Origin of the sequence: Fibrobacter sp. UWR3 (assembly GCF_900143055.1) — a bacterium.
In the GTDB taxonomy this organism is placed as follows: Bacteria; Fibrobacterota; Fibrobacteria; order Fibrobacterales; family Fibrobacteraceae; genus Fibrobacter.
Map to the genome: position 1 here is coordinate 115,343 of NZ_FRCW01000003.1, position 56,949 is coordinate 172,291.

The following is a 56,949-nucleotide window of genomic DNA, read 5'->3' on the forward strand; positions in this document are numbered from 1 at the left end:
AGTGCTCGCGATGGACGCCGTCGGACATACGCCTGGCCACACCGCTTTCCAGCTGGCGAACCTGCTTATCGTCGGCGACCTGATGCATGGTTATGCCCTGCAGAAGGACCACCCCGAAATCAATTCCAACTACGACATGGACAAGCCGAAATCCGCCGAAAGCCGCAAGCGCATCATGCAATACGCCCGCGACAACAAACTCCTGATGGCCGGCATGCACCTGCCCCCTCCGGGATTTGTGGAATAGGAAAATCAGTTTAGGGATCGAAAGGTCCAAATCTCAGAATGGAAAACGAGAACAGGAAACTCACGTAAGGGGCCTTTTTTTCAAAAAAATAGCCAATTTCGACATTGAATATGCATATCAAGTCCAAACGGGCGGATACTCCATAGTCAAATCCTGTTGAAGAAAACCAACCCACCTGGGGGCCGACAGCAACGCCGAAAAGGGGGCCGAGCAAGAACTGAATATTCGGATAGAGCAAAACGCCATGTTCATGATCGGTGAAATCATAGACATACCTGGTACGAATGGACCATACAAATGCATAATCCGGAACCCATAATCCTTCTGTTCCCTCGGGGGGCTCTTGTGGATAGATTAAACTTAAGAGAGATCCCCATTCCAGCCCCGCCATGAACATACTTCCGCCACCCGCCTCTAACCCAAGAGGTGTTGGTATATAATCTGAGGATTTTTTCTTAGGTGTGTAAACAGAATCAGCCTGCGCCAAGGAATAACCCGGCAAGAGCAAAGCCAAAGCGAGAATTATGTTCCTGACAAATTTCATGATTATGAATATAAAAAAAGATCCCCGCCTGCGCGGGGATGACATTAGGGCGTCGAGAATGACATTCCTGTCAATTAAGCGCGGACCGTCGTGAAGCTGAATGCTTCGCCGTCGGCGTCGTTGGCTTCGAGGCCATCGGCGGCAGCAGCCCACTTGATAGCGACTGCTTGCGTTTGGCACTTCGTGCCCAACCTCTTCGGCTCGGCAATGTCCACGCAAGCGTGGCCGCTGCTCTCGCCTTGCGAGGTTGTCACCTGCGATGTACTTATTTCACAGCTTCGACGAAGACCTTTTCGCCATCTGCATCAGATTCCTGCAAACCAGCAGTAGAATCCTTCCATACAATAGCATTAGCTTGAGTCTCGCCCTTGATGTAAAATTCGTTTTCCTTCACGGCCTGCTTCAGCACTTCGCTTTCAGAATAAAGTTCAATGCTGATACGGTCAGAGATTGCAAAGTTCTGATCCTTACGGCGGTTCTGGATGCGGTTCACGAGTTCGCGGGCCACGCAGGCGCGGCGGAGTTCGTCCGTAATCTTCAAGTCCAGAGCCACGGTGAAGTGCTGGTTGGCTTCCACGGCCATGCCGTCGGCCACGATGCGGTTGAGCATCAGGCAGTCGGCACCGACTTCACCGAAGTCGAACTTGATGGTTTGCGCTTCGCGCCCAACCTCTTCGGCTCGGTCATGAGAAGACAAGTCTTCTCGCGACTCTCGCCTTGCGTGGTTGTCGCCATTCTGCAGAGCCTTGATTTCATCAACCGTGAGGCTGTTCAGCTTGGCGGAAATCACCTTCATGTTCTTCACATAATCCGGGCCCTTCGCCTTGATGGCGAGGAAGTTCGGCTTGGCGGAGAGCTGCACGAGCTTGGTTTGCACTTCGTGCCAACTTCATTTCGCGAACGTTGAGTTCTTCTTTTTTGGGGCGTTCCCCACTTCGTGGGTCGGGCTATATTTTAGGGACCGCTGTCATCGCTTCGCTCGCCACCCGTCTCCTAAAACGGCACCACAGTGCCGCCCCAAGGGGTCACTATCCCTAACGCGTATTTTGGTAGGAAATGCTATTTTGCCAAAATAACCGCGTTAACATTTCCATTCAACCACCATAGGATTGGAAATTCTATGATGTATGAGTCTCCTTTGATTTTCAAGTCCACTTCATGAATTTTGCCGTTGTGCCGGAGCGTATAGGCGGCGGAGGCTTTTGGAAAAAGAGATTTAACAACAAAGACGGAGTATGTTGAGCTAGCGAACAGGTAGGAATTATCATCATTCCATTCGGAGTTGTCAAATGGCGTTGGAATGATAATTTTATCCTTTTCAAATAGCGGAGCATATGCGGAAAAATCATTATTCTTTGAATTCGTTGAGAAAGTTCCTGAAATGACATCATATATTTCACCGGCTTTTTCCCGAGAACTTTCCTTAACGATTATACCTTTTCCTGCTTCACGAAACTGGTCTGCAGCATCGCCCATGACATCACCGCCCGTTTGGCTATCCGACATTTGAACCATAGAATGATTGGCTAGAATTTCAAAGCGAATTTTGATATCGTTTTTATTTCCATATACATGATGCTCCACCTCCATGCAGGAGGTGAGAACAATCATGAATATAAATAGTAATGAAAAACGAAACATGGCCTGTTTATTTAATATTGAGACATTTCTTGAATTCGATTACGTCGTTTTTAGCTCTACTTGTATCGCCGTAGAAACTTTTGATGGTAAATTTCTCGGCGAGTTTTTTGATGTTCAATAAGTTTTCATTCGCTTTTTGCATTTTTGGATAAGCAAGGTCTTACAAAGGTCAATTTCTTCATAGCAATCTTTTCGATGTTCTAAGACGACAAAATATATTTTTAAGCCAGTCTTGGAAGCCTCCGCTAAGAAATCATTGAGCATAGCTTTCTTTGCTGTTGCAAAGCATTCGTTCTTGAAGGATTTATTTGTTCTACCGACATAGATGGGATTTGAGCCACGAGTTACCGCATTAGCGAAAACATAACACCCTTTTTTATCAGCGTATTTTGAAAAATCTTTATCCTTCCAAAGTGATGCCCCAACATCACCAAGCTGTTGGATGGAATATTTTCCACCCTTGATTTTTTTTAAGCTTTGTCGGAACATCAAATGGACCATGGATTGTGAAATTAACGGGCATGAAAATCACTCCTTTAACCTTTTCTAATAACAATATCTTGAATGACAGAAAAGATTTTTTCTCCTAATTCTTGCATATTGCCAGTCTGTTTTTTGACCATAGGCTCTGTCCAATCAAATGCCCTAGCACTTTTAGTAATTTTTCCATCTTTCCATGCTTTGAAAGAATAGGAATGCAATTCCTTTCCATCATTGGTCTCTTTTGTATCAACCTTGATATTCAACAGGAGAGAATATGTTTTGGACATGACTATTCCTCCTTTTTTTCTTCAGTATCAGCGATGCAGCGAACGTTAAATTTTCCCTTAAAATCCCATCTATCAATTTTTTCAACCCTAAGATCGACGTGATTTTCAATAGTATTTCCGTCGGAAAGGAGCCAATAACCTATTATCATAGATCCTGTTCCATATTTAAATTGACCATCTTCTTTATAGTAGCCCATTTTTTGACCCCAAAATTCACGAACAACAGAGCAATCTTCAAGAGCATGTTTATATGGTTCTCTTTCCTTGCAGTACTTTGATAGTTTGTTAATAAGTGTAGAAGCGTCTTTTTTATTTGGCAAACGCCATCCTTCGGGACATATATTTTTAGCCTCTAAAATGGTATAGAATCGACCTTTAGAACATTCGCTTTCGTCTTCAAGATAGCATATGCTAGTAGGCGTCTCTATGTTTAGATTGTTCGCCATCCAAATACTGTTTCCGATGCGAATAACTTTATGACCGTTGACTTCTTGAAGTCGTTGTAGCTCGCCTTTCCCCTGAACACAACGAACCGACCATAATTCTGACTTGAAAGCATACGCAAACTTATCTCCGTCTTTTACATAAGCACCTAAAGACAAGTCTTCTTTTTCTGTCGAAGACCAAGTATAATCAATGCTGGTATCAGAAACAACGCCTTCCAATTCCTCTTTACTTGGTAGGCGCCAACCTTCAGGACAAGCAACGAGGGCTTCATCCCAAGAGTAGGAATCATTCCCTTTGTATTTCAGTTTCTCCGCCATCCACACTTGGTCTCCAATTTTGACGGTCTTATATTTTTGACCGTCACGCGGGTCGGTGAAAGATTCTCCACCGCAGGCGGAGAAAAGGAATGTCGTTGCAATAAAGGCTACGGCAGCGGCGATTCTATTGAGATGTTTCATACAGTCCTCACTGGTTGGGTTAAAACCTAATGAGTTCCGCCCCTGCTCAACAAGGAACTTCGCCAAATTTTGTATGAATACAAAAAAGGCGCAGATCGTTGCATTTATCCAAACGGGGCTCTAGACTGCCTCTACACGATAAACACAAACGACCCACGCCCCAAAAGGGCTGTTGCCATTGGTCGATACGACCGTAAATCAGCCGAATAGCTGACACGACAAACCGAGATATGCCGAAAACGGCATACCTGCGTGAGCGTTCGCCTTGTCCTCGTGTATTTGGAAGTGTCTAGATTCCGTTTGGAGAACAAGAGCAAAAACTCTTTTACTCTTTAAAAATAACATAAAAACGAGAAAAAAGTCCTAAAAGTTTACAAAAAAGTTCTTTTTTGCAATGAAAACGTTGAATTTTCGCTATTTTGTAAAGAAAAAGGGTATTCCAGGTTGTAATGCATAAGGTTAAGCCGATTAAATCGATTGCTAAATCACAATGAAAAATCTATATTGTACAAGAGGTGATATGGCTGGATTTATTTCTGTACATATTGATGATTTTACCCCTTGTCTCAAGGACAATTCCACAGGTGAGCTTGTGGATACCGAGGTCGTGCGCATTCGTCGGTCATCCTTTCTTTCAAAATACAACAAGCAAAATGGTTGGTATGTAAATTGGGGCTCTTTGGCAAAAAACTCTGAAATCTATGCTCTTGTTGTTAAGGGAACCGTAGATATTCAAGGGTTAGTTTCTCTTCAAAACAATTCTGACGCTAAGGCAATCTACATCCAGTGGATGTGCTCCGCCCCACAAAACAACAAACTGCTAACCGAAAACATTAAATATTCTGGTGTAGGCGGCCATTTATTTGCCATAGCCGGGAAAAAATCGGAAGATTATGGATACAACGGCGATGTATTTGGGTTTGCTGCAAGCGAAAAGTTACTTGGTCATTATGTTGAAAAATTGGGAGCGGTTCCAATTTGCATGTTGCACCAATTCCATTTTGGGATTTTCAGTGAACAGATGAAAAATATTATGGAGGTATATACTTATGACTGGACTGACGAAGAAATATAAAGAATACCTCAACGACAGTTATTCGCCCATTGACGTCAATACATTACCCGCGTTCGTTGATATGCGGGCGATGTTTGAGTATGCGAAAAAGAAATGCGTCCAGATTTCGCAATTGACCAAAGAAGAGAAATCAAAATTTTTAATTCCAAACACAAGGGTTTCTGTCCCCTAGCATAAAGAACTTAACAATCTCTGATTTAGAGTGATTTTTGTACAGAAAAGACCGCAGCGGTGAGCTACGGTCTAAATTTTTGTCTTGCGAACCTTCGGTTTCAAGGTCGGTGAGCTTGCCGAACCGACTTTGCGGTGTTCACTTCGGCAAGCTCAGCGAACTTATGCGCGGACCGTCGTGAAGCTGAACGCTTCACCGTCGGCGTCGTTGGCTTCGAGGCCATCGGCAGCGGCAGCCCACTTGATTGCGACTGCTTGCGTCTCGCCGGCAATATAAGCCTCGTTCTCCGCGACAGCCTGCTTGAAGACTTCGCTTGCAGAGAACAGCGTCACTTCGATCTTGTCGGTGATGGCATAGTTCTGGTCCTTACGGCGGTTCTGGATGCGGTTCACGAGTTCGCGGGCCACGCAGGCGCGGCGGAGTTCATCCGTGATCTTCAAGTCCAGAGCCACGGTGAAGTGCTGGTTGGCTTCCACGGCCATGCCGTCGGCCACGATGCGGTTGAGCATCAGGCAGTCGGCACCGACTTCACCGAAGTCGAACTTGATGGTTTCGCCAGCCTGGAGAGCCTTGATTTCATCAACCGTGAGGCTGTTGAGCTTGGCGGAAATCACCTTCATATTCTTCGCGTAATCCGGGCCCTTCGCCTTGATAGCAAGGAAGTTCGGCTTAGCGGAGAGCTTCACGAGCTTGGTTTCGTCTTCGAGGAACTTCATTTCGCGAACGTTGAGTTCTTCGAGGATCAAGTCCTTCATAGTCTCGGCGACGTTCTTTTCTTCGGTGCCGTGAGCAACCACCGTCATGCTGGCAATCGGCATACGGTTCTTTACGTTGTTCGTTGCACGGATCACACGGCCCATTTCGACCATACCACGCACCATGGCGATGCGTTCCACGAGCTTTTCGTCCATCAGGGACTTGTCAGCACTCGGGAATTCGCAGAGGTGCACGCTCACCGGAGCGTTAGCATCGACTTCGCGAACGAGAATCTGGTAGATTTCTTCGGCGAGGAGCGGGAGGAACGGAGCGAGAATCTTGGAGAAGTCAACCAAGACCTTGTACATGGTGGCGTAGGCGGCGTTCTTGTCGCCATCGTTTTCGGACTTCCAGAAACGACGACGGCTGCGGCGCACGTACCAGTTCGTGAGGTCATCAACCGCGGCAATCACAGCAGGCACAACGTTGTACAGGCGGTAAGCCTTCATTTCCACTTCAACCTTGGCGGCCAAATCCTGCAGCGTTGCAAGCATCCAGCGGTCAAGTTCATTCTCGCTCTTGACTTCTTGCCCCGGCTTCCAGTTGAGCTGGCCCTTGGCGGCATCGGCATTGTGGTTAGACACAAAGAATGCCACAGCGTTCCAAAGCGGGAGCATCACCTGTTTGACGATGCCCTTCACGCCTTCTTCACTGAAGCGCAGGTCTTCAGCCTTCAAGGCAGCGGAGTTGATCATGAACAAGCGAATGGCGTCGGCACCCGTGCGTTCGATGAGGTCGTTCGGGTCCGGATAGTTGCGCTTGGACTTACTCATCTTGGAACCGTCTTCGGCCAAGATAATACCGTTCACAATCACGTTCTTGAATGCGGGCTTCTGGAACAAGGCGTTAGAAAGCACCGTCAGCGTGTAGAACCAACCGCGGGTCTGGTCGAGGCCTTCGGCGATGAAGTCCGCCGGGAAGCTGCGTTCCACCAGTTCCTTGTTTTCGAACGGGTAATGGCGGCTGGCATACGGCATGGAGCCGGATTCAAACCAGCAGTCGAAAACTTCCGGCGTACGGCGGTAAACCTTGCCGTTCTTTTCGATGGTGAGCTTGTCCACAAAGTGCTTGTGCAAGTCGTCGAGCTTCACGCCGGTGAGTTGCTGGAGTTCTTCAATGGAGCCAACAGCAATCATGTCGCCGTCATCAGAGAGCCACACTGGAATCGGCGTACCCCAGAAACGGTTACGGGAAAGGTTCCAGTCGCGGGCACCTTCGAGCCACTTGCCGAAGCGTCCGTTCTTGATGTGGTCCGGCACCCAGTTCACGGTCTGGTTGTTTTCGACCATCCATTCCTTCAGGGTCTTGGTCACGCCGTCCTTGCTCGTGACAGGCGCGTCAATCTTGAGGAACCACGTCTTGAGGGCGCGGTAAATCAGAGGAACGCCGGTACGCCAGCAGTGCGGGTAGCTATGGACAATCACGTCCTGCTTGAACACGCGGCCCTGTTCCTTGAAGTAGCGGATAATTTCCTTGTCGGCTTCCTTCGCACCGAGGCCCTTCCACATCGGGACCTTGTCGGTGAACTTGCCTTCGGTATCGAGCGGGTCGAAAAGGCCGAGGTCGAGTTCAGCACCCTTCTGGAAGTCTTCTTCACCGAAGGAGGGAGCGGTATGCACGGCGCCAGTACCATCTTCGGTACTCACGTAGTCGGCGGGGTAAATCTTGTAGTGGCGGGACAGCTGGTCCGGCGTCACGAATGCATCGGAAATGCGGGAGAGCGGCTCGTAGTCCTTGCCCACGAGTTCAGACCCCTTGCAGGTATCGACGATGTTCGGGTTCTTGAAGTAAGCGGCGGTACGGCTTGCGGCAATCCAGTACTTCTTGCCATCCTGTTCCACAAGGTTGTAGTCCATGTCCGGGCCCACAACGATGCAGAAGTTGGAGTACAGCGTCCACGGGGTCGTCGTCCACACGAGGATGCTCGTGTCCTTGAACTTGGGCTCGTTCGAGTTAATCGGGAAAATCAGCGTGAGGGACGGGTCCTGACGGTCCTTATAGCCCTGGTTCGTTTCGAAGTTCGAAAGCGGAGTCGCGAGAGCCGGGCTGTACGGCTGGATGCGGTAGCCCTGGTAGATGAGGCCCTTGTCGAAGCACTGCTTGAACACCCACCACACAGATTCCATGAAGTTCTTGTCCATGGTCTTGTAGCCCTTGTCGAAGTCCACCCAGCGGCCCATGCGGCGCACGGTCTTCTTCCATTCGCTGGTGTACTTGAGCACCTTGCCGCGGCAAGTTTCGTTGAACTTGTCCACACCGAGCTTCTGAATTTCGGCAACGCCAGCGAGACCGAGTTCGTTCTGCACGAGAGATTCAATCGGAAGGCCGTGGCAGTCCCAACCGAAACCGCGGGGAACCTTTTTGCCCTTCATGGTCCAGTAACGCGGAACGATATCCTTGATGGTACCGGCAAGCAAGTGACCGTAGTGCGGAAGGCCCGTTGCAAACGGAGGGCCATCGTAGAAAGTGTACGGTTCAGTTTCCGGACGGGAGTCCAGCGACTTCTTGAACGATTCATCCTTATCCCACAGGGCGAGCACGCGCTCTTCTATTTGTGGAAAGGTCTCTTCTTTCTTTACTTCACGAAACATGGGTTACCTCAAACCCCGCAGCACAGCGCTGCGGGCACTAAATTTTCGGCGGTAAATTTAGAAAAATGATGATTGTTGCGGCAATACAGACCGTCAACGAAGCACCCCAAACCGCCCTAACGACTAGCCTATCTTAAACTGCAGAATCTCTTCGGCGGTCAGTTCTTCAATTTTTTTCCCGACACGCCTTGCATATCGTCCAAGCTCCAAGAGATTCAATTTGCTCTTTGGAGGATTTTTATACGGATTCGGAGGAGCCATATACTCTTCCATAGAATCCGCCAAAATAACAGCGGGTTTCCTAATTCCACTCATAAGTATAGACCTCCAAAAGTTTTAATGATGCCTCGCCATCAATGTAGAATTGATAGGGATGCAAGGCGCCCAAATAAGACGCTCCCAAAACTTCAATATAGTGATTTAAAAGCTTTTTGTTAAGGGCAAATCCATGAACAGTTCCTTCATACCCCCACGCAAGAGAACGATCCACAGCAACAGCAAAAAGATGCCCTCCAACACCGCTATATTTGGGACTTTCCGTAAGTGTTTTGTTGTTATGCGGAGCAGCACAAGCCCAATGCAAATAGGCAGCGTGAGCATCCACATCATTCCGCACTCCAACAAGCCCCTGAATTTCGTTATTCTCTTTCAAGGCGAGAGCATACACATCTACTTCTTTGGGGACATTGATCCAATTGATTCCCCACCCATCCTTTTCCTTGAATTTTCTTAGAAACGAGCGACTTTCAATTTTGAATACCACAGTTTCTTTGATTTCGCCTGTTTGAATATCCTTGAGACAAGGAACAATTTCATCCAGCCAAATGTCAACACATCCGCTATTCAGCGTATCATTCATCTTTCACTCCTCCCCGCCTACAAGCTTAAAAAGGCAGGGCTTTAGATTGTTTTATGTCGTGCGTCGAAAACTATTTTCTACACACTTGTGCACTAATATAAATTTCTAGAATCGGATTGTCAAGAGCGCTGCAACATTTTTCTAAAAAAAATATTGAACGAAAATTATCTGCACAGAAGGGAAATGGAAATGTCTACCGAGACAGATCAAAATAGTCATAAGTATCTTCGCTTGCAAAGATACCATTATCAGATAAATTCTTTCTTACGGTTTCAATGGCCATTTCCGATTGATCAATTCCAATCCACTTTCGACCCAATTGACTAGCAGCAACAAGAGTTCCTCCAGAACCTGCGAAACAATCCATAACAATAGAGTCTGCATTAGAAGACGCCTTAATTATCGTTTGAAGCATTTCATGATTCTTTTCTGTCGGATAAAGCGGATTTATCGGATCCTTAAATGTCCAAATATCCTGCATTTTCTTTGTAGAATGTTCATCCGCATAATTAATTTTTCGAGGATTGCCTTTTGCAGACCATTCTATTAGGCCCTGTCGATCTAGTTCTTCTAATTCCTCTACACTACAACGCCAATGTCTACCTGGAGGAGGCAACAAGCCCTTAAATTTTTGGGATGATTTTCCATCCTTCGTTTCTCCCGGTGCATGTATAGGAACAGTTGTGTAATGACGTCCCTCTTTATCGACTTTTGCATAGAGCTTAGCAATATCTTCTTCCGACATGGGTTCTCTTGGTTCGTGCCAAATCGGCTTCTTGCCCTTTGTGTAGAAGAGAATCATGTCCTTAATATTGCCATAGCCGATTCTTGAAAAATTTTTCGGATTACATTTAATTCTCGTAATATCATTTCTGAAATTCTCTATTCCGAAAACTTCATCAAGCATACATTTCACATAATGACCAATTTTGTAGTCAATATGCAGATAAAACGAACCACGATCAGAAAGTAAATCGTAAATTATTTCTACGCGTTCTTGAAGAAACTGTATAAAATCTTTACCCTTTAATTTATCAGAGTAGGCGATTTTCCCAGAAGACGAATTACTTATTGTGGATACGCGACCCGTCAAGTCTTTCTTGAATTCACCACCTGTTGCGAACGGAGGATCAATATAGACAAGATCAACCTTGCCAGCAAGGTCCTTTTCATCTATAAGGTAATGTAAGGCTTTTTTATTGTCGCCCTTGATAAGTATATTTCTCATAAGGACTCCAAAAATTCACGAAGAACCAAAGCCGACATGATGTTGTATTCAGTCTTCAACAAATTAAGGAATAGTTTCCCCGTATTTCGTATATAAGGAACGCCGTCAATAATACCGACTTTGACAACATCGGTTCTCGTCAAAGGAGCTTTAATGGTTTCAATGGCATCAACGAATTGGTCGTTTTGATGACCGCCAAAATCTGATATAAACTTCGCTTCTCCGATTACATATGTTCCATTATAACGCGCAATAAAATCAAGTCCTTTTTCTCGCTTATACCCAAATTTTCGGCGAGCAAATTCCATCATTGAATTATCGGAGCCGTCTAAGACTGCATTACATGTTGTTCTTTCAAAGGTGTTTTCACCAACAGGCGTTAAGCCAAGCGCACCAGACTTCAACCAGTTCCTAAACATAGGACCCATCTGGCGGTTCGCTTCTTTTGGTTCAGTGCATCGCTTAAAAAGTTCCTGATAGCCCATTTCATACAAGTCGCCACAAATTCGCTTGATGATATTAGGGTTTCGTCTTATCGCATCCTTTGATTTTCTAAGGTAAGGAATGTAGCTGTCTTTTACGGGGAACAGCGGTAACTCCAGCAACGAACTGATTAAGTTGTAATTATCCCGTTCGTTGAAATATCGTTCTACACGATGCATGACGGACACGTCAATTTTGCGAACATTTTCATGCACGACGGGATAAACCGAGTACAAATCGTCAAGGTACGATTGATTGGCCGCGTAATCAATGCTTTTCTGCGTCCATTGATTTTTTGCTCTCTGTAAGCCCAGCATTTTTACTCCGTTCCGAGGTGAACGAGTTCACTCTCGTCGGAGCTTTGATCATGACATTTTCATAGAATCAACGACACGCAAAACCCAGTGCATACAATACGCACAGGATACAATACGCCCATATACAGTACGGACGTTGCGAGTTTCGTCTTATTCCTTGTATCTGAAAGTGTCGAGTTTTCTAGCCAAGAACAAGAGTTAAACTCTGGATGCGAGTTTAATCCCATTCAGGCATTGAATCACGGATTTTAAGAAAAAAGGCGTGAAGTTGAATGCATTTACCAGCTAGAGGCTCTCGACTGCCCGATACAAATAAACACAAACAACTCACGCCCCATAAAGGCCGCAAAGCCAAAAAGACAAAAATAAATCTGCCTACAGCTAAACGATACGGTAGAGCCAATCTACCGCAGACGTGAGCGTTCGTCTTACTCTCTATATCTGGAAACTGTCGAGATTTCTAGCTGAGAATAAGAGAAAACCCTATTTTCTATGAGAAATATAGATTATTCTGCTGTCAAAAGGTGTCTTTGGGGGAAAACATTGCATTTTTGGGGCATTTGGGCGGGTGGGTGGGGTAAGCCGAACATTGCGAATATGGCGCCAGAGCACCCGCAGTAGAGGTTGCGGATGACCCGGTGGGCCCTATCGGTCGCGAAGCTCCCTCCAGGGTGCCATGAGAAAAGCTACCCTTTCTTCAGGATTTCTTCGATGTCGGCGCGGCTGAGGTAGGCTTTTTCGTTCAGGGCTGCGGCAATTTCGCAAAGGGGCTTGCGGCAAGCCATCAGAATGTTGAAGAGTTGTTCGACCACGTTCGCCTCGGACAATTGAAAATAGTAGCAAGCGGCCTGAAAACGCTGGTAATCCGGATCGCTCTTGTAGAGTTCCGCAGGGAGATCCTTCATGACCGTATCCAAGTCGCAGGCAAAATCCTTGCGCATCAGGAATTCGGCCAAATGACCCGCCATGGCAATGTGGGCATCGCCTTCGAGCTCGGTTCCGGCGATGTGGGTAATGCCGGGGCGATCCTTGGACTTGTCCATTTTAACGTATTCGAGAGGGCGTTTAAACAAAAAGGCAATAAGTGCGTGACCCGCCTCATGGTTACACAACTTTTTGAATTCTTCTTCGCCGAAGAACTCCACCAACGATTCTCTTGTTAATGTTTGTTCCGACATTGCGTAATCCAACTATTCGAAAAAAGTAATACAAAAATACAAATTTGAGCACTGATTTTCACCCCGAATATTCCAACTTGGAATATAATTTATCATAAAAAAAGGCGTCAAATCTTGCTTTTGGGAGGACTGAACACTTATATTGTCTATAAATCCTTTAACCCAAAAGGGGGCTTAAATGTCCAATGCAAGGTCAAATATGAGACATATCGTTCTCATAACCCTATCTGCCGCGATTGGCGGATTTCTATTCGGCTTCGATTCGTCCGTGATTAACGGGGCGAACGGAGCCCTTAAAGCACACTTCCATGCGACCGATTATGAACTCGCCTGGTCCGTTTCCCTTGCACTTATCGGTGCCGCAGCAGGAGCATTCTTTGCGGGCCGCCTAGCCGACACCTTCGGCCGCGTGCGCTGCATGCTTGCTGCTTCGTTCCTGTTCTTGATTAGTGCCATCGGTTCCGGTGTTCCGTTCGGCATTCCTGACTTTATCATATGGCGCATTATCGGTGGCGTGGGCATCGGCGTTGCAAGCATCATCGCCCCCATCTACATTGCCGAAACGGCTCCTGCGCACTTGCGTGGGCGTCTTGGCTCCATGCAGCAGTTCGCTATCGTGATTGGTATTTTCGTAGCGCTCCTCTCGAACTACGTCATCGTACGCATTGCGGGTTCTGCGAACAATACGTTTATTGGCGGCTTCAAGGCCTGGCAAATCATGTTCTGGGTTGAAATCATTCCGGCGGCGCTCTACGGCATTGCCGCATGGAGGCTTCCGGAATCTCCGCGTTACCTTGTCCACAAGGGCCGCCTCGAAGATGCCAAGCGCGTCCTCGCGAAGATTGATTCCGAAGGCGTCGATAGGGAAATCGAGGCCATTCATGAGACCTTCCGCAACGAGAAGCCTTCCAAGTTTAGCGACCTGTTCGAAATGATTGGCGGCAAAAAGCGCATTACCCCGATTCTTTGGGCGGGTCTTGGCCTTGCTATTTTGCAGCAGTTGGTGGGCATCAACGTCATCTTCTATTACGGCACCATGCTCTGGCAGAGTGTTGGCTTTGGTGAAAGCGATGCGTTCCTTACGAGCGTCATTTCTAGCGCCATTAACCTCGTCATGACCATTGCTGCCATCATGCTTATTGATAAAATCGGGCGTAAGCCGCTCCTGCTCATCGGTAGCATCGGTATGGCTGTAACGCTCAGTACGCTTACGGTATGCTTCATGTCTGCCGGTGCAGACGGTAGCCTCCCTGGTGCTGCGGGCGTTATCGCACTCATTGCCGCAAACCTCTACATCACGTTCTTCGCGGTGTCCTGGGGCCCGGTCATGTGGGTTATGTTGGGCGAAATGTTCAACAACCGCATCCGTACGGTGGCCATCGCTATTTGCGGCCTTGCCCAGTGGGCGGCGAACTTCATCGTGACCTGGAGCTTCCCGGTGCTTACGGGCAAGCAGGGAATCGGTGTCGGCCCGACATATGCCATCCATTCGTTCTTCGCCATCTTCAGTATCTTCTTTGTGGCCAAGTTCATCAAGGAGACGAAGGGCAAGGAACTCGAGGACATGTAGCGAGGAAACGCAGCGCGAAGAATCTTTGCGCAAAAAAATATAACGCAAAGAAATATTGCGCGAGTCAATCAAAAACAACAGAAAGGCCGGCAGAAAAATCTGCCGGCTTTCTCATACACCAAACTTTCGGTTATTCCTCGATACGGTAGATTTTCACGTCCTTGATATAGAACGTGCGTTCCATCTTGCCGAGGTTCAGTTCGAACCTTGCAAACGGAGTGCTTTCGCTCGGGGTAAATTCCTTCTCGAACGACTGGCCCGAAGTCTTCACAATCGGATGTTCCATGAAGCCCACGGTCTCGTAATCATCGTAAGTACCGATACGTGCCGTAATCTGACCTTCGACATCGGACCAGATGGTAAACACGCACTTGTACTTCTTTTTCGCGACAAGCGCGACGTCTTCCTGGATAAGCTGCACGCTATAGGACTTGTTGCCACCATTGGTCACGACCACCTTCAGGTAGCGTTCGCCGCCCTTTTCTTCTACCACGTTGGCCGTCGCCACGCCGTTCATCTGCGTGAAGAAAATCCAGTGAGCCATGCCGTCGGCGAAATTACCGTTTTCAATAGTATTGTCGCTCATGGCACCGACAACGCCGTCCCAAATATCCTTGACGAAATCCTCGCCCTCGTTGCCCTGGGCATCCACGAAGTCGTAACGCAGCGGGCGGAATGCCGATACAAAGTTGTTGTTGAGGGCATTCCACAGCGCCGTATTGTTGGCATTGTTGAAGTAGATTGTCCCGTCTTCGTCAATTTCGGCCTTGGTCAGGTCCAAGCCCTGTACAAAGTAACGCACGCGGAAAATCACAGACAAGTTTGCAACGGAATCGGACACGCGTTCAATCTGCGAGAAGTGGTAGCGCAGCCTTACCCTCTGGAATCCGTTCAGGTCGTACACGAACGGGACATACTTGCCGTCAATCAGTACCCGACCGCAAATAGTGGACTCTGCCCCTTCGGGCTTGAACGACACGCCTATTTCTTTCAGGTAGCCCTGATCTTCGAGGTTGATGTTCTTGAACGGTTCCTCCACCGAGGAGCCTTCCGTGAACGAAATGGGCAAGGAAGTTTCCGGAGAGTCTTCCTCGGGCCAGATCGGCAAGCCTTCGATCGGATCGATGGAAACTGCAACGTAATAGCTGGAATAAGAACGCACCTCGAACAGAGACATCGAGAATGAATCCAGCAACACAGGTTCATCCTTCGCGGCGGACTTCAAGAGGGCATTTTTTTCAACTTCGGAATAATCCACAGAAAAATCCGCAGTGAGCGCGAGCGCCGGGTTACCGATTTCGATACCGGCAATAGGATCGGAGTTACCGCCGGAAGAACATCCGACGACGGCAAGCATTCCCAGCACGCAACAAACTATGGACCAAACAAGACGCATTATACTCCTCGAGTAAGCGGAAACAGTTGTATGTTCACCTGAACCACATCGTCCGCTTCGCCAGGCTTTGCGGAGAAATCTAGTAGTTCTTTGCGCATGAGTTGGATATGTTTTTTCAAATTGGGAAAATCTGAGCGCTTGATACTGAACGTCAGTGCAGATATATCGCGTTCCGCACTCGGGAGTTCATTCATCATGTTGGCCGAGATGCGCAGCATCTGCTGGTGATAGAGTTTCACCATCATGTCTTGCACTTCGTCATCGGTCGTGAGCATCGGGTCGCGCTGGCGGTAACCGTTGGCGGTTTTCACCAGGAGGCCGAGTTCCATAAGGAGGTCAAAAGATTCCTGCACCTGCGAGGGCGTGACCATGCCGCGGAGTTTGCGGCTCACCCAGTCGGGAATCGGGCGGAAGCCCTTGAGGGCGACCATTTCCAGAATGACGGAGTGGTGCCATTCGCGGAAGATGCGGAACTGCGCCTGGTCCATCTTGTGCAGCTTGGAGCGCGGGCTCGCCTTGAGGAGCTGCGCATAGTATATCTGCTTTTCGGTGTCGTTCTGGGCCTGGTTAAAGAACACCAGGCTTTCGAAATAAGCGGCACGCTGCTTTTCGAGGCCTAAACCCTGGATGAGCTTCAGTACGGTTCCCTTCGTGATATTGCGCTTGCCGTCGATGGTAAGCTTCAGGTGGGCGTGGCTCGACAGCCCCGCCTTCTCAGCGAAGAAACGCAAACTGAAAGAGGGCTGCGTCTTTTTCTTGTATTCGTAGTAATCACGGAGATACACACGAAAGTTGGTGTACTGCAGCACATCCGGTTCAGTTAAAATTATTTTCTCACCATTGTCCATGCCTATAAGATAGCAGAATGTAAGCTTTAGGAACAAAAAAATTTACGTTTTCGTGTTTACCCAAGAAACCAGGGGAGTCATTAGTCATTAGTTATTAGAGTTGCGGGTTTTGGACCGTTTATTGCGGGTTTTGGACCGTTTATTGTGGGTTCAAGACCGTTTATTGCTGGTTTTGGACCGTTTATTGCTGGTTCAAGACCGTTTATTGCGGGTCGCGGGCAAGGCGGGAAAAGCGCACGTGGTCTTCGAATTTCCCGTTAATTCGCTCAAATTCGCGGGAAAAGCCCTCTTGCGTATAGCCTGCGCGGGTGGCGACGGCCTGGCTTGCCTTGTTGGTTACAGATGCCGAAATTTCTAGCCGGTTGAGGCCGAGCCTGTTGAACGCAAAATGCGAGAGGATCTTCAGGGCATCGGTCGCAAGCCCCCTGCCGGTAAAGCATTCGCCGAGCCAGTAACTCACGCTCGCGGATAGGTGTGCCGCCTGAATCCAGCCGAGGATGATGACGCCTGCGAGTTGAAGGTCGCTTGCGTGTTGCTGGCTGCTTGCGGGAACTGAACCGTCCGCGGGCCTTAAACTGCCCGCGGATTGCGAACTGCCCGCGCCCTTCGCAAAGATACCCCAGCAGGCGCCGTTCGCCATCTGGGCCTGGATTTCCCACGAATCGATGCGGGACTCGACATCCTCGACGCAGGTACATTCCGCGGGCCACGGCAAATGGCGGGCAAGAAACTCGCGACTGCCGTCTATGAGGGAAAACAGCGCGGGCGCATCGCCTTCATGCAGCAGGCGGAGCGTAACTCGCTCGCCGCGCAGTTCTTCGTCGGGAATTTCGTCCAGGAAGTTTTCCATGTGGAGCAAAATTAGCAAACGGAATGCAGGCTAGATGCTTGAGCAGACCAAATCACGAAGACGGCGCCGTTTGGTCTGCTGGGAATGCGATTTTTTGATGTAGGACGCCGGCTTTTTGACCAAAGTAGCAGACCAAATCGAAGTAAAACGGCCTTTTAGTCTGCTGACGGCGCATTTTCCGGGCTACAAGAATGGTGTTTTGAGTTGAATCAGCAGACCAAATCGAAGTAAAACAGCCTTTTAGTCTGCTGACAGCGCATTTTCCGGGCAACAGGAATGGTGTTTTGAGCTGAATCAGCAGACCAAATCGAAGTAAAACAGCCTTTTAGTCTGCTGACGGCGCATTTTCCGACCTTCGGCTTCGCAAAGGCAATGCAACAAAAAGAAAAACCGCCGGACGAATCCGACGGGTTTTCAGTGCGGATGAAAGGACTTGAACCTTCATGCCCTTGCAGGCACTAGAACCTGAATCTAGCGTGTCTACCAGTTCCACCACATCCGCGTGGTGCACCAAATTTTGAAAATTTCGCCCGTTTTGTCAAGGGTTTCTTCATAAAAAAGGGGGCGGCACAATTATTTCCCAGAAGAAATCGACTCGCGAATCCAGTCGAGGTGCTTTTCGCGCCAGTACGACCAGTCATGTTCGCCCGCGGGGTCGAACCGGAGCATGCAGTCCGCCTGAACCGACCTGCAAAATTCCTCTATCCAGGGAGCAGCCTCCCCCGCCGGGAAAAGCCTGTCGTTGCCGCCCTGCAAAAAACGCCAGCGTCCGTCGCGCATCCTGGGGCTCGCCCCGGCAACCTCGGGGGCGCCCCCCAGCAACTTGCCGAAAGAACTCATCAGCAGGCGGTCCTTCACGCGACGCTTGCCCTGCATGGAGTAGTAGAGCACGCCCAGCGCCCCGTCCGAGACACCCACCAGCGAGACCTCGTCCACAAATCTGCCACGCCTTTGGGCCACGGAATCGAGAGCAGCATCGACAGCCGCCACCATAGCACCCGTCACCCAGTGGGTTTCCCTGCAGGCAGAAGCGCTCACCACGATTACATCCGGAAAAAGTTTCGCGAAGTCGCCACCCGCGACAAGCCCCTTCTCGCAGTTGCCGCTCGTCATGCCACCATGGAACCACACAACGACATCGGACTTTGCCGCATACCTAGGAAAACTCGCCTTGGAAGACTTCGGCTGCGCGGGCCACCACACGCCCGTCGCGCTATTGAAGAACGTCCTGCGTTCCTGATTGATCGAACGCACGGTCAGTGAATCGGGGTTGCCTGCCCACACAAACGCAACGAACAAAAAAAGGAAGGCAACTACGCGCATAGGGCAAACCGCTTATGCGGGATTACCACCCATGTGGCGGACCAGGCGGCGGCGCGGCACCTTCGTCTTGATACCCAGGATTACGAACACGACCATCCCGATAAAGCTGAACAGGACAATGCCAGCAACGACAAGCAGGTTCCCCACCATGTAGTCGGCGAGTTCCTCCCATTCCAGTCCGCCTTCCGATGTCGAGATGGACTGCACCACGAAAAGGTTGTCCTTGACACGCGAAGCCCATATTTCGAGCGGAATGCTCGCCGCATCAACATCGGCAAAGTCATACCATTCCGACAAGATCTCGTTCATTTCGCCCGTAGCGTAAAGCACGAACGTGACATCCTTGTCGCCGTTTATCTGGAAATACGTCTTGTCCAGGAACGGGATATCCGTACCGCCAAAGAGGCTCGGGATAGAGGCGTGGCTCAACGTGCCGTAAAAGAGGTGAGGCTCTTCCCGGAAACTGCGCACCACAAGATGCGTACTCGACACGCACCACACTATCACCAGCAGAAACAGCAGTGCCGCATTAAAGTAGACGTATTTGCGCGTGTGGAAAAATGCCATAACAAACTAGTTTTTTGACCTGAATATAAAAAAGAAAGTCGAGAGCAACAGGATGAGCGTGAGGAAATAGAACACCAGCGGGATCTTCGCCTTCAGGGTTATCTCGTTCATGCTTTCTTGCTGGAAGTACTGTATGAGGTCTTCACCCGCGAGGACGGTCTCGTGATTGTCAAGGCGGTTCCACGCAAGCGCATGTTCCACGTTCTCGTCCAGGAGGGCCTTCACGCGCAGCGCGAGCGAATCGGGAACGTCGAGCCCCTGCGGGAGCGTGACCGGGAACCCGAAACGCGCAGAGTCAAGCGTAACGAGCAGCGGGTACGAAACGTTATCCGGCAAGAAAGCCACGTCGGCATACACCTTGTCGTATGTTCCGAACCACGCTTGACGGACAGACAGATAACGGCGGACGCCGGCCACCTTCGAAAGCACGCGGCGTTCAAACTCGTGAACGGAATAAGGCGGAGGGGCAACGACTCCCCGCGACGAGAATTCGTCCATCTCGCGGGCAAACGAGACTGCCAGTTCACGCAGCGACATGGACTGCGAAAGCACCTTCATGGAATCGCCCGCGTACCCGCAACGGACTGCACTCATGGACCGCATGAGTTCCATGTCCATCAGCTGGTAATCGGAAAGCGACTTGATATAGCGCGAGTAGACGATGACGCCCGGTTTCTGCGAAAAGTAGAACAGCGCGGTAAGCCCGAGCGTTATGAGGATAATCAGCCAAACCCACGGAGTCTTGAGCTTCGCGTTGAAGGTATCGGCAATCGTCCTGTTTTTTGTATCTTCCACAACTAGAAATTACCTTTTTTCTACTTTGGTGGACATGCGCGGGAAGATTTTTTCGACATTTTTGGCCTTTTTGCCGCTTTTGGGCGTATGTGGCGTGCTTTATGGTTGCACCATTGAGCATGCCGAAGAGCAAGTCCTCGAAAAGCACGTGAACGGCACGAAGAAAACCTCCGTGTGGGTATACCCCGACGGCGAAATCCTCAAGCGCAACGAGTGGTACGACAACGGCATCAAGGAATTCGAAATCCAGTACAAGGACAGCGTACCGCACGGGAAAATCAAGCGCTGGACCGTACTCGGCGACGTGGCGCTCGACGGCGAATACAAGAACGGCAAGCGCGAAGGGACGTGGACAAGCTACTTCGTAGAACGGCTGAACTCACGCCGCAAGGAAGCCGTGCGACACTACAAGGACGACCACCCCGTAGGCGACTGGGAAGGCTGGCACTTCAACGGCAATAAGGCCTTCGAGGAACACTACGACGAGAACGGGGACACCGTCGGTGTATTGAAAAAATGGCACGATAACGGAGTCCTTGCGGAAGAAAACAACTGTCACGAAGAGCATGGATACATTAAGCGCTACGGAAGGAATTGCAAGATTCTAGAATACTTCAGTTGCGAAAATGGCCTACTGGTCGGCGAATGGAAGAAATACTACGAATCGTACGGACCCGCCGATTCCGCAGCAGGGAACTGCGAGCAGGCACAAATCAAGGAAGAAGGGCTTGCGGACAACGACATCCTCTTTGCCCCACATACCACATACAGGGCAGATGGTTCACTTCTTAAGAAAATTACGTCCGACCCGTTCAAGGGGCGCGAAAAGATACAATGGTTCGACGAGCAAAACAATGTTGTGCGCGAAAGCATCTTCATTACCGAAGAAACAGATGGGCCTGTAGAAAGCTCAGGCATCGCCTACGGAACATGTGACACCTCATCTACACTTTTCTGTGCAGAAACTTCGTTTGTCCGTTCGGCAAACCCGAGCGGGACACTAGACAGCAGTACATTAAGTTTTAAGGACGCATACCAGCTAAGCATCGGTAAGTACCCAGCTTCGCTACGCTACATCAAGGTCGGGCACGTTCTTTTGTACGAAGAATTCTGGGCGTACGACGATCCTCCGACAAGTTACGGAGACCCGGCTCTCCTTGTAAGCCGCAGTTTCTACCCGGACAGCATGGGCGGCAGAATGGCGAGCGAGGGCTTTTGGCAGAGAAACCTAGACGGCTCCAAACGCCACGGCATCTGGCGCAACTGGTACCCGAACGGAATCTTGAAAGACAGCCTCAACTACGTAAACGGGGAACGCGTCGGCGAGCAGTTCGGTTACGACAGCACCGGCAAGCTCACGATACATAAAACAGAGGCCGGCAAGAACCGGCCCGTAATTATGCATTTACCTGTTAAGCAATAAACTTACTTGTACATGTAGCTCACGCCATTGGGGAACTTGAGTTCCTGCATGCCGGCAGTATTTACCTGTGTAACCGACTGCACGGAACCACCGTAGATAATCGCGTTGCCCTGGTAGGTCGGCTTGAATGCAGCGTTGTTTGAGCCGTAGTAACTGCTGTTGTTGTAGGTGACGGTCGCGCACTTGGGAAGGTCGGTCGAGTAGTTGCCGAACGCGAGGAGAACGCCGCCGGTAATCTCGAAGCCGGCATCCGTATCGATAAGGCCGCCCGCCATGTTGGAAGAGCATCCACCGCTACCACCGCCCATGCCGCCACCCATGCCTCCGCCGCCCCAACCTCCAAAGTTGAAGCCGCCCTGGTTCTCGTAGCTCTGGCCAGTGATTTCGAGAATCAGCACGCCGCCGGTCATCTTTCCGGAACCGTTCGCGTCGAACACGTCGATCATGTCGCCCTTCGCGCTGATGTAGTGGTAGCCGCCGCTAACGACAATATGGCCACCGCTCTCGCTGAACGCAGCGTACTGGCCCACGTTTTCCTTCGGGCCACCGGCGCCGTTCCAGCCGTCGTTTGTAGCAAATGTCGAAGTGATTCCGCCTTCCGCAAAAATCCTGTAGGCTTCCAGGCCTTCGCTAGCGGTAACCACGTTGATTGTAGAGCCCTTCAGGTACAGGGCAGAATCGGCGTGAATGCCGTCATCCTTCGAACTGACCGTCACGTTGCCCGCATTCATGTAGACACGCCATTTTGTATGCATTGCATCGTCATCGGCGGTCACATTGATATCGCCCCCGTTCACATAGATGAACTTCGTGGCGACCATTCCCTTGCCGGTAGAAGTCACCTTGATGGTGGAGGCTTCGGCAGAATCGTTCACAAGAATGTAGTTTGCCGCCTGGATGCCGTCGTCACCCGCCTTGATGGTGATGTTTCCGCCGGAGATTTCCACGATGCCCTTGCCGGCAACCGTATCCTTGCAGGCGCCACCCGCCTCTTCGCATTCGTCGCTTTCGAGTCCGTCGCCCTTCTTGGCGGTCACGTTCAAGACACCGCCCGAAATCTGGAGACTTCCCTTGCCCTTGATGGCGTTTTCTTCAGCCTCGACAGTGATGTTGCCGTTCTTGATTTTGAGGTCATTGCTGCACTGGATGCCGTTCTTGAACTTGCCCTTGACGGTCAGGGTGCCTGCGCCCTTGATGTTCAAGTCGTCGCGGGAATAGATTGCAGCCTTCGAAGTATCCTGCGCGCCGTTGACCTTCGTGAACAAGTGATTCCCGTTGCCGTCTTCGACCACGTTGGTGGTCCCCTTCACCAGGTGAATCACCGTCTTGTCGGCATTCTTCACGAGGATGGGGGAATTGGAACTCTTGGTGGTCGCGTTATGGAGATAGATGCCGGTATTGCCCTCGTTCTCGGCGCCCGGAGTGTTTACGACCACCTGAAAATCGGAAGATTCTCCTGTTACATAGTAGGCGCCCGGGCAAGTAATGGTTGCAACTTTGTCTGCAACTTCGACACAGCCGTTGTTGTTTTCAACCGTGGCCGATGTGCCCGCAAGCTTCAGGAGAATCTGCGAGCCATCCAACGTCCTTGAATCCTCGTTGTCGTTCTCGTCGTCGCCGCTCTCGTTGCCGGGATTGTTGCCACCGGGAATCACGACGCTCGAGCTAGAGACAACCGGGCCGGGCCATACGAAGCTTGAACTGGAGATGCCAAAGCCGGGGCCAGCAATACTCGAACTGGAAAGTTCAACGCCGGGCATGAAGAAACTGGAACTGGAAAGTTCTACGCCGGGGAAACCTGCCCCCAGGAAATCGCTGCTAGAAGAAATTTCCACAGGGTTCAAGGCCCCACTATCGACATTCGGATTCGTGCCCGCATCTTCGGAACAGGCTACAAGACCCAACGAGACTCCAATGGCGGGAAACGCCAAAAGCCCTAATTTCATATCTGACTCCTTTTTTACTTAATATAGATTGACCCCTCCAAACACGCCACTGCGGCCTATAACATTTTGTTGAAGTCGAGAACAACAAAACCCGAAAAATCGGGAGTTTAAGTTCCGCGCGTTACGCATTATCCCGAAAAAATTTTCAAGCGCCCGTTTACGTAAAAAACATTTTGCAAGCGAAAGAAGAATCCGAGAAAAAAATTAGATTTGAAAAAAAGGAAAGGACAAATTAAATATGCGGCGCAAGGATAGAGAAGTTTTAGGCGACGAGAATATCGCAAAGATTATCGAGCAGTGTACGACATGCCACATTGCGATGGAGGACGATGCGAATGCGGGCGTGCCCTACGTGATTCCGATGTCGTTCGGGTATAGCCTGAAGGATGACGTTCTGGAACTGTACTTCCACTGCGCGCATGTCGGCAAGAAACTCGGCTGCATCCGCAAGAATCCGAATGTCGCATTCAGCATGTGCGTCGAGAACCGCATCGAGATTCACGAGGACGTTTATTGCAAGAGCGGGCGCTTTTACGCGAGCGTTGTCGGGCAGGGCAAGGCTGAAATCGTCGAGGATAGCGCCGAGAAATGCCACGGGCTCTCGCTCCTGATGGAACGGCAAGCTGCAGGCACCGCGCACGGTTCAAGTTCCGCGCAGTCCGCAAAAACCGGCGCAGTCTACGCACGCGGCCCCGCACAAGTTTGAATTCACACCCGCGCAGGCCGCCGCCGTGACCGTCCTCAAGATAACGAGCACGAACTTTACCGGGAAGTCAAAGCCAGGCGTTACGGGCACGGCGCCTGAGCGCCCGTAGAGGGGGTAGCGGATGCCACAAGGAGATCCCCGCCTTCGCGGGGATGACATGGGGCAGAAGCGAGGGGGAGACCTCCCCCTTTGACTAAAAATTTCTACATTTGTAGCCACTATGAGTGAAGCTATTAACAATGTGAAGCAGGCGTTTGACGCAGAACTTGCGCAAACCGACCTTACGAACCAAGAAGCCGTCAACAACCTCCGCGTGAAGTACCTGGGCAAGAAGGGTGCCGTCACCGACCTCATGAAGCAGATGGGGAGCTTGAGCGCCGAGGAACGTCCGGCTTACGGCAAGCTCGTGAACGAACTTAAGGTCGCCGTCTCCGAGGCAATCGACAAGGCTATCGAGACTGCGAACCAGGCCGCCCTCCAGAAGAAGCTGGAAAGTGGCTTTGTAGATACCACGCTCCCGGGCGCAGGCATTCCGGCGGGCAGCACGCATCCGCTTTACGACGTGCGCGAAGAGATTATCGACTTCTTCAGCCAGATGGGTTTCGAAGTGGACTTCGGTCGCGACATCGAGACGGACTGGTACAACTTCGAGGCGCTCAATACGCCTCCTGACCACCCGAGCCGCGACATGCAGGACACGTTCTACGTGGACGACAAGGTGATGTTGCGTACGCATACCTCCGGCACGCAGATTCACTACATGGAAACGCACAAGCCGCCGTTCCGCATGATTGCTCCGGGCCACGTGTTCCGCGTCGATAACGATGCGACCCACGCCCCGATGTTCCAGCAGTGCGAAGGCCTCGTGGTCGACGAGAACATCAGTTTTGCAGACCTCAAGGGTGTGCTGCAGGTGTTCATGAACAAGCTGTTCGGCGAAGGCGTCAAGACGCGTTTCCGCCCGAGTTTCTTCCCCTTCACGGAGCCCAGCGCCGAAATGGACGTGAGCTGCGTGTTCTGCGGTGGCAAGGGTTGCCGTCGCTGCAAGGGAACCGGCTGGATGGAAATCGGCGGTTGCGGTTCCGTGGACCCGAACGTGTTCAAGAACTGCGGCATCGATTCCGAGAAGTACACGGGCTTTGCATTCGGCTTCGGTCTCGACCGTATCGCCATGCTCCGCCACGCGATTCCGGAAATTGGCCTCCTGACGAGCAACGACCAGAGATTCCTGAGCCAGTTTTAGGTTAGACGAAAGACCGCTGCGCTGGTAGACGAAGGAAACGAAAAAGCGGACCGCAAGGCCCGCTTTTCTTGTATAAAAAAGAGATCCCCGCCTTCGCGGGGATGACAATTGTTGTGCGGGGATGACGCTTGTTATTTGCAGCGGTGGAAGTCGTCTTCCACGCGGATGATGTCGTCTTCGCCGGTGTACTCGCCCACCTGGACTTCCACGATCACGAGCGGGAGGCGGCCTTCGTTCTGGAGGCGGTGCACCTCGCCCATCGGGATGTAGGTCGACTCGTTCGGACGCACGTAGAACACCTTGTCGCCGACAGTCACGGTAGCAGTACCGCTCACCACGACCCAGTGTTCGGAACGGTGCAGGTGCTTCTGCAGGCTAAGGCGCTTGCCCGGCTTCACCACGATGCGCTTCATCTTGTAGCGTTCGGTGGATTCGAGCACGGAGTAAGTACCCCACGGACGGATCACCGTCTGCGGCACGTTGATGAGGTCGGAGCCGCGCTGTTTGAGCTCTTCCACCACCTTCTTCACCTTCTGGCTGCTGCTAAGCGGGGCGACCAGCAATGCATCCGGAGTGTCGACGATGAGCATCTTGTCGAGGTCGATCGTGGCGATAGCGCGCTGAGTGCCCATCACGAGAGAATTCTTCGAGCCCACCGCGATGTGGCGCGGGTTCACGTTGTTGCCGTTATCGTCGTGCGGGTATTCCCCATACAAACTATCAAAGCTTCCGAGGTCGCTCCAGCCGATGTCGCTCGGCACGACCTTCACCTTCTTGGACTTCTCCATCACGGCGTAGTCGATGGAGTTGCTCGGAATGGCAAGCATGTCGTCGCGGTTGATGCGGATGGGTTCGCCATCCTCGATGGTCGCGTTGGCGAGCGCCTTCTGTGCGGTGGCGAGCATCTCCGGGGAATACTTGCCAAGTTCCGCGAGGAAGGTCTTCGCCTTGAAGCAGAAGATGCCGCTGTTCCAGTAGAAGTTGCCTGCGAGCAGGTACTTCTCGGCGGTCGCCAAGTCGGGCTTTTCCACAAAGCGCTTCACGTTCTCGCCGTCGGCCTCGATGTAGCCGTAACCCGTCTCGGGGCTCGTGGGCGTGATGCCGAACGTCACGAGGTTACCCGCCTCGGCGAGTTCCTGCGCACGGAGAAGCACCTTCTTGTACTCTTCCTTCTTGCGGATCACGTGATCCGACGGAGAAACGAGCACGATGGTTTCCGGGTTCATGGTAAGGCAGGCAAGCGCAATCGCGGGTGCGGTGTTGCGGCCCACGGGTTCCAGCAGGAACTTGCTGCCGGTCTGTCCTTCGGCCTCGAGCTGGTCCTTCGCGAGGAAGAACTGGTCTGCATTCGAAACGATAAACTGCGACTCGCAGACGGCAGCGTTCGTGACGACCGTCTTGCGGAACAGGGACTGCCCGTCAAAGAGCGGGGCAAACTGCTTGGGCATCAGGGAACGGCTCACGGGCCAGAGGCGCGTGCCCGAACCGCCACAAAGGATAAGGTTAATCATAATCTATTACCACCCATCTCTAGAAATCAGCTCAATGTTACGAGTCGTGCTAGCCCCGTAGTTTATGATCGATGCCGTAGGCAAGATCAAATTCACGAGACGGTTCCACGTACCAAGATCGGAAGCATCGACATAGACAACATCGCGCGAATTCAGGTTGAAGCGTTCGGCCATCGCGAGCGCCATCGCGTTCTTCGCATTCAGGTGGTACACGTCAATCTGCTTTTCCGAAGTGTTACGGATAACATAAATAGACTTAGAAGACGCATATGTCGTCTGCAGGCCACCAGCCGCAGCCAATGCCTCGACGAGCGAGAGCTTACCCTGGTTCACGTTCACGGCGCCAGTCCTTGCGACTTCGCCCATCACGAACACGCGATTTTCCTTCTGGGTCTCGCTGAGCGCCGGAATGAAAATCTGGTCGTCGGGCTTGAGCAGAATCTTGTCGAGCGGAAGGTTCGCCTTGAACGCATCGAGGTAGTTGATGTTGTACACCTTGTCACCACGGCGAAGCTGCATTCCGGCAGGGTCGGCCTCTTCGGCAAAGCCACCTACACCGGCAATCGCTGCGGGGATAGTCATCGGCAGTTCATTGAATGCGATGTAGCCCGGTTTGTTCACCGCACCGGAGACAAACGCCTTGAGGCTGTTGTAGCCCGTCACGCGCACGTCGACCTGCGGGTCGTTCAAGATCTTGTCAGAAAGACGCTTCGTGATTTCGGTACGGAGTTCCTGCGCCGTAAGACCCGCGGCCTTAATCTCGCCAGCATAGGGGTAGAATAGCGTGCCATCAGTCGTCACGCGCTGGCCGGCAGGCTGGTACTGGCCCATCGGGGAGGTAAGTTCCGGGTGTTCCCAGACAACCACCTGAACCATGTCCAGAGGACCGATACGGTATTCAAGACTCGGCAGGGAATCCACAATCAGTTCGGCGAGGTCACCGAAATCCGACTTCGAAGAATCACCGGTAGCAGTCGTGCCCGTGCCAAAATCGCCCTTTTCGATAGAGTGAACAACCACCTTGATTCCGTTATATTCTGCGGAGCCTTCCGCATCACCTTCCGGGACAGTCATCCGCATGTGGGGGCCAAGCGAACAGCCGCCCAGGACAAGAGCCACACCGGCAAGCAAAAGATTCAACTTTTTCATTATTGAGCCTCGCTCTGTTTGATTTTTTCAACCCAATAGGGCGTAAGTTTCGAAATAAAATTCCAGGCCAGCACGAACGCATTTTCCGGGCGGCGGTACGGGTCGGGAATATCGACCTGCTGGGCTTCGCCATAACGGTGAACCTTGTCCCCGAATTCCGGGTAACGGCGCTGGAGTTCGGTCTTGTGACCGTTTTCCATCACGAGAACCAGATCCGCCCACTTGAGGATATCCAAGTTTATCTGGCGTGCACGGTGTGCACTCATGTCGATTCCGTGCTGCATGGCAATTTTCTGGCTGATTTCATGGGCAGGATGGTCCACCAGGGCACCAAGCCCGGCACTCATCACGTTAAAGCCCTCGCCCAGTTCCTTTTTCAGGAGGTATTCCCCCGTAGGACTGCGGCAGATGTTGCCTGTACAAACGACTAGAATGTTTTTCATTGGCTCTTAAATTAGAAAATTATATCATAAGAGATGCCCGCCTGCGCGGGCATGACAATTAGAATTACAGTTCAAAGGCGAAGCCCAGGTCCTTAAGCGCCGGATTCTTCGTGTCCTTTTCGGAGAGGAGGGGCTCGAATCCGTTGCCGACCGGCCACTTGATGCCGATTTCAGGATCGTTCCACATAAGACCGCCTTCGTCCTTGGGATCGTAGAGGCGGGTGCACTTGTACACGAAGGTAGCCGTTTCGCTGAGAACTACAAAACCGTGGGCAAAGCCTTCGGGAATGTAGAACTGCTTCTTGTTTTCGGCGGAAAGCGTAACGCCTTCCCACTTGCCGAATGTGGGGCTGCCCTTGCGGAGGTCTACGGCCACGTCAAAGACTTCGCCTTCGATCACGCGGACGAGCTTGCCCTGCGGATTCTTCTTTTGGAAATGCAGTCCGCGGAGAACTCCCTTCTTGCTGCGGGATTCGTTATCTTGTACGAAAACCATATCCAGGCCGGCTGCATCGAATTCCGCCTTGTTGTAGGTTTCCATAAAATAGCCGCGATGGTCGCCATAGACCGTCGGTTCAACGATTGTTACGCCCTCGATAGAGGTTTTGATAAAGTTAAACTTTCCCATTTTGAATCTCCTATAGATCCTTCGACTTCGCCTTACAGGCTTCGCTCAGGATGACACGTAGGCTATCTATTCCCGTACATTTTTTCGTAATACTTTTCGTAGTCGCCGCTGGTGATGTTGTCGAGCCATTCCTGGTTGTCGAGGTACCAGCGCACCGTCTTCTCGATGCCTTCTTCGAACTGCAGGGACGGTTCCCAGCCGAGTTCCTTCTGGAGCTTGGTGGAGTCGATGGCGTAGCGGGCGTCGTGGCCTAGGCGGTCCGTCACGTAGGTGATGAGGTTCATGTCCTCGCCTTCCGCGCGGCCGAGCAGCTTATCGACTGTCTTGATGACGACCTTGATGATGTCGATGTTCTTCCATTCGTTGAAACCGCCGATGTTGTAGGTTTCGGCAATTTTGCCGTTGTGGAAAATCACGTCGATGGCGCGAGCGTGGTCTTCTACGAAGAGCCAGTCGCGAACGTTCTCGCCCTTGCCGTAAACCGGGAGCGGCTTCTTGTGGCGGATGTTGTTGATGAACAGCGGAATCAACTTTTCGGGGAACTGGTACGGACCGTAGTTGTTGCTGCAGTTCGTGACAATCGTCGGCATGCCGTAGGTGTCGTGGAACGCGCGCACAAAGTGGTCGGAGCCCGCCTTGGATGCAGAATACGGAGAATGCGGCGTGTACTTTGTGGTCTCGTAGAAGAAGTCGTCGCCGTAGGCCAGGTGATGCTCGGAGCTGGAAGCCGTCGTGGTGAACGGGGGCGTAATGCCTTCCGGGTGGTTCATCTTGAGGGCGCCATAGACTTCGTCGGTAGAGATGTGGTAGAAGCGCTTGCCCTCGTACTTTTCGGGCAAGGATTCCCAGTAGAGCTTCGCAGCCTGAAGCAGGCTCAAAGTTCCCATGACGTTCGTCTTCGCAAACGTGAACGGGTCCTTGATGGAGCGGTCCACGTGGCTTTCTGCCGCGAGGTGGATGATACCGTCGACATGCTCATCCTGCATGAGCTTGTAGAACGCGTCAAAGTCGCAGATGTCCATCTTCACGAACTTGTAATTCGGCTTGTTCTCGATATCCTTGAGGTTCGCGAGGTTGCCCGCATAGGTAAGCTTATCGAGGTTGATAATCTTGTATTCCGGGTACTTGTTCACGAACAGGCGAACCACGTGGCTCCCGATAAAGCCTGCACCGCCGGTAATGACGATATTCTTCATAAAAACTCCAATTTTATGGAGCAAATATATTAAATCTGGCCTACGATATACTCGTACGGGTTCGCGAGAGTTTCCAAATCCACGGAAACAGAGGGAATTTGCCAGCGGAACCATGTCAGCTGGCGTTTCGCGTAGTTGCGGGTCTTGCGTTTGACCTCATCGACAACCCGCGCCACATCCGCAGGTGATGTCGCCTGCAGGAGTTCACGGTACCCGAGACTCTGCCATGCGGGAGCATCGAGCGGCACGTTCTTTGCAAGGCGGTGAACCTCATCGAGCCAGCCATCCGCCATCATCTTGTCCACGCGGGCATTGATGCGGGCGTACAGGTTTTCGCGCGAACGCTGGAGCCAGAAGACGGGAATCTGCCCGATACCGCCCTCGCGTTCCTTTTGCCAGTCCGAAAGCTTGCGGCCCGTCGCCTGCCACACTTCCAGTATGCGGATGATGCGCTGGGCGTTTTCCTTCTCGACTCCGGCCATCGCCTCGGGGTCTACTTCCTGCGCAGTTTTGAACAAACTATCAAGACCTTCGCAGACAGCTTTTTCTTCAAGGCCTGCACGCACACCCGGCTCTATCTTCGGGATTTTCGGGAGCCCGAGCATCAGCGACTGCAGGTAAAGTCCCGTACCGCCAACCGCAATGTAGTTCCTGCCGGGATTTGCTTCCAGCAGTTCGCGCACGTTCCTGCAAAAATCCCCCGCCGAAAAAGTTTCCCGCGGGTCAAGGAAGTTTACCATGTGGTGTTTCACCCGCTCCATTTCTGCAGGTGAAGGCTGTGCCGTCCCTATCGCGAAGCCCGTGTATATCTGGCGCGAATCCACCCCGATTATTTCGGCATCGAATCGTTCCGCGAGGTCGAGCGAAAGGCGCGACTTCCCTATTCCCGTGGCTCCGGCGATTGCAAAGAGGATTGGCATGCCCGCAATATAATTATATTTGGAGGGGATGAAAAACGCAAAGCATATAATCGCCATATTTATTGTTCTCGGGGTACTCGCTACGGCAGCCTACCTACTCCCCAAGAGCGATATCGAAAGTTTATGGGCGAAGAGCGATACTCCGGCAGAAGAAATTGCAGACACGACCGTTTCCGTACAGGACACCACGCCGTTTATCGACCGCATGAAGGCAGACATAGGCGTTATCCAGGCGCAGTTCTCCCGCCGGAAAAAGCGCGACGTGTGGACTCTCGGGAACGGAACCACGATTATCCGCTACCTGTTGCAGGCGAAGCGGTTCATCGACAAGAACAACGGGAAGGTCCTCTACATGGAGGAGCTTTTCAACGACAACGACGCGTTCCAGTCTGCAAACCTGGACGCGCTCTCCCCCGATGGCGATACGCTCCGGATAAACCTGCAAATATCACGCAACATATTCCGCGACAACGCATCGTACCTTTCAGTCTCGTTCCAGATAACCGGAGAAGCTTTCCAGCAAAAAAGAATTATGCCCGAAATCATCGCGGCGCTCAATTCGCTCGACTACCCCTACGACCTGCTGATAACCCCGTTCGACATGCCGAAGGGCTTCTACCCCGACCTGGACAAGATAAAGAACAAAGAACTCGTACTGTGGCTCCTCATGGAATCGAACAGCCTTGACAGCAGGCACAAGAACATGCGCGCCATCCGCAGTTACCTCACGGAAGACCAGATTTCAGAAATCATTGCGGACGCCAAGACGCTCGTACCCTCGGCAAACGGGATAGCCACGCGATTCGCCGACAAGGCAGTCGAACACAAGCCGCTGCTGCAGGCGGTACTCAACGCAGCGAAGGCACACCAGCTGTGGTTTGCTGACCTTTCGGGCAACAGCAAGTCCAAGGTTTCGGACGTCTGCCCCGAAGTGGGCATGAACTGCAAGATTATCACGCCCTACAACCCCTCGAACAGCAGCATTGACGACTTCGTCCACAAGAAACTCCGCGGGGCGGCAAGGAGCGGCATGGCGGCAATCATTCTCCCCCTCACGCTCGAGAGCGTCCAGAAAGTCAAGACATTGAAAGAAAAAACGACCGCGCAGGGTACCACGCTCATAAATTTATCTACCTTTATGAACACCAACAAGGAGTAGTTTCCATGACCGTAAAACTGGGTGTCAACGTAGACCACATCGCCACTATCCGTGAAGCACGCAAGATCCGTGAACCGGATCCGGTTGCCGCAGCGATTATTGCCGAACTCGCAGGCTGCAACGGCATTGTTGCCCACCTGCGCGAAGACAAGCGTCACATCCAGGACCGCGACCTCAAGCTTTTGCGCGGCACGGTTTCCACGAAACTCAACCTCCAGATTTCTACCAATCCCGAGATGGTGCAGTTCGCCATCAACGTGCAGCCCGATATGGTGACACTCGTACCCGAGAACAGCCAGGAAATCACGACCGAGGCGGGCATGAACGTCGCGGCAAAGATTGACGAGATTGCAAAAATCGTGATGACCCTCAAGAACAACGACATCGCGACATGCATCTTCATCGACCCCGAAACCGAGCAGGTGAAGGCATCGAAGAAGGTCGGTGCCGACTTCGTGGAATTCAGCACCGCAAGGTACGCCTCGGCTTGCGACCTCGGCAGCATCCAGGAAGTCAACCGCGAAATTTCCGCCATCCAGGACATGACCGTCCTTGCAAAGAAGTACGGCCTGCGCGTCAATGCAGGTCACGGTCTCAACTACAGGAACGTGGAAGCCATTGCAGCCATCGAGGGCATTGAAGAACTCAACATCGGCCACAGCATCGTGGCGAGGGCAGTTCTCGTGGGCCTTGAACGCGCCGTGAAGGAAATGCTTGACCTGCTCAGGCGTCAATAGTCACTAGTCATTGGTCTATAGTCATTAGTTATACGACCAACAACAAGAACTCAGTAATCGCTGTATTCTACATCCTGGAGCACAAGCCCCTGGGGAGGAGCCCAGGTACGTTCGCCCTTGAAATCCTTGGCGAATATCTTTTCCACCGTACCCAGCGGGTAACGCCCGCGGCCGATATCAAATAACGTACCAACCATCGCGCGGACCTGCCGGTGCAAAAATCGGTTGCCCCTGATGTGGAACATGCAGCTCCAGTCGTTCAGGCGTTCCAGGCGGAATTCCGTCAGCGTGCAGAGAGTGGACTTGCCGTCGTTACGGGGAATGCAGAAATCGATAAAGTCATGTTCGCCCAGGAAGGCCTTCGCCTCGCATTCCATTACATCCAAGTTAAGGTCAACGCTGCCGCATTCCCAGCCAAAGTCGCGCATCAGGGCTACGGGCCGTGTAAAGATGGTGTACTGGTAGTAACGCGAAAGCGCGTCGTAGCGGGAATGGAACTCGCTCGGGCACGCTTCAAGGTCACGTATGCGGATGAGTCTCTTGGTGAGGCCGTTTACAGAGCGGACCGTACGTACCGGGTCCAGTTCGCCGTCGAAATCGAAGTGGACGCACTGCCCGCGGGCATGCACGCCCGTATCCGTACGCCCGGAACCCACCACGCGGATAGGCGCGCGGAGAGCCGTAGTCAGGGCTTCCTCGAGAGTGGACTGCACCGTAACAAAGCGCGTCTTGCCCGCGCAGTTCTGTTCTTGCCAGCCGTAAAAGGCGCTTCCCAAGTATTCACAGCGGAAGCGGTAACGCATCTAGTTCCCCGATTCTAGGGATTCCTTGATAACGGCCTCGACCTGATCTTGCGGAATCTTCAACTGCGATGCGATTGCGGAAGCAGGGAACCCGCGGCGGGACATCTGCATGATCTTCGTCTTTTCCGTGAGTTCGCGGTCGAACCTGCTGGTCTTGAGGGGCGATTTCGCCTGCAAGGTCGGGTCGCCCGTCATGTTGTGGCTCTGCGCACGAATCTTCATGGTGCGGTCACGGGTCACGCCGCGCGGGGAGCGGAGCACGTCCGAAAGCGACTGCATGGCCGAGGTAATGCGTTCTTTCGCCGTAGGCCTGAGCTGCGGGCGCGGCGCATCGAGGTCGGTCGTCATAATCTTGTTCTCGGGCACGCCGTTCTCGTCCTCGAAAGCCATCTTGGGCAGTTCCTGCTGCTTTTCACGCTCGGCGAACTCGGACACTTCATCTATGATGGAACGCTTCTGCGGGCGGGGGCGCGCAATCGTCTCGTCGTCGAGCCCTCCCTTCGGTTCCTTGAAACGCTGTTCTTCCGCGGCCTTGATGGCCTCCATCTTCATGGTGAGGACCTTCTTCCTGTGCGCAAGGACGGCGAAAAGCAAGATAATGCAAAGGATAATCGCAGCGACGCCCCCCGCAATCCAGAGCATGGTCTCGCTGGAAACTCCCAGCGGGTTTTCCGCAGCGACGGGCACGGGTGCAGTCCTCATATCGCCCAGGGATTCCCAGGACTGTTCCAGTTCGGTGCGTATACTAAGCTGTAAATCGGGGTTCCCCTGAGCCTCGAACAGGGCTACCTGCAGGGAATCTATCCTGCTGCGGGCTTCCAGGTAGGATTCCGCATCAAAAGACGACTTAACCGCGGAAAAATCAAGGAGCAAATAGGCGCCAAGCCCTGCTGCCACGATAAACAAGACAACTGGAGCAATAAACTTCTTCATACGGCATATAATTTAGAAAATGAAGGCCGATTATTTCCAGGCAAAACGGCGAAATCGCCCCTTTTTGAAAAACGGGACGCTTCGCCCCGCTTTTTTACGGGTGGTGTGAAGTTCTCTACACTTTTTTGGAAAAAACACAAATTTAATGTCCACGACCTATTTTTTTTACTATCTTATAGTACAAGAACTCTTTGTTCTCCTCCTAACCCCAAAGAACACCCCGGCTTCGGTCGGGGTGTTTTGGTTTATAGTCCTTGTTTTTTGCGGGAAACTACGTGCGGAGAGCGCCGAACGACACAGCCCTGTCGCCGCCGTTCTCGAGTGCCGCCTTGAGGGCCACCTGCGCGTTGTAGATGAGGGTTCCCTCATCAATCGCGTGGTCGGGCATCACGGACACGCCAAGGCTCAGCTTGGTCGCGAGGATTCCGTCGCCGTAGGAAATCTGCAACTGAGAAATCTCGTTACGGATGCGTTCTGCGCGTTCAAGCGTAATCTTGCAATCGGCGCCGGGCAGAATCACGCACAGCACGTTACCGTCGAACCTGCAGGGGATATCTTCGGTACGGATGAACCCGGGCAGGCGCTGGCCCAGTTCCCAGAGCAGCTGCTCGAGAGCGTGGTTGCCCTTCTCGGTCTTGATGGCTTCGGCCGCATCGGGGTAAATCATGATTATCCCTATCGGGGTCGCATGGCGGTTTGCGGCAGCCACTTCGCGGCGCAGGGATTCTTCCATGTAGCGCCTGTTGAACAGCCCCGTAAGGTTGTCGCGGATGCTGTGCTGCTGGAACCGCAAGTTGAGGTTCTGGTTTGCCACGTAAAGCCCGAAGGTCGCGGCGACGATGCTCACCTTCGCCTTCCAGAATTCGAGAGAATCGCCCTCGGGGAACTTGTCCACCTGGACCGAGAGGATGCCGAAATGCTCCTCGAGGCCTTCAATCGGGGCGCAGAAGGAAACACCCTGCGGGTGGTGGTGCAGGTGGGTGCATCCGCCCGTAAATTCACCGGAGGTATAGTCGCTCACCACGACATCGCCCACGTTGTAGCTCGCGCATTCGCCCGGCATAATCACGTCATCACTGATAACGTAATCGCCGAACGAGAGAATCTTGTGGAGTTCGGTCTGCACGCCGCCGTACATGTAGAGGATGCCGGCTCCACCCGGGAACAGTTCGGGGAGCGACTTCTCGAGAGCCTCCACCACATCGGGGAACGGCCTGTTCTTGAGGATACGCTTGCAGAACGTGTTCCAGGCATCGAGCGGGAAGGCGTGCTGTACGGCATCCACCTGCTTGAGGGCCTCGGCTGCCGGAATCGCTTCGGGAGGGAGAATGCTGTCGAAAGGCTTCTTCTTTACGCTCGGGCCTTCAAAAGGCTGCGGTTCATCGCTCAGGGACGGGACAACGGGCACATACTCGGTTTTCGGGGATGCGTTGCGGGTCTCATTGAGGGCTTCGGTAAAGTTCGCTTCGGCTTCGGTGAACTTGCGCTTGCAATGGCTGTAGTACAGGAGGCCGAGAACCGCGCCCCAGGCTCCAATCAATACAAATTTCAGGTGCAGGGCCAAAGTCTTTTCGGGTACGAAATAGGCCGCGACGACACCGCCGACAAAAAATACAAGGCAAAGGAAATAAGAAAAGAAGCTCATACCATAAATTTATCAAAAGAAATATGTTTTCGTTCTCAAGTAAACGAAAATTTTATAAAAAAACGTGCTTTTAAGGTTCCTTTTTCTAAATTTGACACTATGACCATCCTCGAAAAAATCGCCTTAGCGTTACCCGCCGTAGAAAGTCCAGCCCGTTACATGGGCGGCGAGGCGAACAGCGTGGTAAAGGACCACAGCCAGATGCTCTGCCGCATGGCGTTCGTATTCCCGGACACCTACGAAATCGGGATGAGCAACAACGGCATCCGCATCCTGTACCACGTGATCAACCGCGAGAGCGACCTGCTTTGCGAAGTCTCGTTCGCGCCGTGGGACGACATGGCCCGCGAGATGGCGAAGTACGATATTCCGCTGTACAGCTACGCGACCTACACGCCGGTGCGTGATTTCGAAGTGGTGGGCATGACACTCCAAACGGAACTGAACTTCACGAACGTGCCCTACGTGCTGGAACTCGCCCGCATTCCCGCGTGGCAGAAGGACCGCAAGGAAGATGACCCCATCGTGGTTGCCGGCGGGCCCTCGATGGCGAACCCCGAGCCCGTCGCCGACTTCTTCGACGCGTTCATGATTGGCGACGGGGAGAAAGTCATGATTGACTTTCTGCGGTGCGTAGGCGAGGGCCGCAAGGCGGGCCTCAGTCGCGCCGAAATCCTTGCGAACCTATCAAAGATTGACGGCGTTTACGTGCCGAGCTTGCGCCCGGTAGTCACGAACGAATTCGGCGCGATTGTGCCGGCGGAACCTGCCGCCGGCGCCTACGCCACCACGAACGGGGTTCGCCGCCTGTTCATCCCGGTAATGGACCCGAAAGACTACCCGGTCAAAAACCTCATCGCCAACATGCAGCTGGTACACAACCGCTTCAGCGTGGAAGTCATGCGCGGCTGTGCGCAGGGTTGCCGTTTTTGCCAGGCGGGCATCTGGTACCGCCCGTGCCGCGAACTCAACCCGGACGATGTATTGGACATCGCGAAGGCGGGCATCCGCGCCACCGGCGAACGCGAACTCGGGCTTTTGAGCCTTTCTACCGCCGACTACAAGCCGGTGGAGGCACTCACCGACAGCATCATCGACGACCCGTTCTTCGATACGGTGGACGTGAGCCTCCCGAGCATCCGCGTGAACAGTTTCGGGCAGACGCTCGCCGGCAAGATTGCAGCCCTCAAGGGTGGCCGCAGCGCCACGTTCGCCCCCGAGACGGGCTCCGAGCGCATCCGCAAGATGATCAACAAGACCATCAGCGACCAGGACATGTACGATGCCGCCGAGCACGCGTTCAGCAGCGGGTTCAACAAGATTAAGTTGTACACAATGATAGGGTTCCCGACCGAGAACCTGGACGACATGCAGGCGTTCTGCGACCTCATCTTCAACCTCGTGAAAATCGGGCGCAAGTACAACCGCGGCATCCAGATTGCAGTCAGCATCGGCATCCTCATCCCGAAATCCTTTACCGCGCTCCAGTGGGCGCCCTACATGGACAAGGAAACCGCGCTCAAGCATATCCGCTTCGTGCGCGAAAAGTTCTTCAAGCACCCGAACGTGAAAATCAACTGGGCCAGCTGGGAAACGAGCTTCCTCGAGGCCATCTACAGCCGCGGCGACCGCTCGCTGGCTCCGGTCATCTACGAGGCCTACAAGCAGGGAATCATTTTCGAGAGCGACAGCTACCGGTTCGACTTTGCCAAGTGGGAAGCCGTCTGGCAAAAGATGGGCTACGACACCAGCTGGGTTTACCGCGAGCGCGAAAAGAGCGAAGTGTTCCCGTGGGACTTCATCCATGCGGGCACCACCAAGCAGTACCTGAGGCGCGAGTGGGAGAAGGCGTTCGACCCGAACAGCGCGCCCGTCCCCAACTGCAAGTGGGGCGATTGCCAGAAGTGCGGCATTCCCGGATTCGGCGACGAAATCAGGCTCGCCGACGACCCCGTGCGCCACAAGGCACCGAGCCGCACTCCCGAAGAAATCAAGAAGCTCGTCGCGGAACGCCGCCCGAAAAAGACGGAAAGTTTCAGCTACAAGATTACCTTCAAGAAGACCGGCCTCAGCCGCTTCCTGCCCCACCAGAACATGCTCAGCTTCTTCGAGCGCACGTTCCTGTGTGCGGGCATCCCCGTCAAGTTCAGCGAAGGCTTCAGCCCCAAACCGCGCATCTCGAACATGGGCGCGCTCCCGCTAGGGCTCGAGACGTACTGCGAAATCATCAGCGTGGACCTGCTGCAGAAGCTCGACATTTCGCCCGAGAACCTTCCCCGACTCATGGAACAGCTGAGCGCGCCGTTCCCGCGGGGCATGGAAATCGTGAACATCGAGCCGCTGAAGGAAAAGCTCAGCAAGCACTTCCCGAAGGCGATGGTTTACCGCCACACGCCCGAAAGCATCCCCGCCGACCTGATAGAGCGGTTCAACGCGAAGGCGCTCCCCGTCGTGAAGAACCACCGCGGGCAGGAAATCGATTTGAACGAGCACGTGCTCGGCATCGAGAACAGGGACGGAGCCCTTTTCGTGAAAGTGAAGTGCAACGACCAGGGCTGTACGGCGAGCCCGTTCGTAATCTACGCGGGCCTCCTCGGGTTCGAAATCGACCCCGCCAAGCTCGACGAGGTTTCCAGGCGGTTCCTGATTGCGAAAGTCAGCATGGAAATCTAGTCATTAGTAGTTGGCCACTAGTCAATAGTAAAAAAAGGCCATTGACCAATGACTATTGACTGTTGACCTTATAAATTGTATAGACAAGAACCTGGATATAGTTTATATTTCAAGTAGCAAATCAAATTTCCACAAGGAGTATGGTAAAATGAAGAAGATTTTCCTCGCAGCCCTCACGGCTATGGCACTCTGCAGCTACAGCTACGCCCAGGACGACGAAGACGAATACGAAGAAGACGAAGCCCCGGCGGCCGCCGCCCCCGCTCCGGCACCTGCCGCATCTGAAAGCAGCAGCGCACCCGCCGCAGCCCCCGCCCAGTCCGGTGCAGGCTTCATGGGTCTCGGTCTTGACATCCAGGAAACCTTCGGCGGTGCAACGAACCAGTTCTACCTGACGTTCAAGATTGCCCCGAACATGGAACTTTCCGCTATCTTGGGCCTGTACCACCACGGTGAAACCTCTACTGAATACAAGAACGGAGGTGAAGCAGATGGTGGCGATGATGCTACCGCTATCGCACTCGGTGTCGGTTTTGACTTCTTCGCAGCCCAGATGCTCCTCCCCATCTCCCTCGGTGGCGAGCTCATCATGAACCACTTCGGCGAAGACAACAACCGCTTTGACCTGAACCTCCTCGCAGGCTTCCGCGCCAACCTGGTTGCTAACCTCTACCTCACCGGTAAGGTCGGTCTCGCGTTCCAGTACTACTCCTGGGAAGACGCTAACGCCGACTACGGCCGTATCGACGTCGGCTTCAAGACCGGCGTGCTCCTCCACTGGTTCTTCATGTAATCTCTAGAGGGATACAAAAATTCAAGCCGCTCCAATCGGGGCGGCTTCTTTTTTTAGGAGGGATCCCCGCCTACGCGGGGATGACGACAATATTACGCGGGGATGAATACAATAAAAGTGACCGCTACTCTGCGGGTAGGATAATCTCGATGTGGCTCGTGCTCACGTTGAGGAAGTGCGTGCGGAACAGGTCCTTGTCGTTCCTGTCGCTGACCTTCACCTGGGTCACGGCGATGAAGTCCTTGTTCTCGCGGATATAGTCGGTAAGGCGTTCGTCACGGAGCGTGTCGATTTCACCTGTAATGATAAAGCTGTCTGTCCAAATCTTTACTAGCATAGCCTAAATATAAAGTTTTTTCGGGAAATAAGTGAAATTTCTAAAAAAATTTAGTTCAATTTCGTATTTTGCAACATATATTATAGTAAAACAGCAAAAAGGACCCTTTTTATGGCTAAGAAGAAACTCTCCCCCGCACCGGGCCAGATGGCATACCTGAACAAGGAATTCATGGAAAGCGACGCAGGCCGCCCTCTCCGCATACTTTCGGAATTTTACGAGCCCCAGCAGGTGTTCGAGCAGGAAGAAATCAAGAACAGCATCGTTTTCTTCGGTTCGGCACGCACGCTCCCGCCCGACGAAATCAAGAAGCGCCGCAAGGGCTGCAAGGACAAGAAGGAACTCGCCCGCCTCGCAAGGCTCGAGAAGGTGGCGGAATCGTACAACGCCGCCCGTGAACTCGGGCAGAGGCTCGGCAAGTGGGCGAACAAGCGCCACCAGGGCTACGCCATCATGACGGGCGGCGGCCCCGGCATCATGGAAGCGGGCAACCGCGGTGCAACCGACGTGGGTACGCCCTCCATCGGCCTCAACATCAAGCTCCCGTTCGAGCAGCACCCGAACCCCTACCTCGACGACGCATTGAACCTGCAGTTCCGCTACTTCTTTATCCGCAAGTACTGGTTCCTGAAGAAGGCCCGCGCGCTCGTGGTGTTCCCCGGCGGTTTCGGCACGCTCGACGAGATGTTCGAGATGCTCACGCTTATCCAGACCGACAAGTACGCGCAGCAGCTGCCGGTGGTGATTTTCGATTCCAAGTTCTGGAAGAAGGCGGTGAACTGGGAGTACTTCGCCGAGACCGGAATGATCAACCCGGAAGACCTCAAGCTCTTCAAGTTCTGCGACACCGTGGACGAAGCTTACGACTATATTACGGGCGTGCTCGACAAGCAAGAAGAGGAGTGGACGCTCCTTACCTGGAACCGCGAAATCAAGAAGAAATAGTCCGGCCCGCGTCCCGGTAAAAACCTATATTTGGGCGCCAAACAGGAAGGCTTGATTATGATGCTCCGGAACTTTCTCGCTGAATCGCTCGACCGTATTTCCCGCAATCTTGCGCTGCGCCCGCAGTACACGATGCAGGAATACCAGAGGTGGTTCGACCAGAATCCGGAGTTTTTGCACAACGGCGCGATGGAAAAAATCGAGCTCCTTGAGCCGCTCACGCTCGAGGGCACGAACAACCTGTACAGGGCGAACTTCTGGATACAGCACCCAAACGACGAGCGCCGTTATGGCGAGCGCGAAATCGTGGTGAAGATATGCAAGTTCTGGGCCACGCCGGGCAAGAACAGGCTCCACCGCCTGAATATGCTCCTGAGCGCATTCCAGGACGAAATCCGCATCAACAACCTGATACGCGCGACAAACATCGAGGGTGTGGTGCAGAGCTTTGGCGGGGGCATTGCCGGAAGGCACCCCTACCTGAAGATGGAGTTCATCAAGGGCTGTTCGCTCGACCGCCTGTTCGACACGAATCTTACCGACGACGAGATATTGAAGCGCGTCGCCCAGATTGCCTACCTCGCGAATACGATTAGCCAGCTGCACTACTACCAGGTGGTGCACAAGGACCTGAAGCCGAAGAACCTGCTGTTGTGCCAGAACCCGTTGCACAAGAACAACCACAAGATACTTATCTGCGACTTCGGCTACGCGCAGGCGAAACTCCGCGAGACGGTGAACGAATACGGCGGGCAGCTCACCCCGTGCTACAGCGCGCCCGAGCAGGCCATAATGGGAGAAAACCTCTCCTACTCCGTAGACTACTTCAGCTTCGGCATCATCGTGCACGAGTTCCTTACGGGCTACAAGCTGTTCCCGAAGGCGATGGACATCTTTATCGAGGACGGCCACAAGATTACGGACCGCTACCTCGAATACCTGAAGACCGGGCGCGAGAACCGTTTCAATGACAGCAGGTTCCCCGAACTTGCGCAATGGATAGACAGCCTCACGCTCTTCGACAGTTTCGAGCGCATGCAGAACTGCCCGAACCTTTTCGACATAGCCCACAAGCTCCGCGAACGCGTGAACGCGCAGGGCTACCGCGACGTGAATACCGACTTTTTGTGGAATCAACTTGGTGAATACGGGAAACGGTAATATGGACAAGTTTGTCAGGGATTGCAAGAAGTTTATCAAGAGACTCAGGGTACACCACTACATCGCATTCGCAGTGGTGCTCGGCATCGGCGTGTTCAATGCCGTCACGGCGCTTTCGCCCATGATAAGCCAGAAAGAACTCGAGAGCAACATCGAGAAGTCGTTCGAGAAATGGTGGGCCGAGGAAGGCGCCGCACAGTTCAGGACCGTAGGGCTCAGTGACGACGAAAAGACCAAGATGCAGGAATTCGTGCAGTACCGCGACAGGATTATCTCTGCGGGCAAGGGTTTCGATATCGACGAGCGCAAGAAGGCCATGAGGACGGAGTTCCGCGAATGGTGGGAAATCGGCGGCGGGAAGGAGCAGTACACCCGCGAGCACGGGAAATACCCCACCGAAAGGGAATTCGAGCGCGAATGCTACAAGTATATCAAGAACTACACCGACAAGTTCCTGCGGTACAACATGGCGTATGTGCCCAAGGACGGCGAACTCGAGCGCCTTACCACAAGCTGGCTGTTGTTCCCGAGTTTTGCGAGCTACCTGCTTTTTGCAATACTCTTCCTGTTTGCGTACGTGAGACTGTGCGAGCGCTGGGGCGTGCCCATTACCGCAGGGTTCTTCCTGTTGCTTGCCGTCACCGGCGGCCCGATTGTCGGAGTGTTTACCGACATGAGCCTCTTTAGCCACGCGAACGCGGAACGCTACATGGGCGCAAGTATCGCGCTCGCCTTTATGCTGGGCGCCACGGCGTTCGACCACAACAAGGACGACGAGCCCGCAATCGTGCGCGGGATAGCCGTTATGGGGTTCATGCTCGACGTCATCGTGAACGTGTTCGTGAACCCGAGCATTTCCACCGCGACGGCGGTCGCTTCGTTCCCCGCATTCGGCCTGGGCGCCCTCGCCGGCAACAAGATGCCCAAACGCAGGAAGAGTTCCTCGGAACTGCGCAAGGATGCCCTCGAAACCCGCATGAAGCAGACTGCCCAGAGGAACATTACCGCAGAGCGCCGTGTCAAGACGCGCATGCAGATGGATACCGGGTTCAGCGAGGCGCAGAAGGGCCACTACGATGCGGCAAAAATCAACCTGTGCCAGGCAATGACGGGCATGCTGCAGGAACACCCGCTCGATACCGAAGGCCTGAAGAAACTCGCAGAACGCATGGTGAGCCCGAACCTGTTTATCGACGTCCCGAGCACGCAGTGGCTGGAATGGGGCGATACGGCAAGGTCGCGCATGTGCTACGAAGCGGCTCTCGAACTGCTCGAAAAAGGGCTCAAGCTCGAGAAAGACGCGAAGATTGCAAGGCGCGCGCTGTTCACCATCGGCGAGATACGCATCAACCGCAAGATTGAACCCGAAGAAGGCGTAAAGCGCCTGCAGAAGGTCGTCGAGATGGACGGCGAAGACCTGCTTGCAAAGCAGGCGAAGCGGATGCTGGAAAAAGCGGGCGTTTAAAAAAGACATTCCCGGCCTAGCCGGGGATGTCTTTATTTTCGCGGGGGCGACAAGAGGGCCTATTTCTCGTTGGCGAGGTAGGCCTTCCAGGTCGTGGAAAGGAGCGTTTCCAGATCGCTGTACTGCGCCTTCCAGCCAAGAATCTCCAGGGCCTTCGCAGGGTTAGCCACAAGCGATGCCGGGTCGCCCGGGCGGCGCTCCACGATGCGGTACGGGCACTTGCGTCCGCTCACCTTCTCTGCCATGTGGATGACGTCGAGCACGGAACTCCCCTGCTGCACGCCGAGGTTCACTATGAGGCTCTTGTTGTTCTTCTGCAGGTAGTCGAACGCCATCCCGTGACCAATCGCGAGGTCGTTCACGTGGATGTAGTCGCGCACGCCCGTGCCATCGGGCGTATCGTAGTCGTTACCGAACACGAGCAGTTCCTTGCGCTTGCCGAGAATCGCTTCCATCACCACCGGGATGAGGTTCGCCGGGTTCTTCTCGAGCCCGCAGAGGCGGCCCTTCACGTCGTAGCCCGCGGCGTTAAAATAGCGGAGAGCCGCAAACTTGATTCCACGCAGCTTATCGTACCACTTGAGGAACCCTTCGATGGCGAGTTTCGTGTAGCCGTAGTAGTTCTCGGGCTCGGTCGGGTGCTTTTCGTCGACCGGCTGGTACTTCGGGGCGCCGTAGGTGGCCGCGGAACTCGAGAACACAAAGTACTTCACGCCGGCAGCGGAGGCGGCGTTCAGGATGTTGATGGAACCCGTGATGTTGTTCACGCTGTACTTTTCGGGGTTAATCATCGACTCGCCGGCGGCCTTGAAGGCGGCCAGGTGCACGAGGCCCTCGGGCTTGAAATCATTCAGGAACTTGCCAATCTCTTCGGGGTGCAGAATGTCGCCCTTCACGAAGCCCGCCTCGGGGAACAGGTTCTGCTCGAGACCGCTGCTGAGGTTGTCAAAAACGCAGACTTCGTGCCCGCGGTCAAGGAGTTCACGCGTCGTGTGGGATCCAATGTAGCCGGCACCGCCGATAACTGCAATCTTCATGTCTTTTCCTTTTCTAATTGACCGCTCGCGCGGACTCGGCAAAGCAGGACTTCGCCTTCGTTTATAAAATTAGCATTCCGTCGCCGTAGCTGAACAGTTTCATCTTGTTCTCTACCGCCATTTTATAGGCTTCGAGCGTATTCTCGCGGCCGTAAAATGCGGACACAAGCAAGATGAGTGAACTCTTGGGCCAGTGGAAGTTCGTGAGGAGCCCGTCCACAATCTTGTAACGGTAACCCGGGTAAAAGAATGCGTGCGTCACGCCCGACTGGGCCTTCACAATCCCGTTCGCATCGGCAATCGTCTCCACGACGCGCGTGCTCGTGGTACCCACGGCAACGATGCGCCCGCCTTCGCGTTTCGCCTTGTTGATTATCTCCGCGTTTTCCTTCGTGAGTTCGTAATGCTCGCCGTGCATCTTGTGCTGGGTGAAGTCCTCGACCGAGATGTTCTGGAACGTGCCCGGCCCTACGTGCAAGGTGACCTCGGCAACGTACACGCCTTTCGCCTTGAGGTCAGCAAGCATCTGCTCGCTAAAGTGCAGGCTTGCCGTAGGGGCGGCAACGGCACCCGAATACTTCGCGAAAATAGTCTGGTAGGCCTTCTTGTCGTCCTCGTCATCGGGGCGGTTTATGTACGGCGGCAGCGGCACGTGGCCCTCGCGGTTCATCACGGCCTCGAGTTCCACGGGGGTCGTCGCGAAGCGGAGCACGCGGGCGCCGTCCTCGTGAATTTCCTCGACCGTCGCCTTCACGCCGGCAATCTCGAGTTCGCGCCCGATCTTGAAGGCCTTGCCCGGGCGGACCTGCGCCTCGTAGCGGGCGTCGCCGTTCTCTGCCGGGATGAGCGACTGCACAAGGAGGGTTTCCACCTCTCCGCCGTGCAGCGTGTGACCGTAAAGACGCGCGGGAATCACCTTCGTGTTGTTTACCACCAGGCAGTCGCCGGGGCGGAATAGCTCCACAATTTCGGGAGCCTTCATGATGCGGCGCTCGCCGCCATCCTTGGGGCAATGCAGAATACGTGTTTTGCCCTTACCCGCCGTGCGGGTAGCAATCAGTTCCTTCGGAAATTCGAAGGTATAGTCCGAAAGGTTATGTTCCATCTTTACTTTGCCTGCATGGATGCCAGCGCATCCTTGAGCATCTTGACAACATCAGCCTTGAGCGATTCCGGCTTAAGGATTTTCACGTTCGGGGAAACGCCCAGGAGCCACGTCTTGAAATCCGGCGTAATGCGGATTTTCAGGTCCACAATCATGTTCTTGTTCTTGTCCATGCGGAGGCTTGCCTGCGGATGGAAACTTGACTTCGCGAACTGCGTCTGGAGCCACTTGGATTCCGGGCCAATCAGGAGCGAGACATCCTGCGGCTTGCTCGTATCGGTGTACTTGCCGAACGCATACTGGTAATGAATGGCCGGGTCAAAATGCATCGGCCGCACGCTCTCGTTCGTAACATTCAGGCTCACGATGTTTTCGAACATGTAGTTCTTGAAAACCTGCGTTTCCTCATACGTATCGTCGGCTGCAATCAGGTACAGCGTGTCCATGCGCATAATGACCTTCACCGGGCTCACCACGATTTCGTCAGATTCCTCCGCACGTGCAGAATACTTGTAGTTGATGCGGATCTTGAACCCATCGCGAATGGCCTTCAGCACCTTGTTCACCATGCTATCTACGATATGGTTGTCGCAGAACGGGCCGTAATCGAGAATGTAGTTCGGGTCAAGCGTAACCGCCTCGGCCTTGAATTCATCCGGGTCGGTCGTCGAGAGCATATCGATAATCTTGTCGACTACCTTGCGGTTCTTGACATCGGCCGGATTAGATTCCGAAAAAGTCTTCTTGAGTTTTTCAAGTTTCTTGACAATGTCCTGGTTGAAATTCGCTGCCTCTTCGGTCTGGATCACATAGCGGGTTTCGCCTTCCGCCTTTATCTTGTGCAGGCCACAGTTTTCCGCCATGATAATCTCGATGTGGCGGAACATGGTACGCTCGCTGCAATTAAGCGCTTCTGCCAGTTGCTTAATCGACATCGGGTTTCTCAGCTTGGCTTTCACCCGGTTAATTTTTTCGTATCCTGATCCTGATGTCATGAGTACTCCTTTCTAATTATTCTACAACCCTAAGCCTATTCTCGACAGATGTCGAAAAAGCCTTCTTCATCGCATTGACAAACGCAAACTGTTTCTGTATCGACGAATGCACGCGCCCCTCGAGCAGGTAGTGGTCATCTACGTACGAGACCTTGATTTTCGCGCCCTGGAATCGCGGATTCAGGGAATAAGCCCTTTCCATGTCTTCGCAGATATCGCTATTTTGCAAATTCGACTCCGGTACAGCGACCATGGAAAAAGCGAGGTCCTGAACGCCTGGAATTTCGGCAATGCGATTTTCTAAATCCTTCGGGCGCGTACTTTCAAAACAGAACAGCGAAACACGCACCTTGCCCTGCGACACATCCACGCTGTAGTTAAACACATTGCGCCCGAACGATTCCAGGAGCGTGTACACCCTGTTTTCGATGTGAGCATCCGTAATGCCCGGTTCCGGAATGATTTTCGTAAAGTCGACACACCCGCGTATGCGCGGCATGCTGTTGATGCAGGCCTGCAACGTACGCTTTACCTGGAAACTGCGTACGAGTCCATCCAAGTAGACGATTCCCTGCCCCACCGTTACCGACACGCGGCGCATGTCGTCCGGGAAAAGCTGGCGCAACCTGTTCTGCACAATTTCGGACAACCTGTCGTTCGGAATATTCTGTGCATTTTCGGGCAGGGTAATGAACAGCACCGAGGCATCCTCGAGCAACACGGCGAGTTTATCCTTGCTACCGTCCGTCACGAGCCCCACAGCGACACCGAACTGGTTACGTATGGCGTGGAAAACGTGATCGCCCAAAAGCGTCTGCGCACTCTGGGCCGGCAACAGGCGGTAACCTTCCGGCGACTTTTCATCTATCTCGTGGACACGTTCGAGTTCTATCTTCTTGTCGGGGCCGCCATCGTAATTCATGACGACGACCTCCTTGTCGGCTGTCTGGAAAATGCTCTTGACAATGCCCGGCTTGGGTGCGCCCCTGAAGTACAGCCAGTTACCCGCCGCAATGCGGCTATTCCCGTAGACCTTCGTGTAGTCGCCCGCATCGGCGGGGTGCGAGAAGGCAAACTCGTTCGAGAAGGCGACAAACGCCGACTGGCACTGTCCGCACACACAAAGCAACGGGATGCGGGGTTTCATGCCCCCGTAGGTAGAATACGGCTCGCGCGCAAATACCCCATGCTCCATTACCTTGCGGCAACGGCAGCAGAACAACTGCTGGGATATAATCCTATGGGGAAAGAGATTGCGCATTGTTTAGACGAAAGACGAAAGAGGAAAGACGAAAGAGGACTCTACTTCATGAGCGGGAGGGCGACGTCAATGCGGCGGAGCACTTCTTCCTTGCCGATGATTTCGAACATTTCCCAGAGGCCGGGACCTGCGGTCACGCCAGAGACAGCGAGACGCGGTGCACCGACGAGTTCACCTACCTTGTGGCCGCAACGTTCAGCGAGGTCGTAGAAACCCTTCTCGATGACAGGCGTCTTGAAGTCTTCGATGGAAGCGAGCATGTTGCGCACAAGCGTCGCCACTTCCTTGGAGCCTTCGCCAAAGTGCTTCTTCGCACCCTTTTCGTCGTAGGTGGTCGGAGCAACAAAGAAGTACACGGCCATGTCGGCCAAATCCTGCACAAAGTGGGCACGCGGCTTCAGCTGCTTCACAATTTCGTCGAGGCGAGCTTCCGGTTCCTTCGAGAGGTCGATACCCTTCGCAGCCAAGCCTTCCTTCATGATTCCCTTGAGGAATGCGTCGTCGCACAGGTGGATGTGCTGACCGTTCATCCACTGCAACTTCTTTTCGTCGAAGCTTGCGGACTTCGGGTTGATGCGTTCGAGCGTAAAGCTTTCCACCATTTCCTTGATGGTCATGACTTCGCGGTCGTCGCCCGGGTTCCAGCCCAGGAGAGCGAGGTAGTTCACGAGAGTCTCCGGCAGGTAACCGAGGTCGCGGAAATCGCCCACGGAGGCGGCACCCTTGCGCTTAGAAAGCTTGCCGCCATTCTTGTCGAGAATCACCGGCAGGTGGCACCATACGGGCGGCTGCCAGCCGAAAGCCTTGTACAAGAGTTCGTGCTTGGGCGTGGAGCTAATCCATTCGTCGCCGCGGAGCACGTGGGTCGTTCCCATCAGGTGATCGTCCACGACGCTTGCAAAGTGGTAAGTCGGGTAACCATCGCGCTTGATGAGTACGAGGTCGTCCAGGAGTTCGTTCTGGTAGCTGATGTGGCCGCGAATCATGTCGTCGAATTCGGTGACGCCCGTTTCAGGCACCTTGAAGCGAATGACAGCCTTTTCGCCAGCGGCAATGCGGGCCTCGGCCTCTTCGCGGGTAATGTTACGGCAGTGGCGGTCGTAACCGGTGACCGGCACATGGCTCTTTTCCTGTTCGGCGCGGACTTCCTGCAGGCGTTCTTCAGTGCAGAAGCAGTAGTAGGCGCAGCCGGCGTCCAGGAGCTTCTTGATTTCGCGGTGGTAAATGTCCAGGCGTTCGCTCTGGAAATACGGACCGCAGTCGCCTTCACATCCCGGGCCTTCGTCCCACTGGAGTCCCAACCACTTTAGGTCGCGCATCAGGTCGTGCAGCGCAGTCTCGTTGTAACGCTTGCGGTCGGTATCCTCGATACGCAGGTAGAACGTGCCACCCATGTGCTTTGCAAAGAAGTAGTTGTAAATAGCGGTGCGGGCGCCGCCCACATGCAGGTAGCCCGTGGGGCTCGGGGCAAAACGCACGCGGACAGGACGGGTAGCAGAATTTTCGCTCATATATTCCTCTTAAAAAATTCAAATATCCCGCGCAACCCTGCGCAGGAGTTTTCCGTGTCAAAAAATAGCAATTTATGGAGCGGAGTTTGCAATGCCCCATGCGTTCCGCAGCCAAATCAGCGCGGTTGCAAAGCAGGCCAGTTCATTGACTGGTTCAAGTAGGTGAGGCGCGTCCAGGTATCGTCGCGGAAGCAGCCGCCCACCATGAGTTCGTCGAGTTTGCCCGTAAAACCGCCCACCTGGAAATCGGTCAGGGAATCGCGAGAACCGTCCCAGTCCGTTTTTTCCGGTGAACCAGAAACCTTTGCGTCGTTCACGTAGAACACAATCTGTTCCTGCGCGCGACTGCTGAACGCCACATAAGTCCACTCGCCCGCCTTGATTCCGTCCGCACCCGAAGTCCAGGAAACCTTGTAGCTTGCGGTATCGGCGCTATCCGCAGGATCCGTCACATGATATATTTCCACGACAAAACCCTTTTCGGGAACATAGAGCAGCGCATATTCCTTTGGCTTCTCGAAGATGGTCTGTTCCTTGTCGAGCGCATCAAGTTCTACCCATGTCGAGAAGCAGAAATAACCTTTCACGTCAAAAACGAGGTTTACCTTGTGCGAAGTATCTGCGATAGCAGAATTCTCGGCGACAATAACATCGCCTTCATCAAGTTCCACTCCCCTGCCCACAACACCGTCGGCAGCCACGGCCCCTGTCGGCAGACCTTCGAAGTAGCCCTTTTCCGCTCCATCGTCCACAGGTGCAAGGCCGCTATCGAAATGCCACACCAAAGAATAGCTGCGGTTCGTGGGGAACACATCCTTCGCGTAAGCGGGGTCCATCGTGTTGTCAAAATGGAGTTCCAGGGAATCTGAAACATTCAGCGAATCGACACTCACCCAGAACACGGCCTCCTTGGCAGAAGCGTCAAAGTAAGTCTGCGTAATGGGGAGTTTCTTGCTGCGGTTCCCGTCCTGCGAAACGCGCACGGCTTCCCAGCGGCCGTTCACCACCTCCGCGGAATCGAAAACAATTTCATTTTCTGTCAAGCGGATAGCCAACGGGAAATCGCTCACGACGGTGCCGAGCGAATCGATTCCTTCGGGGAGTGCGAGCGGAGCTTTCAATGTGTACGTCACCGAATCGCCCCAAACTGTCGTTTTGTTTGGTTGTACCGCAATATCTTCAAAACCTACCGGGAACAAATTGTCCATGTAAATGAGAAGATCGAACGTATCTGCCGGGAGGCTATCGACCACGATTTTCCCGTTCTGCACAGAAACCCTTCTGCGAATTGTCGTCCCGATGACGATGGCCTCGCCACCCTGGTTTTCGCGGAACTCGTCCGATACGAGAAACTTGACCGTACCCGGACCTTGCAAAGTGTCATTTACAGCAAGGGGCTCATCCTCTTCGGCGCTCAAGTTCTGCAACAGGAGCATCTGGCCCGATTCCTGGTGGAAAGCCTCGAGAGAAAAATTACCCGACGGGATGGAGTCAAATTCATAGTTTCCGTTTTCATCCGTTTCGGTTTCGAACGCGGAAGGCAGGACCTGTTCAGCCTCGCTTGCGGCAATGATGTTGTAGTTGCCCGGCACGCACTGAACCTTCGCATATGCGGCCGGCTTGCCGTCGTCCAACATCAAGATACCCGCGAGTTCCGGGGAACCCGTCTCGGCGCTGTTGCCCGCCACATCGTCGTTCGAACACGCCGAAAGGAGCGCCGCCGCACACGCGAGGGCACACCAAAGACGACAGTGCGCAATCCATTGTCCGTTTCTCATCTTCACCAATATAAATATAATTCCAATTTGGCTCCTGCGCACGATTCCCCAAAACTTGCCGTTGCCCGCAGACAACGGCTTTTTTGTGAAAAAAACGTGTTTTTTTGTTAAAAACGCAACTTTTCGCCGATTCTTGATGTATATTGAGGGTATGCAAGCCCAGCCACAGCCCCTCAGACTTTCAGAGATTACTATTTCGAACCTGCGTTCCATCCAGCGGCAGACGTTCCCGCTCAGCGGGATTACCGCGCTTATCGGCTACAACAACGCGGGCAAGACGAATATATTGATGGGCATCCGCTGGCTCCTGTCGAAATTTTCGCTCGACATCTCGTTCTTCGACGACCCGAACCAGCCCGTAGAAGTGGAAGGACTCTTCGAGGGGATTTCCGAAACGGTGCTCAACCGCCTCGGCGAAGAGAAGGCCGCCGAAATTACCCCGTTCCTGAACAACGGCTCCATGCGCGTAAAGAAGGTGCAGCGCGTTCCCGGCGAAGTTCCCGAGAACGTGGAACTGTGGGCATTTGTGCCCACGAACCGCAAGACGGAACGCCGCAAGGACTGGGTCCGCTGTTCCGACGCCTTCCGGCACGCATTCCGCAGGCTTTTCCCCGAGCCCATCGCCATCTGGGATTTCGAGGGCAACCAGGCGTTCACCAAGCTTTTGCACGAAATATTCAAGCCGCTCGAAAGGCGCTTCGGCGGGGAATTCAACGACATCCTGAGCAAGTTCAGCGACATGCTGAGCCCGGGCGGCGAAAACCAAGCCGCCGAAATCCAGAGCTTCGACCGCGACGTGAACGAGAAACTGAAGCCGCTGTTCCCGAGCGTGCGCGTGGAACTCGACATTCCCATTCCCACGCTGGAAACCTTCCTCAAGAACGCAACCCTCAAGGTGATTGACGAGGACGACGGTTTCGAGCGCGATATAAACCGCATGGGAGCGGGGAGCCAGCGCGCCATACAGATGGCACTCGTGCGCTACCTCGCCGAAATCAAGAAGCACCACAACAACCATTACCTGAGCCGCACCATGCTGCTCATCGACTCGCCGGAACTGTACCTGCACCCGCAAGCGGTAGAACTCATACGCGTCGCCCTCAAGAACCTCTCGAACGAGGGCTACCAGGTGATATACGCGACACATTCCGCGCAGATGGTCACGAGCGAAGACGTGAGCACGTCGCTACTCATCCGCAAGAACAAGGAACGCGGCACCTACATGCGCAAGCGAATGGAAGATGCCGTGCACCAGGTTATCCAGGATGCGCCGAGCCAGCTGCAGATGCTGTTCAGCCTAAGCAACAGCAACGAACTGCTTTTCGCCGACTACGTGCTTTTGACCGAAGGCAAGACGGAATGGCGCGTGCTGCCCGCACTCTTCGAACGCCTGACGGGGCAAAGTTTCGCCCTCATCAAATGTGCACTCGTGCGCCAGGGAGGCGTGAGCAATACCCGCAAGAGCATGCAGGTGCTTTCGGCGATGGACATGCCCGTGCGCGCCATCGTGGACCTGGACTACGCCTTCACTACGGCCACCCGCGACGGATTCCTGGAGCCGAACGACCCCGACATAAGGTACTGCACGAACCTGTTCCGCGAACTCGCGTTCCACAACCACCTGCGGCTCGTGAACGGAAGGCCCGTGAGCAAGCACAGTAACATCTCCGCATCGAAGGCATACGCCATGATGGCCGCCATGCCCGAGGCGGAGACACCCATCAAGAGCATCCACATGAAGCTGCGCCAGCAGGGAATATGGGTATGGACGAAGGGCGCCATCGAAGAACATCTCGGGCTCGAGGCCAAGAACGAGACCGCATGGAGCAACTTCATCGAGCGCTGCAAGGGGCAGAACTTCGTCAAGAACCTCCCCGACTACGAGGGCATTGAGGCGCTCTGCCAGTGGATTATCGACGGAAGTCGGGAAGTGTAATGAAGTCGCGGTGAAGTTGCTTGTCGCCGTACTTGTCTTCGGTGCCTTCTTGCAACTCTTCGGCAGTATAGCCGCTTGACACGCGTTGCAGGCAAACAACGCGCGCCGTATCGTCGTAGGTAAAGTGGATGCGGAAAGTGCGGTAGGCCAGCACTCCCGTATGTGCGGATTCGTCAACGGTCAAGCGCCGGCGAGTGCTGTCGAAAACACCCTTCGAAAAATTCCCGCGGGAAAGTTGCACCCGTGCAAAACTTTCCAGATCAAAATCGCTGCGTTCCGCAATCCAGCGGTTCTGTGCATCGAAGGGGGCGTCGGCAAGTACCGTCCACAAGTCGCCTTCCTGTTCCTCGACCCAGCCAGCCTTCGCATCCGGGAAGGCATCCGCCATCGGGATATACGGCTTGATGTCGAGCACCGGAGTGCCGTTCAGCAAATCCGCTTCGTCTACATACAAAGTAAGGCCATCAATTTTCAAAAGGCGTACGCAACTGAGCCCGATAGGGTTCGGACGGTAAGGGCTACGGCTCGCAAAGGTGCCTACGCGATCCTTCCCCTTGGGCGGTACCGGCGGGCGCGTCGTCGGGCGCCATCCCACGTTCTCGTGGAACTGGAATATGACCCAGATGCGTTCGAAACCATCCAGGTCGCGGAGCGCCATCTCGAAGTTCTGCCCCGCATTCAGTTCAATGCGGCCCGGATGCCCTGCAAACAGACGCCCCTGCCGAGGAGCCTCGTACTTGTAGACGGCATCGCCGAAAAATGTACCTATCGGGCTGACTTGCATGCAGGAGAACTATTACCTATTCCCGTAGCGGATGTAGTCGATTTTACCGATAAAGAAGCGGTCTTCGTACCGCGACTGATGATGCGGGTCATAGCCGATTCCCAAATCAAACTTCAAGTCGGCAACATCGGCACTAAGCCTTTTCGTGGCACTCACCTTCCCGTCCAGGGATACGGTCAAATCATACTCCTCCACAGCCAAACCGCCCGCATCTGCAACCCTGAATTCCACCCGGGCAACGTGCCATTCGTTCAGGGATACATTCCCCGCCGAAAGAATCGTCCAATTATCCGAACCATGCCGGATATGGAAGTTCAGTTCCGAACCGTCAAGACGGAGCATCCAGCCGCTCACCCCGCTACCCGGAGGGTCTGCCGAAAAGATATTAGAGAGCGGCAAAGTGTCTGTCGGCATAAAGCGGACTTCAAAGGCAAAGTAATAGCTCTTGAAAGAGTCGCTCAGGGGAATGCGCAGGCCCGAAGTTCCGTCAAGCACAAGGGTTCCGTCCTCCACCTTTACGGCAGGCATGTCTTCATCCAAAACGGCATTGTTATTCCCGAAGAAGTCCTCGCCCACATTCGCCGGATCGTCAAATTCATAGGCGACGGAATATTCGGCCAGGATTTCTTCCAGCGACGGCCCCGTAGAAGAATCGTCCGAACAGGCCACCATCGCAAGCGACCACAGCAGCAACACCCCCGCCATCATCTTTCCATATTTCATAGTGCCTCCTTTTGCTTATATACGCTACGATAAATCTAGTAAAATTTCTAAATTTGCATCCGATGAAAGACAAGGCTCAAAAACTGATTGAAAAGTACGAGGAACTGGAATCGGAACTCGGGAACCCGGACGTTCTCGCCGACCAGGCCCGTTACAACAAGATTCACAAGCAGTACAAGGGTATCGAGAAGGCCGTACAGAAGGCGAAGGAATACCTGCAACTGGTAAACGACCTCGCCGAATACAAGGCGGCACTCGGAGACCCGGATCCCGAGATGGTCGCGATGGCAAAATCCGAAATTTCGGATATCGAAAAGAAGCTGCCGGAAGTCACCGACGAACTGCAGATTCTGATGGTGCCGAAGGACCCGTGGGACTACCGCAACGCGACTCTTGAAATCCGCGGCGGTACCGGCGGTGACGAATCGGCGCTCTTCGCAGGCGACCTGTTCCGCATGTACCAGGGTTACTGCAGCCGCATGGGCTGGAAGATGACCATCCAGGATGCGAGCGAAGGCACCGTGGGCGGCTACAAGGAAATCCGCGTGTTCATCGAAGGCGACAGCGTGTACGGGACGCTCAAGTTCGAGAGCGGCGTGCACCGCGTGCAGCGCGTTCCCGAAACCGAGACGCAGGGCCGCGTGCATACCTCTGCCGCGACCGTCGCAATCCTGCCCGAGGCAGAAGAAGTCGACGTGGAAATCCGCGAGGCAGACATCCACATGGACACTTACCGCTCTTCGGGCGCCGGCGGCCAGTACATCAACAAGACGGACTCCGCCGTGCGACTCACCCATATCCCGACAGGCGTGGTAGTGAGCTGCCAGACCGAACGCAGCCAGCTGCAGAACCGCCTGCACGCCATGGAAATGCTGCGCTCCAAGATTCTGGACGCCGTCATCGCGAAGAAGGAACAGGAAGAGGCGGCGAGCCGCAAGGCCCTCGTGGGTACCGGCGACCGTAGCGCCAAGATCCGCACGTACAACTTCCCGCAGAACCGCGTGACCGACCACCGTATCGGCCTTACGCTGTACAACCTGGACAAGGTCATCACCGGTGACCTGGATGAAATCATCAACGGGCTCCAGATGGCCAACGCGCAGGAGAAACTCGGGAAGTTCAACGCTTAAAGGAGATGCCCGCCTTCGCGGGCATGACAAGAAAATGCCGCAGATGACCGTACTAGAAATTCTGAACCGCACCAAAGTCTTCTTCGAGAAGAAGGGCGTGCCCGACGCGCGCCTCGATGCGGAATACATCATCAGCTACGGCCTCGGCATGAAAAACCGCATGGACCTGTACCTGAACTTCGAGAAGCCCCTGACCGCAGCCGAACTCGACACGCTCCGCCCGCTGGTAGCGCGCCGCGCGAACCGCGAACCGCTGCAGCACATCATAGGCGACACGAGCTTCCGCGGGCACATCATCAAGTGCGACACGCGTGCGCTGGTCCCGCGCCCGGAAACCGAGGAACTCGTCGACATGGCGAAGAAATCGCTGGAAGGCGTTACGGCCCCGTTCATCGTCGAAGTGGGTACGGGCACGGGAGCAATCGCGATTGCCTGCGCGAAGGAGATCGAGGGCGCGAAGGTCCTCGCGACAGATATTTCTAACGACGCGCTCGCGCTTGCCCGCGAGAATGCAGCTGCAAACGGGCTCGATACCAACGCCGCCACGACCAGTTCCGCAGCCGCCGGCGATAGCAGCACTGCGGGCGAAAAAACTGCGGGTTCCCTGCAATTCGCGCAGGGTGACCTGCTGGACGCCGTAACGGGCGACATCGTGGCGAAGGTTGCCGGCGCTTCGGCTGGTTCGGCAGGCTCACCAACCTTATCAGCGACCTCGCCTAAAATTGACTGCCTTATCGCGAACCTTCCCTACATACCCG

54 protein-coding genes and 1 tRNA gene (2 of these 55 only partly in view) are annotated in these 56,949 nt (G+C 53.6%); 16 read left to right on the forward strand and 39 right to left on the reverse strand.

The window, feature by feature from the left end:
* A protein-coding gene (locus BUA44_RS04525) for an MBL fold metallo-hydrolase (RefSeq protein WP_072809085.1) crosses the window boundary here: on the forward strand, positions 1–247 show its 3' end. 680 nt of this gene lie to the left of the window's left edge; 247 of the gene's 927 nt are visible here — the last part of the coding sequence; its start codon lies off the left edge, out of view; its stop codon occupies positions 245–247.
* Positions 248–257: 10 nt separating this feature from the next.
* On the opposite strand, the gene BUA44_RS04530 is transcribed toward BUA44_RS04525, so the two are convergent.
* From BUA44_RS04530 to BUA44_RS04560, 7 genes are all read right to left on the reverse strand, one after another.
* Positions 258–791 carry a hypothetical protein gene (locus BUA44_RS04530; RefSeq protein ID WP_143151863.1) on the reverse strand — a complete coding sequence of 178 codons (534 nt, stop codon included), beginning with the start codon at positions 789–791 and terminating at the stop codon, positions 258–260.
* Between the two features lie 74 nt (positions 792–865).
* A complete protein-coding gene (locus tag BUA44_RS04535) occupies positions 866–1,045 on the reverse strand; it encodes a hypothetical protein (protein ID WP_072809089.1) in 180 nt (59 codons plus the stop codon).
* Positions 1,046–1,056: 11 nt separating this feature from the next.
* Entirely contained in the window at positions 1,057–1,668 is a 612-nt protein-coding gene (locus tag BUA44_RS04540) for a DUF5915 domain-containing protein (protein WP_072809091.1), read from the reverse strand.
* Positions 1,669–1,850: 182 nt separating this feature from the next.
* Positions 1,851–2,402, reverse strand: a complete 552-nt coding sequence (locus tag BUA44_RS04545) for a hypothetical protein (RefSeq protein ID WP_143151864.1) — start codon at positions 2,400–2,402, stop codon at positions 1,851–1,853.
* A 144-nt stretch (positions 2,403–2,546) separates the two neighbouring features.
* A complete protein-coding gene (locus tag BUA44_RS04550) occupies positions 2,547–2,933 on the reverse strand; it encodes a hypothetical protein (RefSeq protein ID WP_072809095.1) in 387 nt (128 codons plus the stop codon).
* Between the two features lie 35 nt (positions 2,934–2,968).
* Positions 2,969–3,202 (reverse strand): hypothetical protein, encoded by a 234-nt coding sequence (locus BUA44_RS04555; RefSeq protein WP_072809097.1) that lies wholly within the window; start codon positions 3,200–3,202, stop codon positions 2,969–2,971.
* A 2-nt stretch (positions 3,203–3,204) separates the two neighbouring features.
* Positions 3,205–4,107 (reverse strand): FISUMP domain-containing protein, encoded by a 903-nt coding sequence (locus BUA44_RS04560; protein WP_178348739.1) that lies wholly within the window; start codon positions 4,105–4,107, stop codon positions 3,205–3,207.
* A 520-nt stretch (positions 4,108–4,627) separates the two neighbouring features.
* On the opposite strand from BUA44_RS04560, the gene BUA44_RS04565 reads away from it, so the two are divergent.
* On the forward strand, positions 4,628–5,182 hold the full coding sequence (locus tag BUA44_RS04565) for a hypothetical protein (protein WP_078777106.1): 555 nt from the start codon (positions 4,628–4,630) through the stop codon (positions 5,180–5,182).
* Positions 5,183–5,515: 333 nt separating this feature from the next.
* On the opposite strand, the gene ileS is transcribed toward BUA44_RS04565, so the two are convergent.
* The 6 genes from ileS to BUA44_RS04600 all read right to left on the reverse strand — a co-directional run bounded on the left by ileS (position 5,516) and on the right by BUA44_RS04600 (position 12,631).
* On the reverse strand, positions 5,516–8,701 hold the full coding sequence (gene ileS, locus BUA44_RS04575; protein ID WP_072809108.1) for an isoleucine--tRNA ligase: 3,186 nt from the start codon (positions 8,699–8,701) through the stop codon (positions 5,516–5,518).
* 123 nt (positions 8,702–8,824) lie between these two features.
* Positions 8,825–9,016: a hypothetical protein gene (locus BUA44_RS04580; RefSeq protein WP_072809110.1), complete on the reverse strand. Its 192-nt coding sequence runs from the start codon at positions 9,014–9,016 to the stop codon at positions 8,825–8,827.
* Positions 9,003–9,560 (reverse strand): hypothetical protein, encoded by a 558-nt coding sequence (locus BUA44_RS04585; protein WP_072809112.1) that lies wholly within the window; start codon positions 9,558–9,560, stop codon positions 9,003–9,005. Before BUA44_RS04585 ends, BUA44_RS04580 begins: the two co-directional genes overlap by 14 nt.
* Positions 9,561–9,753: 193 nt before the next feature.
* Positions 9,754–10,788, reverse strand: a complete 1,035-nt coding sequence (locus BUA44_RS04590; protein ID WP_072809114.1) for a site-specific DNA-methyltransferase — start codon at positions 10,786–10,788, stop codon at positions 9,754–9,756.
* The gene (locus BUA44_RS04595) at positions 10,785–11,588 is read right to left on the reverse strand and encodes a restriction endonuclease (protein ID WP_072809117.1); all 804 of its coding nucleotides are present in this window, start codon (positions 11,586–11,588) and stop codon (positions 10,785–10,787) included. Before BUA44_RS04595 ends, BUA44_RS04590 begins: the two co-directional genes overlap by 4 nt.
* A gap of 686 nt (positions 11,589–12,274) precedes the next feature.
* Positions 12,275–12,631, reverse strand: a complete 357-nt coding sequence (locus BUA44_RS04600) for a hypothetical protein (protein ID WP_255370459.1) — start codon at positions 12,629–12,631, stop codon at positions 12,275–12,277.
* Between the two features lie 313 nt (positions 12,632–12,944).
* On the opposite strand from BUA44_RS04600, the gene BUA44_RS04605 reads away from it, so the two are divergent.
* A complete protein-coding gene (locus BUA44_RS04605) occupies positions 12,945–14,336 on the forward strand; it encodes a sugar porter family MFS transporter (RefSeq protein WP_072809119.1) in 1,392 nt (463 codons plus the stop codon).
* A 130-nt stretch (positions 14,337–14,466) separates the two neighbouring features.
* On the opposite strand, the gene BUA44_RS04610 is transcribed toward BUA44_RS04605, so the two are convergent.
* The 7 genes from BUA44_RS04610 to BUA44_RS04640 all read right to left on the reverse strand — a co-directional run bounded on the left by BUA44_RS04610 (position 14,467) and on the right by BUA44_RS04640 (position 20,115).
* Complete coding sequence (locus BUA44_RS04610) at positions 14,467–15,732, reverse strand: carbohydrate binding domain-containing protein (RefSeq protein WP_072809121.1); 1,266 nt, start codon at positions 15,730–15,732, stop codon at positions 14,467–14,469.
* Complete coding sequence (locus tag BUA44_RS04615; protein WP_072809123.1) at positions 15,732–16,580, reverse strand: TIGR02147 family protein; 849 nt, start codon at positions 16,578–16,580, stop codon at positions 15,732–15,734. Before BUA44_RS04615 ends, BUA44_RS04610 begins: the two co-directional genes overlap by 1 nt.
* 202 nt (positions 16,581–16,782) lie before the next feature.
* Positions 16,783–17,430, reverse strand: coding sequence for a GNAT family N-acetyltransferase (locus BUA44_RS04620; RefSeq protein ID WP_072809630.1), 648 nt, complete (start codon positions 17,428–17,430; stop codon positions 16,783–16,785).
* Positions 17,431–17,848: 418 nt separating this feature from the next.
* Positions 17,849–17,932, reverse strand: a tRNA-Leu gene (locus BUA44_RS04625).
* Between the two features lie 71 nt (positions 17,933–18,003).
* A complete protein-coding gene (locus BUA44_RS04630) occupies positions 18,004–18,729 on the reverse strand; it encodes an alpha/beta hydrolase (protein WP_143151865.1) in 726 nt (241 codons plus the stop codon).
* 36 nt (positions 18,730–18,765) lie between these two features.
* A complete protein-coding gene (locus BUA44_RS04635) occupies positions 18,766–19,320 on the reverse strand; it encodes a hypothetical protein (protein WP_072809128.1) in 555 nt (184 codons plus the stop codon).
* A gap of 6 nt (positions 19,321–19,326) precedes the next feature.
* The gene (locus BUA44_RS04640) at positions 19,327–20,115 is read right to left on the reverse strand and encodes a hypothetical protein (protein WP_255370460.1); all 789 of its coding nucleotides are present in this window, start codon (positions 20,113–20,115) and stop codon (positions 19,327–19,329) included.
* A 34-nt stretch (positions 20,116–20,149) separates the two neighbouring features.
* On the opposite strand from BUA44_RS04640, the gene BUA44_RS04645 reads away from it, so the two are divergent.
* Complete coding sequence (locus BUA44_RS04645) at positions 20,150–21,538, forward strand: toxin-antitoxin system YwqK family antitoxin (RefSeq protein ID WP_143151866.1); 1,389 nt, start codon at positions 20,150–20,152, stop codon at positions 21,536–21,538.
* Between the two features lie 2 nt (positions 21,539–21,540).
* Here the strand turns inward: BUA44_RS04645 and BUA44_RS04650 are convergent, their stop codons facing one another.
* Positions 21,541–23,484: a carbohydrate-binding domain-containing protein gene (locus BUA44_RS04650; protein ID WP_072809131.1), complete on the reverse strand. Its 1,944-nt coding sequence runs from the start codon at positions 23,482–23,484 to the stop codon at positions 21,541–21,543.
* A gap of 238 nt (positions 23,485–23,722) precedes the next feature.
* On the opposite strand from BUA44_RS04650, the gene BUA44_RS04655 reads away from it, so the two are divergent.
* Positions 23,723–24,190: a pyridoxamine 5'-phosphate oxidase family protein gene (locus BUA44_RS04655; RefSeq protein ID WP_255370461.1), complete on the forward strand. Its 468-nt coding sequence runs from the start codon at positions 23,723–23,725 to the stop codon at positions 24,188–24,190.
* 220 nt (positions 24,191–24,410) lie between these two features.
* Positions 24,411–25,433 carry a phenylalanine--tRNA ligase subunit alpha gene (gene pheS / locus BUA44_RS04660; RefSeq protein WP_072801315.1) on the forward strand — a complete coding sequence of 341 codons (1,023 nt, stop codon included), beginning with the start codon at positions 24,411–24,413 and terminating at the stop codon, positions 25,431–25,433.
* Between the two features lie 131 nt (positions 25,434–25,564).
* Here pheS and BUA44_RS04665 read toward each other — a convergent pair whose 3' ends face one another.
* From BUA44_RS04665 to miaA, 6 genes are all read right to left on the reverse strand, one after another.
* Complete coding sequence (locus BUA44_RS04665) at positions 25,565–26,944, reverse strand: mannose-1-phosphate guanylyltransferase/mannose-6-phosphate isomerase (RefSeq protein WP_072809134.1); 1,380 nt, start codon at positions 26,942–26,944, stop codon at positions 25,565–25,567.
* A 6-nt stretch (positions 26,945–26,950) separates the two neighbouring features.
* Positions 26,951–28,093 carry a polysaccharide biosynthesis/export family protein gene (locus tag BUA44_RS04670; protein WP_072809136.1) on the reverse strand — a complete coding sequence of 381 codons (1,143 nt, stop codon included), beginning with the start codon at positions 28,091–28,093 and terminating at the stop codon, positions 26,951–26,953.
* Complete coding sequence (locus BUA44_RS04675; RefSeq protein ID WP_072809138.1) at positions 28,093–28,536, reverse strand: low molecular weight protein-tyrosine-phosphatase; 444 nt, start codon at positions 28,534–28,536, stop codon at positions 28,093–28,095. Before BUA44_RS04675 ends, BUA44_RS04670 begins: the two co-directional genes overlap by 1 nt.
* Positions 28,537–28,600: 64 nt before the next feature.
* Positions 28,601–29,164, reverse strand: coding sequence for a dTDP-4-dehydrorhamnose 3,5-epimerase (gene rfbC, locus BUA44_RS04680; protein WP_072809139.1), 564 nt, complete (start codon positions 29,162–29,164; stop codon positions 28,601–28,603).
* Between the two features lie 62 nt (positions 29,165–29,226).
* Entirely contained in the window at positions 29,227–30,360 is a 1,134-nt protein-coding gene (locus BUA44_RS04685; RefSeq protein WP_072809142.1) for a dTDP-glucose 4,6-dehydratase, read from the reverse strand.
* 29 nt (positions 30,361–30,389) lie between these two features.
* A complete protein-coding gene (gene miaA / locus BUA44_RS04690) occupies positions 30,390–31,280 on the reverse strand; it encodes a tRNA (adenosine(37)-N6)-dimethylallyltransferase MiaA (protein WP_072809144.1) in 891 nt (296 codons plus the stop codon).
* Positions 31,281–31,308: 28 nt separating this feature from the next.
* Here miaA and BUA44_RS04695 point away from each other — a divergent pair, with 28 nt between their 5' ends.
* Positions 31,309–32,439: a divergent polysaccharide deacetylase family protein gene (locus tag BUA44_RS04695; RefSeq protein ID WP_072809146.1), complete on the forward strand. Its 1,131-nt coding sequence runs from the start codon at positions 31,309–31,311 to the stop codon at positions 32,437–32,439.
* A 5-nt stretch (positions 32,440–32,444) separates the two neighbouring features.
* A complete protein-coding gene (locus tag BUA44_RS04700; RefSeq protein WP_072809148.1) occupies positions 32,445–33,176 on the forward strand; it encodes a pyridoxine 5'-phosphate synthase in 732 nt (243 codons plus the stop codon).
* Positions 33,177–33,226: 50 nt separating this feature from the next.
* Here BUA44_RS04700 and truA read toward each other — a convergent pair whose 3' ends face one another.
* The 3 genes from truA to BUA44_RS04715 all read right to left on the reverse strand — a co-directional run bounded on the left by truA (position 33,227) and on the right by BUA44_RS04715 (position 36,557).
* The gene (truA, locus tag BUA44_RS04705; RefSeq protein ID WP_072809150.1) at positions 33,227–33,979 is read right to left on the reverse strand and encodes a tRNA pseudouridine(38-40) synthase TruA; all 753 of its coding nucleotides are present in this window, start codon (positions 33,977–33,979) and stop codon (positions 33,227–33,229) included.
* Positions 33,980–34,912 carry a hypothetical protein gene (locus tag BUA44_RS04710; protein WP_072809152.1) on the reverse strand — a complete coding sequence of 311 codons (933 nt, stop codon included), beginning with the start codon at positions 34,910–34,912 and terminating at the stop codon, positions 33,980–33,982. It abuts the gene before it with no gap.
* A 271-nt stretch (positions 34,913–35,183) separates the two neighbouring features.
* The gene (locus tag BUA44_RS04715) at positions 35,184–36,557 is read right to left on the reverse strand and encodes a GGDEF domain-containing protein (RefSeq protein WP_072809154.1); all 1,374 of its coding nucleotides are present in this window, start codon (positions 36,555–36,557) and stop codon (positions 35,184–35,186) included.
* Between the two features lie 99 nt (positions 36,558–36,656).
* Between BUA44_RS04715 and BUA44_RS04720 the strand changes: the two genes are divergently transcribed.
* Together BUA44_RS04720 and BUA44_RS15575 are read left to right on the forward strand one after the other, a co-directional pair.
* Positions 36,657–39,230: a TIGR03960 family B12-binding radical SAM protein gene (locus BUA44_RS04720; protein ID WP_072809156.1), complete on the forward strand. Its 2,574-nt coding sequence runs from the start codon at positions 36,657–36,659 to the stop codon at positions 39,228–39,230.
* A 148-nt stretch (positions 39,231–39,378) separates the two neighbouring features.
* Positions 39,379–40,023 carry a hypothetical protein gene (locus BUA44_RS15575; protein WP_072809158.1) on the forward strand — a complete coding sequence of 215 codons (645 nt, stop codon included), beginning with the start codon at positions 39,379–39,381 and terminating at the stop codon, positions 40,021–40,023.
* 124 nt (positions 40,024–40,147) lie between these two features.
* Here BUA44_RS15575 and BUA44_RS04730 read toward each other — a convergent pair whose 3' ends face one another.
* Positions 40,148–40,360, reverse strand: a complete 213-nt coding sequence (locus tag BUA44_RS04730) for a DUF6812 domain-containing protein (protein ID WP_072809161.1) — start codon at positions 40,358–40,360, stop codon at positions 40,148–40,150.
* Positions 40,361–40,471: 111 nt separating this feature from the next.
* Between BUA44_RS04730 and BUA44_RS04735 the strand changes: the two genes are divergently transcribed.
* The 3 genes from BUA44_RS04735 to BUA44_RS04745 are packed head-to-tail and all read left to right on the forward strand — an operon-like array spanning position 40,472 to position 43,931.
* Positions 40,472–41,305, forward strand: coding sequence for an LOG family protein (locus BUA44_RS04735; RefSeq protein WP_072809163.1), 834 nt, complete (start codon positions 40,472–40,474; stop codon positions 41,303–41,305).
* A 57-nt stretch (positions 41,306–41,362) separates the two neighbouring features.
* Entirely contained in the window at positions 41,363–42,466 is a 1,104-nt protein-coding gene (locus BUA44_RS04740) for a protein kinase domain-containing protein (protein ID WP_254794579.1), read from the forward strand.
* 1 nt (position 42,467) lies between these two features.
* Complete coding sequence (locus BUA44_RS04745) at positions 42,468–43,931, forward strand: hypothetical protein (protein WP_072809165.1); 1,464 nt, start codon at positions 42,468–42,470, stop codon at positions 43,929–43,931.
* Between the two features lie 59 nt (positions 43,932–43,990).
* Here BUA44_RS04745 and galE read toward each other — a convergent pair whose 3' ends face one another.
* The 6 genes from galE to BUA44_RS04775 all read right to left on the reverse strand — a co-directional run bounded on the left by galE (position 43,991) and on the right by BUA44_RS04775 (position 51,618).
* Entirely contained in the window at positions 43,991–44,968 is a 978-nt protein-coding gene (galE, locus tag BUA44_RS04750; RefSeq protein ID WP_072809167.1) for a UDP-glucose 4-epimerase GalE, read from the reverse strand.
* 61 nt (positions 44,969–45,029) lie between these two features.
* Positions 45,030–46,073 carry a tRNA preQ1(34) S-adenosylmethionine ribosyltransferase-isomerase QueA gene (queA, locus tag BUA44_RS04755; RefSeq protein ID WP_072809170.1) on the reverse strand — a complete coding sequence of 348 codons (1,044 nt, stop codon included), beginning with the start codon at positions 46,071–46,073 and terminating at the stop codon, positions 45,030–45,032.
* Between the two features lie 2 nt (positions 46,074–46,075).
* Complete coding sequence (locus BUA44_RS04760) at positions 46,076–47,008, reverse strand: helix-turn-helix transcriptional regulator (protein WP_255370462.1); 933 nt, start codon at positions 47,006–47,008, stop codon at positions 46,076–46,078.
* Positions 47,009–47,084: 76 nt separating this feature from the next.
* A complete protein-coding gene (locus tag BUA44_RS04765) occupies positions 47,085–48,215 on the reverse strand; it encodes a BON domain-containing protein (RefSeq protein WP_139258645.1) in 1,131 nt (376 codons plus the stop codon).
* 155 nt (positions 48,216–48,370) lie between these two features.
* Positions 48,371–49,840, reverse strand: coding sequence for a glutamate--tRNA ligase (gltX, locus tag BUA44_RS04770; RefSeq protein WP_072809176.1), 1,470 nt, complete (start codon positions 49,838–49,840; stop codon positions 48,371–48,373).
* 116 nt (positions 49,841–49,956) lie between these two features.
* The gene (locus BUA44_RS04775) at positions 49,957–51,618 is read right to left on the reverse strand and encodes a LamG-like jellyroll fold domain-containing protein (protein ID WP_072809641.1); all 1,662 of its coding nucleotides are present in this window, start codon (positions 51,616–51,618) and stop codon (positions 49,957–49,959) included.
* 151 nt (positions 51,619–51,769) lie between these two features.
* Between BUA44_RS04775 and BUA44_RS04780 the strand changes: the two genes are divergently transcribed.
* Positions 51,770–53,554, forward strand: coding sequence for an ATP-dependent nuclease (locus BUA44_RS04780; RefSeq protein WP_072809643.1), 1,785 nt, complete (start codon positions 51,770–51,772; stop codon positions 53,552–53,554).
* On the opposite strand, the gene tsaA is transcribed toward BUA44_RS04780, so the two are convergent.
* Both tsaA and BUA44_RS04790 read right to left on the reverse strand, forming a co-directional pair.
* On the reverse strand, positions 53,529–54,338 hold the full coding sequence (tsaA, locus tag BUA44_RS04785) for a tRNA (N6-threonylcarbamoyladenosine(37)-N6)-methyltransferase TrmO (protein WP_072809178.1): 810 nt from the start codon (positions 54,336–54,338) through the stop codon (positions 53,529–53,531). The genes BUA44_RS04780 and tsaA overlap by 26 nt on opposite strands.
* Before the next feature lie 12 nt (positions 54,339–54,350).
* Positions 54,351–55,061: a hypothetical protein gene (locus tag BUA44_RS04790; protein WP_072809181.1), complete on the reverse strand. Its 711-nt coding sequence runs from the start codon at positions 55,059–55,061 to the stop codon at positions 54,351–54,353.
* A 62-nt stretch (positions 55,062–55,123) separates the two neighbouring features.
* Between BUA44_RS04790 and prfA the strand changes: the two genes are divergently transcribed.
* Together prfA and BUA44_RS04800 are read left to right on the forward strand one after the other, a co-directional pair.
* Positions 55,124–56,191, forward strand: a complete 1,068-nt coding sequence (gene prfA / locus BUA44_RS04795) for a peptide chain release factor 1 (RefSeq protein WP_072809183.1) — start codon at positions 55,124–55,126, stop codon at positions 56,189–56,191.
* A gap of 43 nt (positions 56,192–56,234) precedes the next feature.
* On the forward strand, positions 56,235–56,949 hold the 5' portion of the coding sequence (locus BUA44_RS04800; protein WP_178348740.1) for a N5-glutamine methyltransferase family protein. Its footprint extends 272 nt past the window's final position; the window shows 715 of its 987 coding nt (coding positions 1–715); it begins with the start codon at positions 56,235–56,237; the stop codon falls past the right edge of the window.

Bases quoted from the DNA above. Each gene is read 5' to 3' on its own strand.
- BUA44_RS04530 (WP_143151863.1), bottom strand. From the start codon at position 791: ATGAAATTTGTCAGGAACATAATTCTCGCTTTGGCTTTGCTCTTGCCG.
- BUA44_RS04545 (WP_143151864.1), bottom strand. From the start codon at position 2,402: ATGATTGTTCTCACCTCCTGCATGGAGGTGGAGCATCATGTATATGGA.
- BUA44_RS04550 (WP_072809095.1), bottom strand. From the start codon at position 2,933: ATGGTCCATTTGATGTTCCGACAAAGCTTAAAAAAAATCAAGGGTGGA.
- BUA44_RS04555 (WP_072809097.1), bottom strand. From the start codon at position 3,202: ATGTCCAAAACATATTCTCTCCTGTTGAATATCAAGGTTGATACAAAA.
- BUA44_RS04560 (WP_178348739.1), bottom strand. From the start codon at position 4,107: ATGAAACATCTCAATAGAATCGCCGCTGCCGTAGCCTTTATTGCAACG.
- BUA44_RS04565 (WP_078777106.1), top strand. From the start codon at position 4,628: ATGGCTGGATTTATTTCTGTACATATTGATGATTTTACCCCTTGTCTC.
- ileS (WP_072809108.1), bottom strand. From the start codon at position 8,701: ATGTTTCGTGAAGTAAAGAAAGAAGAGACCTTTCCACAAATAGAAGAG.
- BUA44_RS04580 (WP_072809110.1), bottom strand. From the start codon at position 9,016: ATGAGTGGAATTAGGAAACCCGCTGTTATTTTGGCGGATTCTATGGAA.
- BUA44_RS04585 (WP_072809112.1), bottom strand. From the start codon at position 9,560: ATGAATGATACGCTGAATAGCGGATGTGTTGACATTTGGCTGGATGAA.
- BUA44_RS04590 (WP_072809114.1), bottom strand. From the start codon at position 10,788: ATGAGAAATATACTTATCAAGGGCGACAATAAAAAAGCCTTACATTAC.
- BUA44_RS04595 (WP_072809117.1), bottom strand. From the start codon at position 11,588: ATGCTGGGCTTACAGAGAGCAAAAAATCAATGGACGCAGAAAAGCATT.
- BUA44_RS04600 (WP_255370459.1), bottom strand. From the start codon at position 12,631: ATGGACAAGTCCAAGGATCGCCCCGGCATTACCCACATCGCCGGAACC.
- BUA44_RS04605 (WP_072809119.1), top strand. From the start codon at position 12,945: ATGTCCAATGCAAGGTCAAATATGAGACATATCGTTCTCATAACCCTA.
- BUA44_RS04610 (WP_072809121.1), bottom strand. From the start codon at position 15,732: ATGCGTCTTGTTTGGTCCATAGTTTGTTGCGTGCTGGGAATGCTTGCC.
- BUA44_RS04615 (WP_072809123.1), bottom strand. From the start codon at position 16,580: ATGGACAATGGTGAGAAAATAATTTTAACTGAACCGGATGTGCTGCAG.
- BUA44_RS04620 (WP_072809630.1), bottom strand. From the start codon at position 17,430: ATGGAAAACTTCCTGGACGAAATTCCCGACGAAGAACTGCGCGGCGAG.
- BUA44_RS04635 (WP_072809128.1), bottom strand. From the start codon at position 19,320: ATGGCATTTTTCCACACGCGCAAATACGTCTACTTTAATGCGGCACTG.
- BUA44_RS04645 (WP_143151866.1), top strand. From the start codon at position 20,150: ATGCGCGGGAAGATTTTTTCGACATTTTTGGCCTTTTTGCCGCTTTTG.
- BUA44_RS04650 (WP_072809131.1), bottom strand. From the start codon at position 23,484: ATGAAATTAGGGCTTTTGGCGTTTCCCGCCATTGGAGTCTCGTTGGGT.
- BUA44_RS04655 (WP_255370461.1), top strand. From the start codon at position 23,723: ATGCGGCGCAAGGATAGAGAAGTTTTAGGCGACGAGAATATCGCAAAG.
- pheS (WP_072801315.1), top strand. From the start codon at position 24,411: ATGAGTGAAGCTATTAACAATGTGAAGCAGGCGTTTGACGCAGAACTT.
- BUA44_RS04665 (WP_072809134.1), bottom strand. From the start codon at position 26,944: ATGATTAACCTTATCCTTTGTGGCGGTTCGGGCACGCGCCTCTGGCCC.
- BUA44_RS04670 (WP_072809136.1), bottom strand. From the start codon at position 28,093: ATGAAAAAGTTGAATCTTTTGCTTGCCGGTGTGGCTCTTGTCCTGGGC.
- BUA44_RS04675 (WP_072809138.1), bottom strand. From the start codon at position 28,536: ATGAAAAACATTCTAGTCGTTTGTACAGGCAACATCTGCCGCAGTCCT.
- rfbC (WP_072809139.1), bottom strand. From the start codon at position 29,164: ATGGGAAAGTTTAACTTTATCAAAACCTCTATCGAGGGCGTAACAATC.
- BUA44_RS04685 (WP_072809142.1), bottom strand. From the start codon at position 30,360: ATGAAGAATATCGTCATTACCGGCGGTGCAGGCTTTATCGGGAGCCAC.
- miaA (WP_072809144.1), bottom strand. From the start codon at position 31,280: ATGCCAATCCTCTTTGCAATCGCCGGAGCCACGGGAATAGGGAAGTCG.
- BUA44_RS04695 (WP_072809146.1), top strand. From the start codon at position 31,309: ATGAAAAACGCAAAGCATATAATCGCCATATTTATTGTTCTCGGGGTA.
- BUA44_RS04700 (WP_072809148.1), top strand. From the start codon at position 32,445: ATGACCGTAAAACTGGGTGTCAACGTAGACCACATCGCCACTATCCGT.
- truA (WP_072809150.1), bottom strand. From the start codon at position 33,979: ATGCGTTACCGCTTCCGCTGTGAATACTTGGGAAGCGCCTTTTACGGC.
- BUA44_RS04710 (WP_072809152.1), bottom strand. From the start codon at position 34,912: ATGAAGAAGTTTATTGCTCCAGTTGTCTTGTTTATCGTGGCAGCAGGG.
- BUA44_RS04715 (WP_072809154.1), bottom strand. From the start codon at position 36,557: ATGAGCTTCTTTTCTTATTTCCTTTGCCTTGTATTTTTTGTCGGCGGT.
- BUA44_RS04720 (WP_072809156.1), top strand. From the start codon at position 36,657: ATGACCATCCTCGAAAAAATCGCCTTAGCGTTACCCGCCGTAGAAAGT.
- BUA44_RS15575 (WP_072809158.1), top strand. From the start codon at position 39,379: ATGAAGAAGATTTTCCTCGCAGCCCTCACGGCTATGGCACTCTGCAGC.
- BUA44_RS04730 (WP_072809161.1), bottom strand. From the start codon at position 40,360: ATGCTAGTAAAGATTTGGACAGACAGCTTTATCATTACAGGTGAAATC.
- BUA44_RS04735 (WP_072809163.1), top strand. From the start codon at position 40,472: ATGGCTAAGAAGAAACTCTCCCCCGCACCGGGCCAGATGGCATACCTG.
- BUA44_RS04740 (WP_254794579.1), top strand. From the start codon at position 41,363: ATGATGCTCCGGAACTTTCTCGCTGAATCGCTCGACCGTATTTCCCGC.
- BUA44_RS04745 (WP_072809165.1), top strand. From the start codon at position 42,468: ATGGACAAGTTTGTCAGGGATTGCAAGAAGTTTATCAAGAGACTCAGG.
- galE (WP_072809167.1), bottom strand. From the start codon at position 44,968: ATGAAGATTGCAGTTATCGGCGGTGCCGGCTACATTGGATCCCACACG.
- queA (WP_072809170.1), bottom strand. From the start codon at position 46,073: ATGGAACATAACCTTTCGGACTATACCTTCGAATTTCCGAAGGAACTG.
- BUA44_RS04760 (WP_255370462.1), bottom strand. From the start codon at position 47,008: ATGTCGATTAAGCAACTGGCAGAAGCGCTTAATTGCAGCGAGCGTACC.
- BUA44_RS04765 (WP_139258645.1), bottom strand. From the start codon at position 48,215: ATGAAACCCCGCATCCCGTTGCTTTGTGTGTGCGGACAGTGCCAGTCG.
- gltX (WP_072809176.1), bottom strand. From the start codon at position 49,840: ATGAGCGAAAATTCTGCTACCCGTCCTGTCCGCGTGCGTTTTGCCCCG.
- BUA44_RS04775 (WP_072809641.1), bottom strand. From the start codon at position 51,618: ATGAGAAACGGACAATGGATTGCGCACTGTCGTCTTTGGTGTGCCCTC.
- BUA44_RS04780 (WP_072809643.1), top strand. From the start codon at position 51,770: ATGCAAGCCCAGCCACAGCCCCTCAGACTTTCAGAGATTACTATTTCG.
- tsaA (WP_072809178.1), bottom strand. From the start codon at position 54,338: ATGCAAGTCAGCCCGATAGGTACATTTTTCGGCGATGCCGTCTACAAG.
- BUA44_RS04790 (WP_072809181.1), bottom strand. From the start codon at position 55,061: ATGAAATATGGAAAGATGATGGCGGGGGTGTTGCTGCTGTGGTCGCTT.
- prfA (WP_072809183.1), top strand. From the start codon at position 55,124: ATGAAAGACAAGGCTCAAAAACTGATTGAAAAGTACGAGGAACTGGAA.